Source organism: Haloarcula sediminis (assembly GCF_035656455.1).
GTDB classification, from domain to species: Archaea; Halobacteriota; Halobacteria; order Halobacteriales; family Haloarculaceae; genus Haloarcula; species Haloarcula sediminis.
The window spans coordinates 596,554-653,326 of record NZ_JAYMGA010000001.1 but is presented as its reverse complement, the minus strand read 5'-3'; the positions used below and the strand labels follow the sequence as shown (position 1 = coordinate 653,326).

Genomic DNA, 56,773 nt, shown 5'->3' with positions numbered 1-56,773 from the left:
GCGTCGGCGTCATCGTCGCCGGTTCGAGCCTCGGCCCACCGGGAGATGCTACCAGTCGCTTCGGCGATTTGTGTGCCGACGCCCTGCCAGAAGCCGCCGCTGTCGTCCTCTGCGACCAGCCCGTCGAAGAACGGACCGTCATCCGACTGGGCGGCCGCCGGCGAGACGGCCGCCGTCATCAGGACGGCCACCAGCAGGAGGGAGGTTATCGCTCTGTACATTGATCTCTCGTTGCTGTCTGTGGTTGTGGTCTGAACATGAGTGCCACCTGAGCCGCCAGGGCTCAGGAAAGGACCCGCTGCTGGAGTTGCACCAGCGACTGCCTGTGACGGGTCAAAGTGGGGTACAGGCCCCTCTCGGGGCTGGTAGTTAGCAATCAGTACGACTGTGAAGAATCCGGGTTACGAGAACAGGCCGAGGAAGCCGCCCTGCTCGTAGTTGACGACGTCGACGCCGAATCCGGGTTCCTTGTTACCCAGCGTCTGGACCTCGACGCTCTGCGTATCCTCGAAGTCCTCCGCGCCCAGCTCGATCACGTGGGCTGACTCGCCGTTGACGGTCGTCCAGGTTCCGTAGGTGGCGTCCTCGTTGTCAGCCACGTCCTCGGGTGCTTCCTCGTTGTAGACTGCGTAGTTGGTGTCCTCGACGACGACCTGGTGGAGTATGATCTCCTCTCCAGACTCGTAGTCTCGGGTTCCGAAACCGAGGAAGCTGCTGCGGTTAGCGGCAGCGTCGCTGTACGGCTGTGCGACCTCGTCGTCACTGTAGACAACGACGACATCGGTCTCAGTCCCGTTGACGCCGACGCCAGGCTGATCGGTCTCGGCGATGCTCATCTCCTCAGCGAAGATGCTGAACCCGCTGGTCTCGGTGTCGAGATCTGCGAGTCCAGTTGTCTGGGCGTCGCTTCCGGCACGGATGACGGCGCGCTCGTTGGTGTTCTCCAGCGTGACGGTCAGGTTCGTCCGGTCAGGGTTGTCGACTGCGGTGTTGTTGACGTAGCTGACGCGGATGTCCTTGTTCTCGCCGGCGTCCATCGGCATGGTGGCGAGATCGGCGTGGCTGACGTTGAACTGGTAGTACCAGGTCTCGTTCGTGCCGTCAGAGTCAGAGTCGACGGCCCCGGTCTGCGTGACGCCCTCGTCACCGGTTTCGTATGTGGCGATGACGTCGCCAGACTCCGGATCGATGATCTCGGTCGAGGCGTTCTGGCTATCGAACTCTGCTTCGAGCTGAGCCATCTCGTCTGCGCTGGCGTTGAACGCGGTCACGTTCTGGCCATCTACCCAGTCGGATTCAGATGGTGTGTCGGCGGTCTCGGCGTCGTTGGTTGGTCCGGCGGCCATCGCGATCCCGGCCGAGCCGGTGATCATCAGGGCCGTCAGTGCTAATGCGACTATGCGGTTGGATTGTGAACTCATGTGTTCGGAGAAGTCTGTTAGTTAGCGGGCGATGCAGTGGTCTGGCGTCGACGGCGGCGGAACCACTGGAGGGGGCGGAATCCCGCCTGTCTCGCTCTTGATGGTTGTCTGTGTCATTGGGATCATCCTTTGAGAACGAAGCTCAGTGCTGCGAATGTGATGTCTGTCGTGCCGGAGATGTTGCGCAGCTCGGCCTCAGTATTACGCGAATCCGATGCCGCCAGACTCGGCAGAATTGAACGCGGAAATGTTTCTAACATCACCAATATCAGGTGTTCCATTGGTGGTTGTGGCATCATTCAGGACTGCTCGTGAGCCCCACCCAAGACTGACGTCTTCTTTGCCAGCGCCACTGACATCGGCCTCTGGCATCACGATTTCGCTGGCGGTGAGGTTCGCACCGTGGTCGGTGCAATTGGTCAGATCCGTCCGGAACGCAATCACATACGACCCCTGCCCGGGCCGGACCCCAACACGACAGTCCGATGCGTTCGCGTCCTTGAGTGTTCCCTGCGCACCCTGGACCAGTCGCATACCGATTCCACCGCAACCAGACAAGTCCGCTTCGTCGAAGTACCCGATTGCGTGCCCGCCTAACTTCACACCTCGTTCTGTCATATCGCGACAGATACTTTGCCACCCAGTCACCGTCGAGATCCTGAATGCGTTTACACCGCGCCACATTTGCTCGAACCCACACCCGATGCCGATGTGGGCATGTGATCCCCAACCAAGTGCTAACCCTTCGACCTTTTCCGAGGCATTTGAGGCGTTGAACAATGTCCTGATTGCCGGGACGTGAGCACCATCATATCCGACGAACATATTCAGCTCACCAGTGCCCGTAGAATCTGAAAGTCCTGTGTCATCAACGCCGACAGTCCCATCCTCCGATTTGATGGACACGTGCCGCAAGTCCTGTTGTTGAAGATGCACCGTACTCTGGAAGGCATGGCCCGATTCGAGGATTATATCGACAGTCACGCCCGGCGGTGTGCGTCGGCATTTCACCTCGTCGATCGCTTCTGACACTGTATCGAAGTCAGATGGAACATGAATCGTGATGGTCTCGCTGGTCGTTCGCGAGACTCGTGACCGGATAGGAGCCGTCAGTTCGCCGGCATTATTAAAATAGTCCGAAGTGTCGTCGTGTGTCTGCATACTTGTAGTGCAATCGTCGCCGAACAAAGTGTCCCACCAACCGCACTCTTCCGCACCGCCATCGCCGAAAATTGTCATTGCCCCCAACGACCTGAGAAAATCCCGTCGACCTGTGTTCTTTTTCATGAGTTGTGTTTGAAGTGTATTTGTTGCTCAGAAATATCCGTTCGGGTATGTCGTAGTTACCCGATTAGATCCTGATCCTGGTCAGTAGCTACCGATGCGGGTGATGATTTATCAGTCAGCTTCCGGGTAGCTGAGCCACTGGTTGTCCGACGGAACATATCGCTCACGAGGCATTAGACATCCCTCCCATAGACGTTTACAGCCACATCAAAGCTTGTTGAGGCTTGTAACACTGTGAATTGAGAGAGTGGCGATACAACGTTTGCATTGATACCAGACACGAGTCCGCCCGGATTGGCTCTGGTGAATCGCTTGACTGCGGCGGTTTCGACCGTTAGAACTAGTGGAATGAAGCGGGAAACTGTCGATGCCTATGTCGAAAATTTCCCGCTTCACGAGCAAAGTCGTTCAGTTAGCTAAAAATGCTGTTGGTGAGCGAGGCGAAGTCGCCGCCCCCGAAGGGGGTGGCGGCTTCGCCGAGTATGCGGTGGTGTCGCTGCACTGTCTGAGGGTTTACCTGGAAAAATCCTACCGAGAAGCACTAGATTTGCTGAGTGAGATGCCACAAATACTCGGGGAGATCGGCCTCAACGCGGCCGATCTCCCCGATCACTCGACGCTAGTCAAGTGGTTTGACAGAATCAAGACAGCACTCTGGCGAGTGCTGCTGCGCCTCTCGGCGCAGGAGCACGAGCCATCCGGTCACGCCGCTATTGATGCAACGTTCTTCGACAGAGAAAACGCTAGCAAGCACTACTGTCGCCGGACGAATTACCGGGTTCAGACGCTCAAAGCGACAGCTCTTGTCGACACAGAAAGCCAAGCCATTCTGGACGTTCACTGTACGACCGAGAAACGTCACGATACACAGCTCGGCTGGCAGGTCGCCCGCCGCAACGCGGGCGACCTGCCAGCCTCGCTGCGGACAAAGGCTACGATTGGATGGATTTACGCGACAAACTCCGCGAAGAGGGCGTAAGACCACTAATCAAGCATCGTGAGTTCCGGCCCATCGATCACGCGCATAACGCGCGAATCGATGGGCCTCGATACCGCCAGAGAGCTATGTGTGAGACCGTCTTCTCCACGATCAAGCGCACGCTCGGCGACACCGTGCGTGCGCGAACTTGGTTCGGTGAATTTCGTGAACTCGTTCTGATGTGTGCGGTTCACAACATCAAGCAGTCTCTGAAACAGTGAAATCAAGCTACGTCTGGTGGTTCACCACGGCCATCAATAGGACTCAGGAAGTCCATTCTGAGTTCTCACAGTTGGCCTCGGACCCCGCTGGTTGCAATAATTTGCTATCGGAAGTGCCACTTCCCGCGAGTATCCAGCCTTGAAACACGGCTTTCTGCGTCATCTGCCAACCGATGCAGTACTGTTCTGACTCTGTGTTTCCACTCCGGCGAGCCCGAACCACCACTACATACTTCCCCGCAAGAGATATTACTTGCACAGAGGCGCGGATATTCTTCCTTGACTACTGGATAGACCTCACTAGATAGTCTCCTCTCCCCTGACTCGACGCAGGCGAAATCAGTCTCACCGAGACGGCGTTGCAACTCTTTGAGGTTGTTCGGCATTTCGGTCATGTTGATTTACTGGGAGTGTTCCCAGTAATAGATATCTTATACTCAAATGTGATAAGTGTTTTCCAGTAAGTCAGGAATTTTGGCTCCTGAGGCGCTCTAGACCAGTATTTCCTAGTTCCTCTTTCCTAGAGTTGAGGCATACTAGTTTCCTAGGAAACCTAGTCTCCTAGTCAATCTCAATTCAAATCCGCCGCATCAACGTAAGCACTTCCCGACCGGTCACCCGCCACTGACACCCCGTCCACACCGCTTCCACGCGCTCAAGGCCGCCGTCCGACCGCGGCTCGAACTCGACCTTCCGCTTGGGACCACGAACAGGTTCGTAGACGAAGCCCTTCGCGTCGGCCACCGACGACCCGCTCATCCCTCGACCCCCCGAACCAAGTCACCAACGAGCGACCCACCAACACGCGGGCCGACGGCCCACCCACGCTTCCGACGCACGTGGTCGCACCAGTCAGCGAGCGTGTCACAGGACGTCTCGTCCAGTCTGAATTTCTCGGCGGCCTCAACGGAACACCCGTTGCGGGGCTCCACAGCGACCGAGCGCTCGTAGCTGTCCCAGTAATGCGAGCAACCGTCGCCGTCAACGCCGACAAAGAGACCGGGCGATTTCGTGAGAAAACGGTCAGCAGCGCGTGTGTTCCTACTCGATAGCAATGGCTCTCGAGCACTTATTGATTTTGCTTGTAAGCCAAAAACCTGGCTTACCAAAGACCCTCGAACTCTGACTCCACCGCTGCTTTCCCATCCTCCGAAATGAGGTAGTAGGCACGGTCGTCGGCGTCAGCTTCTTGGATTTCAGCACTATCAAGCGCACTCTTGTCGACACGGAGCACAAGCCCCTCTTCGGCCATTTCTTGAAGATAGTTTTTCACAGTCTCCTTCCCCACGCGCAATTCACGGTGAATCCGAAGATTCCGGTAAAGTGCGACAGGAGACATTGCGAGAGGGTGCTCTGCCATGAATCGGAGTATCAACTCTTTCCTCTCGCTTTTCACCATGTCACTTTCGTCAATAGGCGAAACCATATTTTCACCGGAGCACTGTGAATTACCCTCACTGGCAGCGATTTTAGCTTGTGGTAGCATATTTTAGCTTATAGACTAAAGTATTAAGTAGTTGCGCCCTTGACTGTCTGAGCAGGTCGACGCGTGGCTCCTCGGGCGTCGCTCGGAAAACCGAGTGCGACGCCGTGCTTAGGACACGGGCGCCGCGTCGGCTCACAACCGCATGAACGCCATCGCCACCGGGAGCCTTGAAACCTCCCCACGATTGCACCGCCGACCGACCGCGGACACGGGTAGTCACTGTTTCCGTTCACGTTCCGCTCAGTCCCAAATCGCCAGAGGGCGGCCTTTCCGTTCACTTCCGTTCAGTTTCCGTTTACGGGTTAATCGGACGGGAGAGCCACTGAGTAGCCGTAATCGTCCAAACAACCGGCATATCTTGCACTTCCGTTCACGCGGCCGCTGTGGCCTCTTGGCATCGCCGACCCTCGGAGCAACCATGGGTGAGACGGCATGACGACGTACCACGACCTCACGGGCTTTCGCCGGGACATCCTCCAGGCCATCGCGGCCGTCGACGAGGAACCCTACGGCCTCGCGCTGAAGGCGTGGCTCGACGAGCGATACGAGACCGACATCGGGCACAGCCGCCTCTACCAGAACCTCGACCACCTCACTGAGGCCGGCCTCGTGACCCGCGAGCCCATCGACAAGCGCACGAACGCCTACCGCCTGACCGACACCGGCCGCGAACTGCTGGAGACCCAGGCGCGCGACCTCGCAAACGCGACCGACCAACGCCAGCTCGTCACCGACGGCGGCCAGGCAAACACCGAGGGCTACGTGCTGGCCGTCTACCAGACCTACGAGGACGGCGCCGAATTCGAGACTGGCCCTGACGGCACTATCACCAACCACGACGAGCTGGTCGAGGCCGGCCAGACCTACCGCGAGATTCGCCTGCTGGCCTGCGAGACCGTCGAGCGCTTTGACGTGTCTACCGTCGAACCGGGCGACGAACTCTACGACGACAGTCTCGAAGACTTAGAGCGCGGCGAGACCGTTCGCGTGAGCGAACTCCGGGGTGAGTCCGATGACTGAGCGCACCTGGCGGGACTACGACACCCACCTCATGCAGCAGGGGACGGCTCGCAACGACTACTTCCACGCGACCACGCGCTGCCCGCGTATCAACGACCCCGAGCTGACCGTCGACCGCCCCGAGTCCTACGTCGCCTACCACGAGCCCGACCCGTGTGCGACCTGTCACCCGGGCGTGGCCGCACCCGACCACGACGAGCAACTCGTCATCGTGCCCGGCGACCGCTTCGACGCGCACTATCACCGCGACGAACACTGTGTCGCCGTCGAGCAGATGACCGACCCGCAGCGCATGCCACCCGAGTCGACCGACGCCGAGCCGTGTTCAACCTGTGTCGGCCCCGACGGCGAGATGGCAACGGTGCTGGCGTGTCCGGAGTGTGACTCGCCGGCCGTCCGGCGGCTGGTCAAATCCGACGGCTGGACCTGTCGCGCGAAGGGGTGTGGCGCGACCTTCGACGAGCCCGTCGAGCGTGGGAACCGCGGCGGCAACGACGGGCCGGCGACGGGGCTGGCCCGGGAGTTGCTTGAGGCCGACCCCGAGGACGTGAGTGCCGAACACGCGGGAGGTGGATCCGCGTGACGGCCATCGACTGGCCCGCGGGGTTCGACCGGACGCCGCCGGCCCGGCGGGAACCGAACCGCAGCTTCGAGGCGTCGCTGGCCGATACCACCGAAGCCATCGCGACCGAGATGGCCCGCCTCGACCCCGATGACTGGCGCGCCTCTATCGGCAACAGCCACACCAAGAGTAACACGCTCCCCCAGTACAACGCGAACCCGGAAGACCCCGGGTTCGTCCTCCGGTGGTCGAAAAACGGCCAGCAGTTCGCGGTTGCCTGTGACGCCTACACCCGGCTCCGGGACAACGCTCGCGAGGTCTACCTGTGGGTCCACGAGACCCGTATGCGGGGCAACCGAGCCGTCGAGACCGGCGAGAGCGAGTTCGCGGCGGCACGACTCCCCAACAGTGACGACGACGCTGTCGTCGCCGCTGAGCCGGCTCACAAAGTTCTGGGTCTCGACCCCGACCCATCCGAGGCCGACGTTCGAGCAGCCTATCAGAGCGCCGTGAAGGACGCGCATCCCGACCATGGCGGGAGCCCGGAAGAGCTTCGAGCGGTCCGACGGGCCAAGGAGGTGCTCTTGGGCGATGGCTGAGGTCGTCAGCCCGGCCGAGCAGCACCTCGCCGGGGAGACCGAGGTCGAGTTTCAGTGTGGCATCGCCGCCAGTGACCCCAGTGGCCCGGACGAGCAGCCGTTCTGTGACCACGAGCCCGAGACTATCGAACTGGACGAGCCGGCCTACGTCGACGAGGACAACCACATCCACGTGCCGGGTCGGCCGGAAGTCTGTCCGGAGTGTGGCCAGCCGTTCGAGTTCGAATTCAACGGTGTCCGGGTGATGTTCTATGACTGACTACGAACTCGATATCGAGTCGGTCGGCGTTCCCCGCGGTGAGGGTGAGTCCTGGGACGCCCTCGCTGAGCGGCGCCGTCGCGAGCGTCGGCCGTCGTTCGACTGCTGTCTCTGTGGCGAGTCGTACGACTCCCGCGGCGAGGCCACGCGGTGCTGTTCGAAACGATTCGAGTAACAGAGCGATGCGGCTGGGCTCACTGGTGGCGGCTCGGTTCGATTCCGAGCGGGCCTCTCGACAGCGGGTGTGTCTAGCTTGGAACCCTGGCACGCCCGCTGTCGGGGAGAGACCCATGCAAACACAGAGCGAATATCATACTGAAACTGTCGGTGGGGTGGTCGACGAATGAGCGATGTCGACTGGCCGGCCGGCTTCGACAGAACCGACCCCGAACAACGAGATACGAACGAGCAGTACCGAGTATCGCTCCACGAGGCCGTTGACGACTTGGCGGCGGAACTGGACCTGCTGGATGTCGACGACTGGCGACTCGAGACGCCGATGCGTCACCAATCGAGAAACCTGAACTACCCGTATGCGAATCAGTCCGAGCCGGACGATTCCAGCGTGGTGCTTCGCTGGTCGATGGACGGTGAGCAGTTCGCCGTCGCCTGTGACGCGTACAGCCGCGTCCGTGATAACGTGCGAACCGTGGGCCTGTACGTTCGCGAGAAGCGCAAAATGGAGGCCCGACCGGTCACCACCGGAGAGAGCGAGTTCGCGAACGCCCGCCTGCCGAGCGGTGAGGCTGAAGCCATCGTCACGAACCGGTCGGCACACGAGGTGTTGGGTGTCGACCGCGACGCCACGCCTGCAGAAATCAGACGTGCCTTCCGCGAACGGGTGAAGGAAGCTCACCCGGACCACGGTGGCAGCGAAGCCGAGCTCCAGAACGTTCGAGAGGCGCGGGAGGTGTTGCTCGATGGCGAGTGACTCGCTATCGACAGTGTGTGGCTCTTCTTGGGGGTCCCAATGACGGGGGCGCCTATCGAGAACCCCGGAGACCTCTCGGTCCGCGAGGTCTACGAGCAGTTCCTCGACGCCAAGCAGCTGGACTACACGGAAGAGACGTTACGGGACTACGAGACCCGGCTCCGACAGTTCGTCCACTGGGCCGAAGACCAGGAGGACATCACCTGTATCGGTGATATAACCGGCTGGCATCTGGAGCAGTTCAAACTGTTCCGGCAGGGGCAGGACCTGGCACCGACGACGATGAAGGGCCAGATGACCTCGCTGAAGGTCTGGTTGGAGTATGCCGCCGGCATCGAGGCCGTCGACGATATGCTGCCCTACAAGGTCAACATCCCGACGCTCAGTCGGCGCGAGGAGACCGACGACACGCTACTCGAACCAGACGAAGCCCACCGAATCCTCTCGCACTATCGGGAATCACGAGTCGAGTACGCATCGAAAGGGCACGTCGCGTTGGAGGTCTCGTGGTACACCGGTGCCAGATTGGGTGCGCTCCGGGGGATCGACCTAGAGGACTACGACCCTGAGAAGGAACTTATCTGGTTCCGCCATCGCCCCCCGGAAACACCGCTAAAAAAGAAGGACCAAGGCGAGCGCCCCGTCGGACTCCCGACGGCCGTCTGTGAGGTTATAGACACGTACATTGAATCGGTCCGGTCACGCAAACGCGATGAAACTGGCCGCGAGCCGCTGTTCTGTGGACGCCAGGGGCGGCTAGCCCAGTCGACACTTCGGAACTGGCTCTATGCAGCGACCCTACCCTGTGTCCACACTGCCTGTCCCCATAGCAAGGATCCCGAGAGCTGTGAGTGGACCCAGCTCAACCACGCCAGCAAATGCCCATCCTCCCGCTCGCCGCATCAGATTCGAACTGGGAGTATCACGTGGCAACTGAACCGCGGTCTCTCCTTCGAGGCTGTGGGCAAACGGGTCAACAGCGACCCGGATACGCTGCGTCGGTACTACGATAAAGCAGCTGAGGTCGAGAAGCTCGAAGCCCGCCGTCGCGATTTCGTCAACAAACTCGGATTCACCAACAATGACAATTAGGAACTCCGCTCCGTCCGTCGAATCGCAAATATACCCATCAATTCCTCAGAACCGGCTATCCCTCCGACCCCATTCCGTATTTAAGCGCGTAGATGACGTCGTCCTTTTCGGAGTGACTCTTGCAGCTCTCTGGCTCATCGTTCGGTGGCCACCTTTCGGCGGGGTATCGGTGCCGGCGACGGGGCTGGTGAGTCAGACCCGTCCCGGGTAGCGCCACGTTCGTCTCGCAGTTGTCTCGGGCGACAACCGGCGAACCTGGCCAGTGGTGCGGCCCACGCAGTAGCGTCCGTTCGGTCGGACAGTTGTGGTTTTGTCCGTGCCCGCTACGGTCGGGTCCCGTCAGAACCCCGGATCGAGTTCGCTTTCCTTGCAGATATTGACGAACCCCTCCAGTGGCCCCATCGTCTCGGGTTCGATGGAAACGAACACGCCCCGCATCGAGCCACGGACGAAGTGAAAGCACATCGCCTCCTCGAAGCTGTGCATCGTGCAGTTGAGCTGCCCGACCTGAAAGACGTTTTCGAGATACTCGGTGCCCATTCCTTCTAGGATCAGTTCCTCGTGAATCTTCTCGAAGATGCGGGGCTTGGATTTGATGTCCTCGCGTTCGTAGCGCAGCGTCCACTCGGCCTCCTCGTAGGTGGCCACAGCCCTGAGATTATCGCCAACCTGATTCTGGAGGTCTGCAACGAGAGACACACGCGGTGTATGAACGGTGAAACAAATAAATATACTGACCAGCTGAGATGTCCAGTAGGACCGGTGATAGCCCCGTTCTCAGTCCTTTTGCGCCCGCGTTACACAGTTAGTCGATGGCCGCTTCGATGATTGTAGAAATACGGACGGAAAAATATGAGTTATCAGTCTGGAGCGCACGGGTAGGCATAGCGAGAGTCAAACAATGTCAGGGAAATACGATCTGGTTATCGTCGGCGGGGGAATCAGCGGGGCATCGCTGCTGTATACGACCGCGAAGTTCACGGATATAGACTCTATCGCACTCGTCGAAAAGGAAGACGAGGTCGCGGCCATCAACTCCCACCACACGAACAATTCCCAGACGCTGCATTTCGGTGATATCGAGACGAACTACACCCTAGAGAAGGCAAAAGAGGTAAAGGAGGGTGCCGAGCTGCTGGCGGGCTACCTGGAGAACCACGACCCGGACCGGGAGATGCACGCAAAGCGCTCGAAGATGGTGCTCGCGGTGGGCGAAGACGAGGTCCCACAGCTGGAAGAGCGCTACCACGAGGAGGGCTTTGGCGACCTGTTCCCGAAGCTCCGGCCGATCGGCCGCGACGAGATAGCGAACATCGAACCGAAGGTTCTGGAGGGCCGTGACCCCGACGTCGATATGCTCGCCCTGCAGACGCCCGATGGCTACGTCGTCGACTACGGCATGACGACGAAGTCGTTCGTCGAGCAGGCGGAGCAGGAAGCGAACGTCGATGTCTACACGGGGACGGAAGTGACGGACATCACGCCGACACTCGACGGACACACCATAGAGACCACCGAGGGCCGCTTCGACTGTGACGCGACTGTCGTCGCCGCCGGCTCCCACAGCCTCCAGATGGCCAAGGAGCTCGGCTACGGACAGGACAAGGTTCTCCTCCCCGTCGCGGGGAGTTTCTTCCTGGCGGACGACCTGCTGAACGGGAAGGTGTACACCTTACAGATGAAGAAGCTACCGTTCGCGGCGGTCCACGGCGACGCCGACGTCCACGACGCCTCTATCACTCGCTTTGGCCCGACGGCGAAGCTCGTGCCGGCGCTGGAGCGGGGTAACATCTCGACCGTCTCCGACTTCCTCGACGTGTTCGGGCTGAACGCGGCGGCGTTTCTCAGCTACGCCAACATCCTCTCGGACAAGGTGCTTCTCCCCTATGTCCTCCGGAACCTGCTCTATGACCTCCCCGAGGTCGGCCGGCGACAGTTCCTCCCGCACGTCCAGAAGGTTGTCCCGAGCGTCGAACTGGACGACATCGAACGCGCCAAGGGGTACGGCGGTGTCCGCCCGCAGATCGTCGACACGAAGGCCAAGTCCCTGGACATGGGTGAGGCGAAGATCGTCGGTGACGACGTCATCTTCAACATCACGCCGTCGCCGGGGGCGTCGACCTGCCTGAAGAACGCGATGCGGGACACGCACACGCTGCTCGAGTTCCTCGACGGCGAGTACGAGTTCGACGAGGCGGCGTTCCGCGAGGCCACTATCGGGAACTTCCCCTACGGCGAGGGCGCCGAGGCGCCGACCGCCGGTTCCGACGGCGTCGAAGAAGTGCCCGCGACGGACGACTGACCGCTCGCTTTCCCTGCCAGCCCGGCTCTCAGACGGGCAGATGCGACACAGCTGTCACCACTGACTCGTCTGTAAGCGACTGCCCGGCGATCTACAGGACGAAGGAGTGCTCTTCTCGCGGAGACGGCAACGAACGTCGGCACGGAAAAGCTCTTAATAGGGCGACGTGACCCGAACAGTGGGGATCTGGTTGTGGCATAGTGCACCCACCAGTTCCCCGGTACGACGACCGAACAGCCCTCAGTCCGTCGTCTCTGATGGCCCGAGGACGGAGGGATTTTCAGGGACCGCGTGTATCCACTCCGCATGGACGCCACGCGACTGCCCGGCACCGCTCGCCCCGACCAGGTGGTCGCACACGTCGATATGGACTGTTTCTACGCGGCCTGCGAACAGCGCCGGAAACCGGAGCTTTCGGGCGAACCGCTGGTCGTCGGAATGGGCTACGAGGACGGCGAGACACACGGCGCCGTCGCCACGGCGAGCTACGAGGCCCGCGAGTACGGCGTCGAGTCAGCGATGGCGATATCCGAGGCGCTCGAACGGCTCCCCCGACGGGCGGACGCCGACGGCGACGCCGACACCGGCATCTACCGGCCGGTCGATCTGGACTACTACGAGTCGGTCGCCGCGGAGGTCAAGACGATTCTCCACGCCGAGAGCGACACCGTCCGGGAGGTCAGCATCGACGAGGCGTACCTCGACATCACGGACGCCGTGGGCTGGGACGGCGCCGCGGCGTGGGCCAGCGACCTGCGGGCGACCATCGAGTCCGAGGTCGGCGTCGTCGCGAGCGTCGGCGTCGCCCCGACGATGAGCGCCGCGAAGGTCGCAAGCGACCGGGAGAAACCCGACGGCCTGGTCGTCGTCGAACCCGGTGACGTGCGGGAGTTTTTCGCCGATCTTCCCGTGGACGAGGTCCACGGCGTCGGACCGGTGACTGCCCGGCAACTCGCGGACCTCGGCATCGAGACAGCCGGGGGCCTCGCCCGGGCCGACCCGGAGGTCCTGGAAAGTCGCTTCGGCGAGCGCGGCCGTGAGATATGGCGCTACGCCCGCGGCGAAGACACCAGAGAAGTGACGCCGCGAGGGGACCCCAAGAGCCTCTCTCGGGAGTCCGCGTTCACCGAGGCCGTCGAGGCAATCGAGGAGAAAGAGCGGAAGGTCACCACGCTGGCAGCTGCGGTCGCGGACCGGGCCCACCGGAAAGAGGCCCGATACCAGACCATCGGCATCAAGGTGGTCGAACCGCCGTTCGATGTGCACACCCGCGCTCGGTCGCTTCCCGGCCCCGTCGCCGACGCCGACCTGGTCGAGTCCATCGCGCTCGACCTGCTCTCTGAGTTCGCCGAGCGGCCGGTCCGGAAGCTCGGCGTGCGCGTCTCCAACCTGGACTTCTCGGGGGGCGAGCAGGCCAGCCTCGGCGGGTTCGGGGACGGGAGCGAAACGGCAGAAACGGCCGCTAACGGGTCACCGGCCGACGCTTCGGCGTCGACACCGGAGGGCCAGGCGAGTCTGACCGCCTTCGACGGGACCGAGTCTAACGGGGATACAGACAGCGCGGCGACCAGTGATGACGGGGTGGACGACACCGACGGGCAGGCCTCGCTGGGCGATTTCGGGTAAGCGAGCCACTGCTCAGGAGACACCGTTCTCCAGGTTCTCTAGGAGTTTGCCGACGAACAGCCCCGCTCTCGGAGAGATAGTGTCCGCTTCGGGGACGGTCGTGGGGTGGGCCGCGAGCGTCTCGACGAACTGCTCGCTGTGTGTCATCGCCGAGAGCATATCCACCACGTCGACGACGAGGCCCTCGTCGGAGGTGTCCATCTGGGGGTAGTGCTCTTTCTGGCTCTCCGCGTAGGTAATCGTCCAGGCCGGGCCACCGACCGCCGTGACAACGTCATCGAGCGGACCGACCGCCAGTTTGCCGTCAGGCGTGCCGACGTAGACGGTGTCGTCCTCGACGAACGTCTCGTAGCGTGCCATACTGTCCCATCCCCGCGCTCAGCTCAACAGAGACGCGCCACGACCATAGCCCTTGCTCACGGACACATCAGGCCGCTGACGCTCGTCTGACGGAGAGTTATGGGGCAAGCGATACTCTCACCGGACAACAACGAATGGCAGAGACTGAACACATCACCGTGGCCGACACGAGCGCCGGGCCCGGCGGGATGGAAGACCCCGGACAGTCCGTGGATATCCCGGTGGTGGAGCTGCTGACCGGCCGCGGCTTTATCACCGGCAAGTCCGGTTCGGGCAAGTCAAACACCGCCAGTGTCGTCGCGGAGAAGTTACTGGACAACGGCTTTGGCCTGCTCGTCGTCGACATCGACGGCGAGTACTACGGGCTCAAAGAGGAGTACGAGATACTCCACGTCGGCGGCGACGAGGAGTGTGACATCCAGGTGACCGAGGAACACGCCGGCAAGATCGCCTCGCTCGCGCTCGAACAGAACGTCCCCATCATCCTCGACGTCTCCTCCTTTCTCGACGAGGACGAAGCCGAGAGCCTGCTGACCGAGGTCGCCAAGGCGCTGTTCGCCAAGGCGAAGAAGCAGAAACAGCCGTTCCTCATGCTGGTCGAGGAGTGCCACGAGTGGATTCCCGAGCAGGGCTCGATGGGCGAGGTCGGCAAGATGCTCATCAAGATCGGGAAGCGCGGCCGGAAACACGGGCTGGGCATCGTCGGCATCAGCCAGCGGCCGGCCGACGTGAAGAAAGACTACATCACCCAGTGTGACTGGCTCGTGTGGCATCGGCTCACCTGGAACAACGACACGAAGGTCGTCGGCCGCATTCTCGACAGCCAGTACGCCGACGCCGTCGAGGACTTAGACGACGGCGAGGCCTTTATGATGACCGACTGGGCCGAGCAGGTCCGCCGGGTGCAGTTCCACCGCAAGCAGACCTTCGACGCCGGCGCCACGCCCGGGCTGGACGACTTCGAGCGGCCCGAACTCAAATCCGTCAGCGAGGACCTGGTCTCGGAACTGGAAACCATCAGCGAGGAGAAACAGGCCACCGAGAACCGAATCAAGGAGCTGCGCGAGGAGCTTGACAAGAAGAACTCCCGCATCGCCGAGCTGGAGACCGAGCTACAGGACGCCAGGGACCTCCAGCGGATGGCCGAGCAGTTCACCGACGCCCTGCTGGGCCACGTCGAGGGGGCCAACCCCGGCCGCACGGCAAAAGAGGAGATGCAGCGCAAACGTGAGCGGCGCCAGGGCGACGCCGAACCGCCAGCCGGCTCGATGCCGGCCGACTCCGCAGCCGAATCGACTGCAGCGACTGACGCCGGGCCGGCAACCGACTCGACCGCCCCGGCCGACGACACCGAAGCGAGTAGTGAGCCCGACACGACCTCCGGGGGCGGCTTCGGGGACGCGTTCAGCGCCTTCGACGACGACGGCGTGGCGATGAACGGCGGCAGCGACGGGGCGGGTGCCAGCGCGAACGGGGCGACCGCGAACGGCTCCGCGCCCGACGAGTCGACACAGGGCAGCTCCGATGCGGCCCTTGAGGCCGCGCTCGCGGCGGTCGCCGAAGAGGATGGCGGCGAAGCGACTGGGGAAGACGCGGGTGGAAACAGCGATGCCGGTGCCGAGGCGGACACAGCCACACAGGGGAACCGTCCCGCAGTCGTCCGCGATATCGGGAGCGATATCGAGACGCTGGAGGAGAAGACGAGACGGATGCTCGCGTACTACCGGGAACACGGGCCGGGGACGCCGCTGAACGCCCACTTCTCCGCGGGCGGCTCGGGCGACCGCACTGCGGCGTACGCCCGGAACCGAACCCTCCGCCTCGACGGGTTCATAGAGCACGTGGGCCGCGGGAAGTACGACTCCCGGCTGGCGGCGCTGGTACGGGAGGCAAGTGACGAGGACATCGACGAGCAGACGGCCGCCGCGTACGCAGAACAGATCGAGCGCGCACTCGTCGAGCAGCGGGACTGATACGGAACGCCGTAGTCCGCCCGGTACTGTCGACTCCCCGAACAACCGCCGGGAGACAGCGACAACGCCCTGTAGAGCTGTGACTGTTCTGGTGGGGCGACTGCGCGGGACGGCCCTTCGAAAAATGTGCGTTCGAGTAGCCGGCTCAGTTCAGCGGCGCGACGAGGTCTTCCAGCGCGGCGCGGGGGTCGTCGGCCTTCGCGACGCCGCTTGCCAGCAGGACGCCAGTCGCGCCGAGGTCGCTCGCCGAGACGAGGTCCTCGCCGGTCGAGATGCCGGCGCCACAGAGCACGTCCACGTCGCCGTCCACGCGGGCAGCGGCGTCGACCGCGCCGGTGACGATGTCGGGGTCGGCCTTGCTGACGGGCGTGCCGGTACCGATGAGCTCCGGCGGTTCGACGGCGACGGCGTCGGGACCGAGCGCCGCAGCGGCGCCGATCTGTGCGGGGTTGTTCGCACAGACGATGGTCTCCAGGTCGACGCGGTCGGCGGCGTCCAGCGAGGCGTCGATATCGGCCAGCTTGAGGCGGTTCTCGGAGTGGTTCAGCAGCGTCCCCTCGGCGCCGGCGTCGGCGACGGCCTCGGCGAGCGTGGAGCCGGTGTGGCTGCCCTGTTCGTTCGGGCTGACGTGCTGGGCCCAGGTCTCGACGCCTGTCTCGGCGACGGCGTCGATGTGGGCGGCCTGTGGTGCGACGGCGACGCGGACGCCGGAGTCGTCGGCGACGTCGGCCGCAGCGGTGGCTACCTCTATCGGGTCACACGGGTACGCCTTGAGATTGACAAGGACGAACATAGCCGTAGACGCGGACGCCGGTGGGAAATAGATTGCGTGTTCGGGCCCGCTCGCGGCGCCGAGCAGTGAGCATTAAGACACTGCGGAAAGTAGCCACCGAGAGACAAGCCGTGAGCACAGGCGACGCGACACCGACCGTACTCATCGTCGAAGACGAACAGCACCTCGCGGACCTCTACACCGACTACCTCGACGACAGCTACGACGTCCGGACGGCCTACAGCGGCGAAGAGGGGCTCGAACGCCTCTCCGAGGACATCGACGTCGTCCTGCTGGACCGTCGGATGCCCGTCGTCTCGGGCAACGAGGTGCTTGCGGAAATCGAAGAGCAGTCACTGCCCTGCCGGGTGGCGATGGTGACGGCCGTCAACCCGGACTTCGATATCATCGAGATGCGCGTCGACGACTACCTCGTCAAGCCCGTCACGCAGTCGGAGCTGACCGACGTCGTCGAGCGCCTCCAGAAGATCGGGGCCTACAACGAGCAGCTCCAGGCGCTGACGACCCGGAAGCTAAAGCGCAACGTCCTCCAGGTCGAGAAGACCCAGACCGAACTCGAACGGAGCCAGCGCTACCAGCGGCTCCAAGACGAGATCGCCGAGATATCCGACCGCGTCGACGAACTGGCCGCCGAGTTAGATGTCGAAGAAGAAGACCTCCGGCTCTAGTCCTTGCGCTGGACGACGTCACCAAGCGTGTAGCTGCCGTCGCTCTCCCCGCCCGACCACTCCTCTTCGTCCGAACTCCCGCCGGCGCTCAGGTCGACGCCCAGCGACTTCTCTATTTTCGCTCGAACGTCGTCGCTGGGCAGCGAGTTGCCCTGCTCTAGCTTCCGGATGAGGCTCGCCTTCTCGTTGAGTTGCTGGGCCAGTTCCGTCTGACTCAGCCCCTCGGCCTCGCGGGCCGACCGAATCTGGTCGTCGAAGTCCTGTGCGATCTCGTCCATCTCGTCGAACATGTCCCGTCGGCGGCCGCCGCCCGAGGAACTGGACGAGCTTGACGACGACGAGGACGACGAACCCGACCCGGAAGAGGAAGTGGAGTACTTCGTCGACGTGGACGAGGAGGAATCCTCTGTCTTGAGCTCGGTACCGAATTCGGTACACTCGTCACAGACGTCGAGTTCGGCCCCCTCGATTTTGACGCGGCTCGGAGACGAAACCTCCTTGCCACACATCTCGCACTGAACCATACGGCGGAGTTGGAGAGGGTCCCGTATAAATGGTGCGCTGGGCGGGTGTCAGTCCTCGGGGCCGTGTGCGACCGCGATTGGCAACGGACACACGCGTACCCGGTCGTCGCCGCTTCTCACCTGTTTCAGACGGTGCTATCTGAGCTCCGATAGCGGGGCAAAGTGAGCGTTTCGCCGCTCGTACTGTTACTATGTCCGTGGCGATATTCGACGAGGCCGGCGGTGAACTCTTCGGTACTGGTGCAGCCGACAGTCTTAGAGGCCGAAGTGTCCCTCGCGCTCGACGACGGCATACCCCTGCGCTCTGAGCGCGGCGTCGCGGTATCGTTTCGCGAGTAGCTGCTGTGGCACCCGCCGGAGACCGAACCGCCGGTCGGACGTGTACGCGACGTCGACGACGGTGTGGCCGTCGGCATTGCCGACCGTCGCGGTGTATGTCCCCCATGGGTTGTCGTTTACCCGCATCTCCAGTTCGACTCTCCGGTTCCCGTCGGAGGTGGACTCGGCCTGTGTGTGGACGGTGGGTTTGACAGAGCGCAAGCCGAACAGATACGAGGTCGTGTACGTCGGCACGCCGTCTTCGATGGTGACTGCATCGGCGACGCCCCACTGCAGGGCGAGCACCGGCGGTGTCGGGCCCGTCAGCGCGTCGAGGACAGCCTCGGGGTCGTCGTCAGTTCGCAGCCGCACCGTTCCCACAGACCGCAGTATCGGAGCGCGTGCAACGACGACCACGACGACGGCGACGATAGCCGCCGGAAAGAGCGATGTCCCAACGTACGCTCCGAGACACACTGACACCGCGAGTATCACCACCAGTGCACTGGCGAGACGCTCGCGTCTGCGATATCGGTTGGCGACGCTCAGCGCTTGCTGGGGCCGCTCGATACGTTCCGTGGAGGGCATCACTGCAATCCCCGTACCCCGGTTCATTAGCTCTGGTGAAACGCGTCGCGCGTCTCGTGTGTCGGTCCCCCGACGTGGAGCCGTCGTCAAGCGGAGAACGTGAGACACCCTGTAGCCTTTATCTGCACCGGCAGAGAGTGACAACTGATGCCCTCCATCATCGAGAAGCTCGTCCTCCGTGAGCCGGCTGGACGACCGAATTCGTGGATCCAGTTCGTCGCGTCTCTCGCGTTCTTGGGGATATACGCATGGAGCGCCGGCGGCGATAGCTCCGGCAGTTGGTTACTTGTAATGGCTGTCGCGTCCGCGCTGTCCGGTGTCGCCGAGTCCCTCCCGAAAGACAGACACCTTCTGGCCGGTGTGTTCCGTCTGACCGCGATTTCGGCGTTGCTCTGTCTCCTCGCTGCTATCGTCTTCGTTCCGGAGTTCATCGTCGGGCGACCGCTTACAGGAGTTGGGCGTCACTGACGTGCAATACGGTGGAAAGAGAGACCGCTGTGCTGGCCGCTCGTCCCGGTTCGTACCTGTAATAGGTGATTCTCCGGTTCCACTATGGTGTCAGTGAAACCCCGTCACTCCAGTGCCCGCATCGCGTGGTAGAACCGCTGGGCGGCGGTGACGTGGCCGACGACGGCGAAGACGACGAGCAGCCAGCCGACGGGGTCCAGCCCGAGGCCGGTCGGGCGGACGAACGCGGCGATGCCGGTGACGATACCCACGAGGGCGAGGCGGTCAGCGCGGCCGAGCAGCCCGCCGTAGACGCGGTCGAGCCCGACGGCCTGGGACTGGGTGCCCAGGTAGGAGGTCATCAGGACGCCGGTGACAGCGGCGATACCCAGCGCCCACTGGCCGATGCCGGCGGCCAGCCCGACGATGATGACGATGTCGGCGTAGCGGTCCAGCACGTGGTCGAGCAGGTCCCCCGCGGATGAGGCGATGTCCAGTTCCCTGGCCAGGGCGCCGTCGACGAGGTCCAGCCAGCCGTTCAGGAAGACGAGGACCGCGCCGACGAGATACAGGAGCGGCCGGCTCGCGGCCACGGCGTAGACGCCGCCGGCGGCGACCGCAAGCAGGAAAGCGATGACGCTGACGCCGTTGGGCGACAGTCCGACCGTTCGGGCCAGCCCGACGAACGGGTCGAGCGCGCGGTCGGCCACGTGGCGGAATCTATCGAGTGTCATAGCCAGTCGACGTAGGAGACGGTGCCGGCGCTCGGTTCACGCTCCCCGTCGATAACGGCCGCTATCTCGGCGGCCACGTCGTCGGGGTCGCGCTCGGTCGTGTCTATCTCGTAGACGCTGTCGGTACCGTGGTGGTGGACGGCCTCCGAGAGGACGACGTCGAGCGCCTCGGACTCGGCGTTCTCGTAGGCCTTCGAGTCGGAGTCACCACGCTCGCGGAGCCGCTCGACCACGGTGTCGGGGTGGGCGCGGAGAACGACCACACGGTCGGCCTCGAAGTTGTGCGCGAGGTGGGACTCGACGACGACGTCGTCGCGGCCGTCGAGCCACGTCGCCAGCGCGTCCATGTCGGCGACGAGGCTGCCCCGCTCCTCGTCGGTCCCCGTCGAGAACCCCTCGGACTTGATGACGTCGTTGAGGTGTATCACGTCGAGGTCCGTCTCCAGCCGCTCCGTCGCGGTGGTCTTGCCCGTCCCCGGGGTGCCGGTGACGGCGACTCTCACGTCCCGGCCTCCGCGATGGCGTCGTTGAGCACGGCGACCGCCTGCTTCGTGTCCGCCTTCGTCCCGCAGGTGATGCGGATGCACTCGGGCAGGCCGAAGGAGGAACAGTCACGGACGATGACGCCCTCGGCCTGTGCGGCGTCGGCGACCGCCGCGGCGTCGCCGACCTCGGCCAGCACGAAGTTGCCGGCGCTCTCCCAGGTCGGCGCCGCGAGCTCCTCGTAGATGTACTCGCGGGCCCAGGCTGCGGTCTCGACGCTGCGCTCGACGTGGTCGTCGTCGTCCAGCGCGGCGAGGCCGGCCCGGCAGGCGAGTTCGCTCGCGGAGAAGGGGGTGTTGATACGGGCGTAGGCGTCGGCCCACTCCTCGGGGACGAGCGCGTAGCCAAGGCGGACGCCGGCCAGGCCGTAGGCCTTCGAGAACGTCCGCAGGAGCGCCACGTCGTCGCGCTCGGAGAGCAGCGGCCGCGCGCTCGGGCTGTCGGTGAACTCGCCGTAGGCCTCATCGACCAGCGTCAGGGTCTCCGCGTCGGTCCGTTCGGCAATCTCCCGCACCGCATCGAGCGTGAACTCCTTGCCCGTGGGGTTGTGCGGGCTCGTGAGATAGACGATGCGCTCGCCGTCGTAGTCGTCGAGTACTACGTCTGCGGTCTGGGCGAAGTCGTCGGCCTTCGACAGCGTGTACTCCGCGACCTCGCCGTGGTGGTAGCGGGCGCTCATCGGGTAGTAGGCGAAGCCGGGCGTGGGGACCAGCACCTCGTCGCCGGGGGAGAGCATCGCCCGGGCGAGACAGTCCAGGGCCCCGTCGCCGCCGTTGCCGAGCCAGACCTGTTCGGGGACTACGTCCCAGCGGTCGGCCAGCGCCTCGACCAGGTCGGCGTGGGACGCTTTCGGGTAGGAGTGCATCCGCTCGGCCGACTCGCGGATGGCCTCGACCGCCAGCGGGCTGGGGCCGAACATGTTCTCGTTCGACGACAGCTTCACCATCGCGTCGGGGTCCAGGCCGAGTTCTCGGGCGACTTCCTCGATACCGCGGCCCGCCCGGTAGGCGGTGTGCGCGGAGAGGTCCCGTGGGTTCATGTACGGGCCAAGCGGGCCGGGCGGCTTAAGCGTGCCCAACTGCAGGCAGTGTCCCGGAACGGACCGACCGCTGTCCAGCGTGCGGACCGAGTACATGACGTTCAAGGGGATCGGGCCCAACCACCGCACATGACGCTCGTCGACGCCGCAATCTACGCCACGCACCTCGTCTTCGCGGGCCTGTGGTCCGGTACCGTGTTGTTCACAAGCTACGCCGTCGTTCCGACCGCGATGGGCGGTGACATGCAGGCCAGTGCTCTGGAAGCGATCACCGGCAAGCTCCGGACCGTCTCGCGGGCCAGTTCCGTCCTCCTGTTGCTGACCGGCGGTCACCTCGCCGCGACGCGCTACACCGGCGAGAGCCTCTTCGCGACGGGCCGTGGCCACCTCGTCCTCGCGATGGTCGCGCTGTGGTTCGCGCTGGCCGCCCTCGTGGAGATCGGGGCCTCGAAGCTCGCCGATGGTACGGCACAGCAGAAGGTGCGCCAGCCGGCGGCCGAAGCCCGTCCGCTCTTGCTTGCCGCCTCGGTCGTCGCCGTCCTCCTGCTCGTCGACGCCGGCGCCATCCTCGGGCTCTACTACTGAGACTGTCGGCTGTCCGTTGCCTTTCGGACGTCGAAACGTCGACACCCCGTAGAAACGGACAGCGGTGGGTCTATGGCACTCGGTTCGGGGTTTCTGTCTGTCGAACATATATAATGGTTTTGGCTATTATCGGGAGGGGGCAACGACAAGCAGTATTTAGGTGAGAACGCGACAAGGCACGTGTCATGGGTCGTTATCGTTCAGGGCAGTCCGGTGAGGCAGCCGGCCGGATCGAGCGCTCGTCCCCCGCCGGGTCGGCAGTTGTCCTCACCGTCGGTATCGACGCCACCGTAAGCGAGACAGTCGAGTCGGAGCTGGACGGCGTCGAGGTGATGACGGCCCAGTCAGTCGGGGACGCCCTGGAGACGATCAAATCGGAGCCGGTCGACTGTGTGTCGGGGGCGAGCGATCTCGGGGAGGAAGACGGGGTCGAACTGGCCAAAAGGGTCCGGAACAGACACCCCGGGCTCCCGTTTGTCCTCGTCGACGTGGACGGCGACACACAGGTCGGCGCCGAGGCGATTAACGCCGGCGTGGACGGCTACGCCTCGCTTCGTGACGACGGCGCCGAGGCGGTCGCGGCCCGGATAGCGGCGACGCTCACCCGCCACCGGAGCCACGTGACCCGGGGACAGCTCGACGGCATCAAACAGGCCGTCGAACACGCGGCGGACGCCATCGTCGTGACCGACCCCGACGGGATCATCGAGTACGTCAACCCGGCCTTCGAAGAGCTAACCGGCTACGACCGGACGGAAGCGGTCGGGCAGAACCCCCGCATCCTCAAATCCGGCGAGCAGAGCCAGGCGTACTACGAGCGGATGTGGGACGCCCTCCTCGACGGTGAAGTCTGGGAGGAGGAGATCGTCAACCGCACCAAATCTGGCGACCGATACGTCGCCCACCAGACGATCGCCCCGGTGACCGGCGTGGACGGCTCGGTAGAGAAGTTCGTCGCGGTCCAGCGTGACGTGACCGAACACCGGCGGTTCGAATCACAGATAGAGGCCTCGGAGGCGACGCTCTCACAGCTGTACGACACGACGTTCGACGCCGATACGCCGATAGAGACGAAGCTCCAGCGCGTACTGGAGATCGGTGCGACAAATCTGGGCCATCCGGTCGGGTACGTCACCCGCATCGAGGACGGGAACCAGGAGATACTCGCCTCGGTCGGCTCGAACGACTACATCGAGGCGGGGGCGGAAGACCCCCTGGAGCGGACTTACTGCCGGAAGACGATAGACGCCGAGGGACCCCTCGTCGTCGGTGACGCGAGCGCGGAGGGGTGGGAGGACGACCCCGCGTTCGAGCGGTTCAACCTCCGGTGTTACCTGGGGGCGGAGATACGCATCGACGGCGAGACCTACGGGACGCTGTGTTTCGGCGGCGAGGAGCCACGGGAACGGGCGGTACTCGAAATCCAGCAGTCGACGGTGAAGACCCTCGCCAGGTGGATCGGATACGAGATAGGTCGCCACCGGTACGAGCGGACCCTGGAGCGCAAAAACGAGCGCCTGGAGAAGTTCGCAAGCGTCATCTCACACGACCTCCGGAACCCGCTTCACGTCGCACGGGCCCGGCTCGAACTGGCCCGGGAGACCGGCGACGACGCCCACTTCGAACCCATCGAACGGGCACACGGTCGGATGGAGTCCATCATCGAAGACACGCTCACACTGACCCGCGAGGGCAAGCTGGTCACCGACGTGTCGTCGGTCTCGCTCGACGCTATCGCGACTGACTGCTGGGAGCGCGTCGAGACCGACGGCGCGACGCTGGAGACGACCGGCGACACCGAGGTACAAGCGGACCCGGACAAGCTCCGCCATATCTTCGAGAACCTGTTTCGGAACAGTGTCGAACACGGGGCCGGTGCGTCCGGGACCGTGACGGTGACCGTCGGGCCGACCGACAGCGGGTTCTACGTCGCCGACGACGGGGTCGGTATCCCGGAGACACAGCGCGAGCAGGTGTTCGAGCAGGGCTACTCGGACGGCGACGGGACGGGGTTCGGGCTCGCTATCGTCGAGACCATCGCGCGGGCACACGGCTGGTCTGTCACCGTGACCGAGAGCCGGGACGGCGGTGCGCGGTTCGAGTTCGCGGTAGACGGCCAGGGCACTACGGGCCGCCCACCGCTCCAGTGACTGGCGCTCACCGGAGGGGGATCCGCACGGTCACTGTCGTGCCGCTCGCGTCAGTCTGGATGTCGATGTCACCGCCGACGTAGCTGATGAGCCAGTAGCCAAACCACAGGCCCAGTCCCGACCCGTGTTCGAGCGGTTTCTCCGTCCCCTCCTCGATGACCCGTTGCTCCTGATCGGGGATACCCGGCCCGTTGTCGACGACGGTGACCGTCGCGGTCGTCCCGTCCGATGTCACGCGCACCGAGACGCGCGGAGAGGCCGTTTCGGAGTGTCTGACGGCGTTCTCGACGAACTCGTTGAGAGCGGGCACGGCCTTGGAGTCGACGGCCAGTGGCTCCGACGGGCCGTCCTCGACGCGGATCTCCGCCTCCGGGTTCGACTCCGAGTGGTCCGCGGCTATATCGGCAAGAGCCGCCATCAGGTCCCGTTCCGCGTTGGCCTCCGCCAGCGAGGTGGCAAGCAGCTGCTGGATGCGGCTCGCCTTCTCGCTGATATCGAGCAGCGAGACCATGTTGTCACGAATCACGTCCAGGTGGTCGGCCGACTCGTCGCCGTCGTCGAGAGACTCCTGTAACACGTCGACGCGGCCGACGATTGTCGTCCCGTTGTTGCGGAGGTTGTGTCGGAGTATCCGGTGAAACACCGCAAGCTGTTGTTCCCGCAGTCGCCGGTCCGTTATCTCCTCCTGGATACCGACGAATCCGCGTATCTCGCCGTCGTCCTGAATCGGCGAGATGGTCTGGGCGGCGATGAACCGCTCGCCGGACTTGCGCTCGTTGACGATCTCGGCCGTCCAGATGTCGCCGCTCTGGATGGTCTCCCAGAGGTCGTCGTAGAACCGCTCGTCCTGTGCCCCGGAGTTGAGGATGCGCGGGTTCCGCCCGACCGCCTCCTCGGCCGTGTACCCCGTCATCTCCTCGAAGGCCGGGTTGACGTATTCGATGGTACCGTCGGGGTCCGTGATGAAGATGGCGAGCCCGGCGTTTTCCACCGCGTTCTCGAACCGCCGCAACTCCGCGCGCCGCGCCTGGAGGTCGCCGGCGAGTTCCTCCGTCTGGGACCGTCGGACGAGGAGATTCGACAGCGTCCGGAAGAACGCCTGCCGGTCCACCGGCGCCCGGACGACCTCGTTCACGATGAGCGGTCGGTCGGCATCGTCGATGTCGGGCAGCGTGACGGTGACCGGGCTCCGCTCCCGGCGAACCAGTACCACCGGACAGAACACCGGGTCGAGTTCGCGTTTGCGCTCCGATAGCCGGTCGCGGTACCGGGCAAACGACGCGTCGTCGACGACGTACACGTCTGCGTCCCGGACCGTCTCGTCGGTGAGCGTCTCGTGGCGGTCGCCCACGAGCGAGGCAAGCGCCTCCCGGTTGGCCTCGTCGGCCAGCAGGAGTTGCACCGTCGCCATAGCTCACTCGGCTCCCGACCGTTCGGGTATCCCCTCGAAGACCCCGTGCATCCCGGACACCGGCTCGCCGACTTCGAGGCCGTCGGCCGTAATCGTGAACCGCCGCGGGACGGTCTCGAACCCTCCGACACGCTTTTTCAACACGCCGACGACTCGCTGGAGTTCCCCCTCGACCTCGATGTAGTTCTGGAAGACGATGTTGTCGGCCAGATAGCTGACGCCCTCGCTCGTGGGCTCGGGGAACCCGGTCACCTCCCGCCGCTGGTCGACGAGAATCACGGACGCGTTCGCACGGACGAGCGCCTGGATGAGCGCCCGGAGCCTGCGCCGCAACTCGACGCCCTCTTCGCCGCCCTTGATGACGTTTTTGTACCCCGCGATGCCGTCGATAACGACGAGTTCGACCGCGTGGTCCCGGACGTGGCTCCTGACCTGCTGTGCGAACTCCTCGGGGGACAGCGACAGCGCGTCTTGCTCCTCGACGAACAGGGACCCCTCCTCGCGCAGTCGTGATATCGGCAGCCCGAACGTCTCCGAGCGGTAGACGAACGTCTCGATCGACTCCTCGAAGAGACACGCGAGCCCCGGTTTCCCCGCCGCGGCCGCGTTCACCAGGAACTGCGTGGCCGTGGTCGACTTGCCGACCCCACTCGGCCCGCTGAGAATCGTCACCGTCCCGCGCTCGATGCCGCCCCCCATCAGGGTGTCGAGCTCGGGGACCCCGGAGGTGAACTGCGTCGGGTCGAACTGCCGGTCGGCGCGCTCGTCGACGCCGGTCGGGTAGACCTCGACGCCGCCGTCGCGTATCTCCATCCCGTGGGAGCCGTCACGCTGCCCGACGCCCCGGTGTTTCGGGACGCGGATACGGCGGCCGGCCTGCTCCCCGTCGTGGCTGAGGACGACGACCCCGTCGCTGAGCGATTTCAGCTGTGTGTCCGTGCCCTCGCTTGGCGTCTTCGTCGCCAGGACGGTCGTCCCGCGGTCTTTCAGGAACCGCGCAAACGAGATGAGACGCTTGCGAAACTGGTACTCGGTCGGTTCGAGGTACTGGAAGTGCGTTATCGGGTCTATCAGGATGCGGTCCGGGTCGACCGCCTCTATCTCCCGTCTGATGTCCGAAATCAGGTAGCCGTCCTCGATGTCTTCCGGGCTGACGACGTCGTAGGACCCGCTCTGTGTGAAAAAGTCCGACTCCGGTCCCACGTCCAGAAACTCGGCGTCGTCGATGTCGATGCCGAGGTTCGCCGCGTTGGCACGGAGGTCGGGAGCCGACTCCTCGCTGTGTATGAACAGGACCGTCTCGTCGGCGTCGAGACCCGCTCTGAGGAACTGTGTTCCGAGCAGTGTCTTGCCCGAGCCCGGCGGACCGATGACGAGATAGAGACGGCCGTCGACGAACCCGCCGTTGAGGAGCGAATCGAGGCCGGGGACGCCGCTCGAACGCTGCCCAAACCGGCGGTCGGACGGATGCATACCACGTAGTTACGGACTCGGGGGTATAAAAGTCTGAAGCGGTTCTCGGGAGCTGAAAACGACGCGGTCGGTCGGTGCTTACAGCCGCTCGTCGACGTGGTCTGCGCATTTCAGCGCCAGCGCGGCGATAGTGAGCGTTGGGTTCATCGACCCCGCCGTCACGAAGACGGACGAGGAGGCAATCGAGAGGTTCGACAGGTCGTGACTCCGGAGCTGTGGGTTCACGACGCTCTCGGACGGGTCCGTACCCATCCGCGTCGTTCCCATGTGGTGGTAGGCCGGGCCGGAGCCGCCGTCGACGTTCGCGGTCCAGTCGATGTCGGCGCCAAGCTCGTCCAAGACTGCGTGCTGGATGGCGTTGACCCGCGAGATGGAGCGACGGATGCGGTCGCCCCAGGACCACTTGATATCCGGGACCGGGTTCCCGTGGTCGTCGGTGACGGTGGAGTCGAGCGTGACGCGGTTCCCCCATCGCGGGGGCTGACCGACCAGCCCGCCCATGGCGATGCTGTTGCCGTAGGCGCCCCGTATCTCGTCGAGCATCGAGTCCCCCCAGTCGTCGCTGTTGAGGGCGATTTCGACCGGTGACGGCCCGGCGTAGTTCAGGAACTCGAGCTTGAACGGCGAGTAAGCCTGGTCGCTCTCGGCGACGAGCGTCTCTCCGGTGTCTCGGTGCTCTATGGCGCCGCCGGGGTCGTCGTAGAACTGGTGGCTCTCGCTGGTGATGAAGCCGACGTGGTTCTGTCTGGTCTCCTCGTCTACGGTGCCGCCGGCACCGGCAAAGAGATGGTCCATGAAGTACCGCCCGACGGCGCCCGAGGAGTTGGCCAGCCCGTCGGGGTGGTCCTCGTTGGCCGACAGCAAGAGGAGTCGCGGTATCTCGATACCGCCCGCCGCGAGGACGAACTCCCTTGCCTCCTGGCGGTGTTCCGTTCCGTCGGGGGCGACGTAGACGGCGGCGCTGATTCGACCGTCGCCGTCGGTCTCTAAACGCTGGACCGGGACGCGGTCGATGACGGTGGCGCCCGCCGCCTCCGCGTCCTCGATGTGGACGGTCGCGTCGTATTTCGCCCCCGAGGGACAGACCGGCTGGCAGGTGCCGTAGCCCACACACTGGCCCCGTCCGTCGTAGGATTCGGAGTTGCGGGCGTTGGGTACCGAGTGTACCGTGATACCGAGCTTCTCACAGGCCTCGGCGAACAGCGAGTCGCTGTAGGAAGGCGGGAAGCCGGGCATCGGGAAGGGGCCGTCCCGCGGCGGAGCGAAGGGGTTGTCTTCGGTCGTGCCGGCCACCCCCAGCGCCCGTTCGGCCTCGGCGTAGTACGGCCGCAGGTCGTCGTAGCTGATGGGCCAGGCCGGGTCGTCGTTGTCGTGGCTGCCGTCGAAGTCGGCCGGATGCAGCCGCATCACCATCCCCTGCCAGTGCAGCGTCGACCCGCCGACGCCTTTCACGCGGGCGACGTTCAGCGGATAGGTCCGGTCGCCGTTGTTGGAGTAGTTGTCGCGCTCGCCGCCCATCTCCCAGACGTCGCCGGGCTCGCCGGGCCGTATCGACTGCTCCATCTGGCCCTGCCGCTCGTCGAAGTCGAATCGTCTGCCCGCCTCCAGTACCGTGACGTCGTGGCCGTCGCTCGCCAGCTGGCTCGCGGCGAGGGCGCCAGCCGGGCCGGCACCGACGACACAGACGTCCGCCCGGTCGGTGGGGGCTCGCTGCATGCTGGTGGCGATTAGGCAAGCCTAAACTTAGGCGTTGCTATGATGGCCGGCCGGCGGCGCTTACGGAATCTTGACGGAGTGTTCCAGCGTCCCGATGCCCTCTATCTCCACTTCCACCCGGTCGCCGTCTTCCAGCGGGCCGACGCCGGACGGCGTGCCGGTGGCGATGACGTCGCCGGGTTCGAGGGTCATGTACTCGGTTATCTCGGCGATGGTCTCCTCGACGGGGAAGATGAGGTGCTCTCGGGTGGACGACTGCCTGGTCTCGCCGTTGACCCGACACTCTATCGTGGCGTCTTCGGGGACGTGTTCCGGTGTGGCGACCAGCGGTCCGATGGGACAGGCGTTGTCGAAGGCCTTCCCGCGGACCCAGTTTTGCTCGCGGTTCTGGTCGTCCCGGTTCGAGATGTCGTTGACGCAGGTGTACCCCGCGACGACGTCCATCGCGCCCGACTCGGAGACGTTCTTGCACTGCTCGCCGATGACGACGCCCAGCTCGGCCTCGTGGTCGATGCGCTCTTTCCCGGCGGGCATGGTCAGCGTGTTCCCGTGAGAGGCGACGGCGTTGGGGCCCTTGAGAAACAGCATCGGTCGGTCCGGTACGTCGGACCCCATCTCGTCGGCGTGTTCCGCGTAGTTCCGTCCCAGACAGACGATCTTTGTCGGCTCACACGGCGGGAGGATGTCCACCTCCGCGGGGTCGTAGCTCTCGTCCCCGAACGCGATGCGGCCGTAGGGCCCGGCGGCCGCGGTGACGACTGGCTCGCCGTCTTCGATGGCCCAGCGGCCGCCACGGACGTTCCCGCCGGAGTCGCGGAATCGGACGCGTTTCATGTTTCTGGCGACTCGGGGACGACGGATAAGCGTTTAGGAGCGCCAGCTGCCAATTTGTGGGGCGATTCGACAGAAGTCTATGGATGCATCGTCGACTGTTCCAACGAGCGGCTCGCTTGGCCGACCGAACCGCTTTTGAGAGGCCGCGGGCTACGCTCGCCCCATGAACGTCCTCGTCGTCGGTGCCGGGTCGATGGGGCAGTGGTTCGCCCGGACGCTCTCCGAGCGGGCCGGGGCGTCCGTCGCCTTCACCGACACCGACAGCGACACCGCCCGACAGGCGGCCGACGCCGTCGGCGGCCGGGCCGTCCCGACCGACACCGACGAGCGGTTCGAGGTGGTCGCGATCGCCGTCCCGATGCCGGTCGCCCGGGTCGCCATCGAGGAGTACGCGCCGCTCTCGACCGACGCCGTCGTCGACGTGACCGGGAGTATGACCGAGCCGCTCGCCGCGATGGCCGAGACCGTGCCGGACCGACAGCGCGCGAGCCTCCACCCGCTCTTTGCCCCGTCGAACGCGCCGGGGAACGTCGCCGTCGTCACCGCGGCGGGGGGCGATACCGTCGACGGCGTGGTGGACGCCCTCGCCGCCGCCGGCAACGACCCGTTCGAGACGACTTCGGCCGAACACGACGCGGCCATGGAGTCCGTCCAGGCCGCGGCCCACGCCGCCGTCCTCGCCTACGCCATGGCGAGCGAGGACGTGCCCGAGCGGTTCCACACCCCCGTCTCGGCCGGGCTGTCGTCGCTCACACAACAGGTACTCGGCGGCGAGGCCCACGTGTACGCCGACATCCAGCGGACCTTCGATGGCGCCGACGCCGTCGCGGACGCGGCCCGTGAACTGGCCGACGCCGACCACGACGACTTCGTCGAGCTGTACGACGACCTCTCATGAACCCCGAAACACGAACCCAGATACGCGAGAACGCCCAGTACCTCCGCTCGGTCCGCCCGCTCGACCCCGAGGAGCTGTACGAGTACGTCGAGGGCCGGCCCCACCCCGCCGTCGTCCGGCAGGTGCTCCGCGAGGAGGCCGTCGACCTCGCCATCGTCGAGCGCGAGGACGGCACCTTCGTCCCCGCGCCCGAGGGGTCACTTGAGGTCACACCACGGGGCGTCGAGCGGTTCCCGCCTGAACACGAACGGCGCGTCGAGGAGCTGCTGGTCGACGCCTACGGCGACGAGTGGGCCGAGGGCGACAGCGGCGACCGCCTCCGCGAGCGCGTCCGCGACATCAAGGAGCGGTACCTCCGGCAGGACCACGTCGAGTACGACGAACTGAGCGCACACGGCTACGCCGTCTACCACCTGCCCGACTACTACGCCGTCGCGACTCACGCGTTGGGCGACCTCGCCGCCGACGGGCTGCTCCCCTCGCAGCTCCGTGTGCTGGATGTCGGGGCGGGCGTGGGCGGTCCCGCGCTGGCACTTGCCGACCTCGTGGCCGACGCCGGCGGCCTGCTTGACTACCACGCCGTCGAGCCGAGCGCGGCCGCCGACGTGCTCGGGGCCGTGCTCGAACCCGAAGCTGGGACCCGCTCGGTCACGATCCACCGCGAGACCGCGGAGGCGTTCGACCTCGACGGCGCGGTCGAGGCCGGTGGCCCGTTCGACCTGATTCTGTTCGGCAACGTCCTGAACGAACTCGACGAGCCGGCGGCGGTCCTCGAACGGTACCTCGACGGACTGGCCGACGACGGCACCGTTCTCGCGCTGGAACCGGCCGACAAGAACACGGCCACCGGCCTGCGCGAGATAGAGCGGGCCGTCGCCGACGACGGCCCGGCGACGGTGTACGCGCCCACCGTCCGGCTCTGGCCCCACCAGACCCCCGAAAGCGAGTCGTGGTCCTTCGAGACGAAGCCCGATATCGAGGTCCCGGCGATGCAAAAACGGCTCGACGACCCCGCCGGCGGGACCCGCGAGTTCGTCAACGTCGACGTGCAGTACGCCTACAGCGTTCTCCGAAAGGACGGCAAGCAGGGCATCGACATCACGCCCGACCGGTCGGCACACGCCCCGATGGCCGACGCCGAGCGCTACGTCACCGACCGGGTGAACCTGCTGGCTATCAAACTCAGCCGCGACCTCTCGTCGGAGGGGTCGAACCCACTGTACCTGCTTGGCGACGGGAGCCAGGCGGTCGACCACTTCGCCGTCCTCACTGACCCGTCGCTGCTGAACGAGGACCTCGGGGTCGCGGCGTACGGGGACCTCCTCTCGATTCGGAACGCCCTCGTCCTCTGGAACGACGACGAGGAAGCCTACAACGTCGTCGTGGACGGCGAGACGACCGTCGACAGGGCGCGGTAGCGACGGTCCGGAGTCTGTTCGTGTCGCCCCACACTACTCGTCTCCGATTTTCGTCCAATCTGGCGCTTTCCGTCCGTCGAACCCGTGGTCTCGACGGTCGATGGACCGTCGCGCCCCTCCATCGCCGCCGGTGTCGTCACCGGTACCGGCTTCGAGGCGGGCCGGGGGACCGTGGGAACCGGGAGTTAGCGGGTCCGACCCGGCGTGGGGGCGCCGTGGCCGACACTGTCGCCGGGGCGTCTCCAGTACATCTAAACCGGTATAGTGCACAAATTGAACCGTGAGATTTTCTCCGGTAACACAGCTCTCGACTCGCTTTGACTCTGTCGCGAGCGATATCGCCGAGCGGCTGCCGGACACTACAGCCGGCGGACCGGCACTGGCCGCCGGCCTCGGTATCGGGCACGTCCTGGTAGCTGGCTGGAACCTGACACGCGAAATCAACGAGTTCGGGGCCGAGATGGGTCCGCTCATGGCCTTCGGGCTCATCGGCGGCGCCGGACTCACCGTCTGTGTTCTCGCCGTTCGCCTTTTCTACAGCGAGTTCGACAGCAAACAGCGGTGGCTCGTCGGCTGGAGCGCTGTCGGGGGCGCGACCCTGTTTGGCGCTATCGTCTACATCTCGATACTCGTGCGGCTGGCCGAGGGGCGGGTGATTGCCGAACCGATATTCGTCTTGAGCCTCGCCAGCGGGATGGGAGCGGTCGCCGGCGTGGTCGTCGGTGAACTGTACGCCACGGCGTTGCAGTCGGCGGCGGTCGCCGACCGACAGCGCGACCAGCTCGAGTTCATGCAGAGTCTCTTCCGACACGATGTGATGAACAGCCTGACCGTCATACAGAGCCGCGCCGAGTTTCTCACACAGGACACGGACGGACAGAACAACCGGTTCGCGGAGACGATTCTGGAGTACGCACAGAACATCGTCGGCCTCGCCGACCGGGTCGAGCGGATGTCAGACGTTATCACTGGACGGGGAGAGATAGAGACGTCGCCGACGGAACTCAGACCGATAGTTGAACGACAGGTCACGCCCCTGCGCAAGAGCCACGAGGAGATAACGTTCGACGTCGACGTCGACGAGGTAACCGTGGTCGCAGACTCCCTGCTCGAGGAGGTCGTCGGTAACCTGGTGAAAAACGCCGTCGAACACGGATACGACGGGAGCGACGATTTCACCGTCTCCGTCTGGACCACGTCGACCGGCGGTCGGACCCAGCTGCATATCGCCGACACCGGAACGGGCATCTCCGAGGAGCTACGGGGCGAGATATTCGAGCGTGGAACATCCGAGAGCGGCAGCGGGTTCGGCCTGTTTTTCGTCGAGACGATGGTCGACCACTACGGTGGGAGCGTCCGGGTCGAGGCCAACGAACCGAGCGGCTCCGTGTTCGTCGTCGAACTCGTCACCGCCTGAGAGAAATTCGGGGTCGCGTTGGCGGCGGCGCTGTCGTCGGCTCGACCCCCTGAAAACTACTGTCCCAGGCAGTGGCTTTTTCCCCCGCAGGGCCACAGACGGCGTATGGACGAGCCGACCATCCTGCTGACGAACGACGACGGCATCGAGGCCGCCGGGCTCCGGGCGGTGTACGACGGGCTCTCGGAGGTCGGCGACGTGGTGGCGGTCGCGCCGGCGACCGACCAGAGCGCCGTGGGACGAAAGCTCTCCCACGAGGTCGACGTGTGGGGCCACGAGATGGGGTTCGTGGTCGACGGGACGCCGGCCGACTGCGTCGTGGCGGGCCTGGAGTCGCTCGCGCCGGAGACGGACCTGGTGGTGGCCGGCTGTAACCGCGGGGCCAACCTCGGGGCCTACACCCTGGGACGGTCCGGAACCGTCAGCGCCGCCGTCGAGGCGACCTTCTTCGATGTGCCGGCCATAGCCGTCTCGATGTACATCCCCGTGCGGGAGGACACGGACTTCACCGAGATAGACGACGGCGACCTACACTACGACGAGGCAGTGCGAGCGACGACGTATCTGGCCGAGCACGCGCTCGGAGCCGGCGTCTTCGACCAGTGTGACTACCTCAACGTCAACGCCCCGGTCGCCGACTGGGGGCCGGCTCCCCTGGCTGTGACCCGTCCCTCCCTGGAGTACGAGATGACGGCGGAGCGCAACGGCGACGCCGTCACGCTCCACGACCGCATCTGGGAGCGGATGGCCGAGGGCGATATCCCGGACCCGGAGGGGACCGACCGCCGGGCCGTCGTCGACGGGGCTGTCAGCGTCTCCCCCCTGACGGCCCCCCACACGACCGAGCACCACGACGCGCTCGACGCGCTGGCCGAGCGGTACGACTCCGATACGTGACCCGTCCCGGTGGCGACAGCGAGCCACGGGATTGATACGCCTCGGTGAAACAGGAACACAGGATGGCCACGGTTTCGAAAGAACGGGCTGGCTACGGCCGACTGCTCGCCGGGCTCGTACTCGCGGCCGCCCTCTTCGGTGGCCTGTTCGTGTCCCTCGACGTGAGCGCGGTTCTGGACGCCCTCGGAGCCGCTGACCCGCTGCTCGTCGCGCTGGCGGCCGCGCTCTCGCTGCTGGCCCAGCTGTGCTGGAGCCTGACGACGACGACGATTCTGGAAGGTGTCGACGGGTCGCTCCCGCGCCGCCGCATCCAGCTTGGCTACCTCTCCGGGACGTTCGGCAAGCAGGTGCTCCCGTTTGGCAACGCCGGCGGGTCGGCGATTCTGGCCTACGTCATCGCGGAGGACCTAGACCGCCGGTTTCGCGATATCTTCGCCGCCGTCACGGCCAGCGAGCTGCTGGTGTTTGCGGGCTCGGTCGGGGTCGCGATAGCCGGCCTTGTCTCGGTGCTTTTGAGCCCCTACGCTGCACTTCCCACCTCACTCGTGCTCGGACTGCTTTCGGTCACGGTCCTGGGATTTGTCGGCTGCGGTGCCGTCATCGCCTACCGGATTCACTTGGTCGGGACCGCCGTCGAGCGGATGGCGTGGCTTCTCAGAACCACCGTCGGCCGCGTCTCGGTGCGGGTCCACCGGTCGCTCGCGCCCGAACGCGTCCGCTCGGGCACCGACTCGTTCCTCGAAGCGTTCGGGACGGCGACGGGGGAGACCCGGCGGCTCGTCGTCGCGACGACGGTCGCCGTACTGGGGTGGCTCGCCTTCTCGATGGCGCTGTACGTCGGGCTGCTGGCGGTCGGCGTCCCGATACCGCTTGGCTTTGCGCTGTTTCTGACTCCCGCCGCCGGGGTCGTGACGCTGTTGCCGACCCCGGGCGGGCTGGGCAGCACCGAAATCGGGCTGACGGCGGCGATAACCGTCTTCGTCGCCGCGCCGCCGGCGGTGGTCGCGGCCGGCGTCCTCGTCTTCCGGCTGGTGACCTACTGGCTGGTGGTCGTCGCCGGTGGGCTGGCCTCGCTGTATCTCTCTGCGACCGTCTGGCACGCGCTGGACTGAGAACTGTTAAGCGGGCGCCGACGGAGAGAGAGATATGGACGAGCGACGGGACGGCATCCTCTTCTTGATTCTCGCCGTCACCTGGGGTACCGCGTTCGTGGCCATCAAGGCCGGGCTCGAAGCGCTGCCGCCGGTGCTGTTTGCCGCACTCAGGTACGACGTCGCGGCCGTGCTGATGGTGGGCTATGCGGCGGTCACCAGCGACTACTGGCTCCCCCGGACGCGGGCGGACTGGCTCACACTTCTCGTCGAGGGGACGCTCCTCATCGCGCTGTACAACGCACTCCTCTTTGTCGGCCAGCAAGGGGTGACAAGCGGCGTCGCGGCGATACTCATCGGCGCGAGCCCCATCCTCTCGACGGGCTTTGCGCGACTCGCGCTCCCTTCGGAGCGGCTGGCGCCGATGGGGATGGTGGGGCTGGCCGTCGGCTTCCTCGGCGTGGCCCTCGTGGCGAGACCGACCCCGTCGGCCCTGCTCGGCGGGTCGGCGCTCCCCTCGGTACTCGTTTTCCTCGCCGCGGCCGCCGTCGCGCTGGGCAGCGTGCTGGTCCAGCGACTCGACGGGGGTATCTCCTCGGAGGGGATGGTCGCGTGGTCGACCGCTCTCGGCGCCGTCCTCCTCCACGGCATCAGCGCCGGGGTGGTCGGCGAATCGCTCGCGAGCGCCCATCTCACCTCCCGCAGCCTGTTTGCGATACTGTATCTCGCCGTGTTCGCGAGCGCGCTGGGCTACGTGGTCTACTTCGAGCTGCTGGCCCGCGTCGGAGCTATCGAGCTCAATCTCGTCTCGTATGCGGCACCCGTGGTCGCCGCGCTGGCCGGCTGGCTCGTCCTCGGCGAGCGGCTCGGCTGGCTGGAGATCGTCGGGTTCTGCTGTATCTTCGCCGGGTTCTTGCTGTTGAAACGCCGGGCAGCGACCGAGAAGCTGGCGCCGCTCGTGGCCCGGTTCCGTCCCGGGTAGCCCGCTCGGAGCAGCGTTATATATCACGAAAGAATATAATCCGTGGCGCGTCTCAGTTATCGTATGCACGAGACTGTCGTCGAAATGCTGGCGCGCAACGTCGAGCACGCGGAGCGGCCCGACGCGCGCTTCGACGACATCCAGAACACGCAGTTCCCGGACGCGGTCACCGTCTGCTGTTCCGACTCCAGGGTCCTGCAGGACGACATGTGGGGCAACGACGTCCCGGGGAAGATTTTCACTGTCGGGAACATCGGAAACCGGGTGACCCAGCCGACGAGTATGGGGCATCTGGTCTCCGGGGACGTGATGTTCCCGCTGTGGAACACCGGAACGAAAGTCGCCGTTGTCGTCGGTCACACCGGCTGTGGGGCCGTCACGACGGCGTTCCAGTATCTCACCGAGGACGTCATCCAGCCACGCGGGGTGAAATACTGCCTGGAACAGCTGAAACCCCACCTCAAGGAGGCACTGGAGGTCCTGCCACAGGACGAACTCTCCGACGTGGCCGCCATCAACCACCTCGTCGAGTACAACGTCGACCACCAGGTCGACCGTCTCGTCGAGAGCGACGACGTCCCCGACGACGTGACCGTCGTCGGCGCGGTGTATGACTTCCAGGATGTCTACTCCGACCAGCGCGGGGCGGTCCACGTCATAAACGTCGGCGGGGAGACCGACGTGGCGACGCTGCGCGAGGAGAACCCCGACATCGCCGACCGAATCGGTCGCCTCTGGGAGTACGGTCGGACACTGACCGCGGAAGGAACTTGAGGGCGGCGACCCGAGAACCCATATGAAAATCCGCGGGGACCGAGAGTGCAAGTCCTGTGGGACCCAGTGGTCCTACTACGACACCGGGAGCGTCGCCTGTCCGGAGTGTGGGAGCCTCCAGAGCGTCGGCCTCGACGACCGGACCGAACACACCGACGCGCCGGTCGAACTGGACCTGACGCCGCTGCGGAACCGGGTCGACGAGGTGACGACCGAGGAGCTGGCCGGAACGGTGGCCGAAACCTGCCGGGAGTACACCCGAAAGCGGGGGTTCATCGACACCGGGCGGCTGCGACCGCTCGATGAGACATACGTCGCCGCCGTCGAACTCGGGGCGGTCGCCGCCGCCGTCGCCAGACGGGCCCGCCCGAGCGACGCCGCGGAGCTGTACTTTCTGGACCTGCTCGGGGGCGCGGACCGGGGCGAGCGGCCCGGCCACGAGGCGGTGCCCGAGGGGTTCCGCGCCGAGTTCGGGCTGGCGATGGCCGACGCCGTCGACAGCTACCAGCGCGACGTTCGGAGCTACCTCGACGACAACCCGGACGACCACGCCCGCCGGCTCTCGGGACGGATACGAGACCACCGCAAGCGCATCGAGGCGCTGGACGGCGACGTGGACCCGGCCGACGCGAACCGCCTCCTGCGTGCCGCCCGCGACCTCGGGCGGTACGTCGACGGCGACGAGAACGCCGCCGTCACCGCCGACAACTGGCTCTCCGGGCTAGAGCGGGACCGGACCTAACCCTACGAGTTCCGCCTGTCGTCGCTGGTCGGGGCCGCCTGTTCGAGGTCAGCGGTCGTCTGTCCTGCGGCCTCCTCGGCGGCCTCGGTCTCGACGGGCGTCGAGCCGCCGCGGTCGGAGTAGTTCGTTCGCCCCTCGCTGTCGCGGGGCATCTGTGAGAGGACCATCTGGCGGACCGATTCGTCCGAGTCGAAGGTGTCGTCGATGTACCCGAACAGCTCTTCGACCGTCACCGCGTCGGCGTTCGTCCGCTCTATCTCGCGGTCGCCGTGCTGGTCGACGAGTTCCTCGGTCGAAATCGGATACGAGACGTCTTCGAGAACGGGGTTTATCGACGTGAAATCGACTCCTTCGACGCGGGCTGGGTCGTCCATAGGAGGGTTACGGCGGTCGTCATCCCCAGTCTGGCGCTTGCGACAGCAGGCGGGCTATCGGGTCAGGGCAGGTCGACGGCCACGTCGTGCTGGAGTCCCGCCGCCTTGACCGTGTTGTACAGCAACATCGCGCGGGTCATCGGGCCGACGCCCCCGGGGACGGGGGTGATGGCGCCGGCTTTCTCCTTTGCGCTCTCGAAGTCCACGTCGCCGACCAGTTCGTACCCCTTCTCGGTGTCGGCCTCGATGCGGTTGATACCCACGTCGATGACCGTCGCGCCGTCTTTGACCATCTCGCCGTCTATCATCTCCGGGACGCCGGCGGCGGCGACGAGGATGTCTGCCTCGCGCGTCTTCGCCGCGAGGTCCTCGGTGCGGGAGTGACACACCGTCGTCGTCGCGTTCCCGCCCGGCGCCTTCTGGATGAGCAGGTTCGCCATGGGCTTGCCGACGATGTCAGAGCGGCCGACGACGACGGCCTCCTTGCCCTCGGTGTCGACGCCGGCCGAGTCGATGAGTTTCTGGATGCCGTGGGGCGTGCAGGGCTTGTAGCGGGCGTCGCCGGCGACGAGACGGCCGACGTTCTCGGGGTGGAACCCGTCGACGTCCTTCCGTGGGTCGATTGCCCGAAGGACCTGGCGGTCCGAGACGTGGTCCGGCACCGGCATCTGGACGAGGATGCCGTTGACGCCGTCGTCGGCGTTGAGGTCGGAGACGGTGTCGTACAGCTCCGACGCGTCGGCCTCGGGGTCAATGTCGATGTCCAGCGCCTCGATGCCGACCTCCTCGCAGTCGTCCTGTTTCATCGAGACGTAGGTCTCGCTTGCGGGGTCGTCGCTCATCAGCACGGTCGCGAGCGTCGGGGTGTGGCCCGCGTCGGCCAGCTGGTCGATGGCCGTCGCGAGGTCGTCCCGTATCGACTGGGCGACGGCGTTGCCGTCGATTATCTCTGTCATACCTCTACAGGGCGCCCCGCGGGCCAAAAGTATCACTATCCCCTACCGGGCGCGGTAGCACCTGGCACAGCTCGTTTCGCCCACCTGCCGGCCGCGTCACTGGCGCTCGGTCTCACGAGACCGGGAACCAGCGACAGCAAGGACTACAGGCGGAATCAGTCATCGAGTTCGCCGCCTGATACGTATAAAGAGGCTGCGCCTGCAGGCCCCAGTGTAGTGTAGGAAGGATGGTATACAGTGGCTGTGTTGAGACATATGAGAAGAATGTCACTTGTGGGTGGCTGGTTATGACCGGGACATCGCCACAGGACGACCCCAATATCGTCCTGTTCGTGATGGACACGATGCGGGCCACCGAGACAGTACCCGCCGACCCCGACCTGACCCCCAACCTCGCCGCGCTGGCCGACGCTGGCACCGAGTACACCAGCGCGTTCGCCACGGCGCCGTGGACGCTTCCCTCCCACGTGTCGCTGTTTACCGGGACGTATCCGTCGAAACACGGCGCCCACGCGGAACACACCAAGTTCGACGGGTCGTTTCCGACTCTCGCCGAGGCGTTCGCCGACGCCGGCTACGACACGGCCGGCGTCTCGAACAACGTCTGGGTAACCGACGAGTTCGGCCTCACCGACGGGTTCGGCCGGTTTCGCGACGACTCCGAGCGGACCGACGCCTGGAGCGGCGCCGGGGGGTGGGGCCACCGGGCGACCAACGCCGTCCGCCGGAGTCGCTTTGGCGGACCCACCTTCGAGCGGCTCCGCCGACTGATAGCGCGCGATAGCGACCGCGACGACGGCGCCGCGGCGACGGTCGACTGGGTGGCCGAGTGGCTGTCCGGGCGCGACTCGGACGCGCCGTTTTTCCTCTTTGCCAACTGTATCGAGCCACATCTGGAGTACCGCCCGCCCCCGGCCTACGCCCGCGAGTTCCTCCCCGAAGGGTGGAGCTACGACCGGGCGATGGCGCTGCGACAGGACCCCCGGGAGTTCGACGTGGGGGAGTTCGACTACACCGGCGAGGAGTGGGACGTCGTCCGGTCGCTCTACCGGGCCGAGATATCGTATCTCGACGCCCAGCTCGGGCGACTCCGGTCCGTCCTGGAAGCGGCCGGGGAGTGGGACGACACCGTCTTCGTCGCCGTGAGCGACCACGGCGAGAACGTCGGCGAACACGGCTTTCTGGGCCACCAGTACAGCCTCTATGACACGGTGTTGCACGTCCCGCTCGTGGTCCACGGCGGCGCGTTCTCGACGGGACGCGCCCGCGGCGACCGGCTGGTCCAGACCGCCGACCTGGCGCCGACGCTACTCGACGCCGCGGGCGTCGACGCCCCCGAGCTGCGCGAAGCGTCTCAGGCCCTTTCGTTCCACCCGACAGAAGGTGTGGACGCCCGGTCGCAGGTCATCGCCGAGTACATGCGTCCCCGTCCGCCAATCGACGTACTGGAAGAGAAGTTCGACCACGTCCCCGAGGCCATCTACGAGTACCAGCGCGGCCTCCGGGCCGTCCGGACGGACGCGTACAAGTACGTCCGTGCCTCCGACGGGACCGAGTGGCTGTACGACATCCGCGGGGACTCCGAGGAGACACACGACATCTCGTCGGCGAACCCCCGCCGGACGGCCGAGCTGGCCGCCACGCTCGACGAGTGGCTCGGGAGCTTCGACGAGGCCGACGCCGACAGCAGCGTCAACGTCTCCGACGCCACCGAAGACCGGCTCGCCGACCTCGGTTACCTCTGATGGGGCGACCGAACGTCCTCCTCGTGTTGACCGACCAGGAGCGCCACGACCTCGTTGACCCCGACGGCGTCCCCGTCGAGACCGAAGCCATCGACGGGCTGGTCGCCGACGGCGTCCGCTTTACCCACGCCTTTACCCCCATCAGCATCTGCAGCAGCGCCCGCGCGTCGCTGCTTTCCGGACTGTACCCACACACCCACGGCATACTCAACAACGTCCACGAACCCGACGCCGTCCGGACCGACCTCCCCGCGGAGGTCCCCACGTTCGGGACGGCGCTCCGTGAGGCGGGCTACCGGAACGCCTACGTCGGCAAGTGGCACGTCGGTCGGACGGACACGCCCGAGGACTTCGGCTTCGACTACGTCGGCGGGAGCGACGACCACCACGACGCCCATCTGTCCGCGGGGCTGGACAGCTACCAGCGCGATTACGGCGTCGACCCCGACGAAATCGAGCCCCGAGACCCTGTGTACGCCGAGTTCGCCGACTCGCGGGAGATGCTGGGCGGGACCCTGCCGATACCGGCCGAAGCGACCCGCTCGGCGTTCAACGCCGAGTTGACAATCGGGCGGCTGGAACAGCTCGCCGACGCCGACGAACCGTTCTTCCACCGCGTCGACTTCCAGGGGCCACACCACCCGTATCTGGTCCCGGAGCCGTACGCCTCGCTGTACGACCCCGAGGACCTGCCGCCGTGGCCGTCCGACGCCGAGACCTTCGACGGGAAGCCCCGGGTGCAGGAATGCTACCGCGAGTACCGCGGCGTCGAGGGGCTCTCCCGTGAGGAGTGGGACCGGCTGCGGGCGCTGTATATGGGGTTTATGCACCACATCGACGACCAGATAGCCCGCATACTGGCGAAAGTCGACGAGCTGGGCGTCGCCGAGAACACGCTCGTCGTCCACGCCTCGGACCACGGTGACTTCACCGGCGGGCACCGCCAGTGGAACAAGGGCCCCATGATGTACGACGACACCTACCGCATCCCGCTGGTCGTCCGCGGGCCCGGCGTGGCCGGCGGGGGGCGGGTCTGTGACGACCTCGTTTCCCTCATGGATCTGATGCCGACCTTCCTCGACGCGGCCGACGCACCGGTGCCCGACGATGTCGACGGGCGGAGCCTCTGGCCGCTGCTTGCCGACGAGGCCGGCGCGAACGGTCGCGACGCCGTCTTCGCCGAGTACCACGGCGACGAGATGGGGCTGTACTCCCAGCGGATGGTCCGGACGAAGCGGTACAAGTACGTCTTCAACGCCCCCGACGTCGACGAGCTGTACGACCTCGACGCCGACCCCCACGAACTGCAGAACCTTATCGACCACCCTGACTACCGCGACGCGCGCTCGCGGTTGCGCGGCCGGCTGGCCGAGTGGATGCACGACACCGCCGACCCCATCGCGCAGTTCACGACGCGACACCTCGACGGGGACTGATACCCGGCGGGGGGCCGGCGCTCCCCTCAGGCCGACTCGGCGGTGAGTCGCTGCTGTGTCAGGACGGCTCCGGTCGGTGCGTGACTGATACGCACGAGTATCTCGTTGCCAGGGCTGAGCGAACACGCCCCGCTGTCGATGCGGAACGTCGCCGTCTCCCCGGCCGACCACGTCCCGTCGACAGTGACGTTGTCCTCGCCGATGGGCCCGGTGACGGCGTCGTCGCTGGTGTCGAAGATGTCGTCGCCCCGGACGTACGCCGAGGCCGGCGTCAGGTCGCCGTCGGGCGCCGGGAGATCGAACAGGCGGCCGGACTTCCCACACGCGGACTGGGCGCTGACGACGAGTTCCAGCTCCGATACGTTGAGCGTGTCCCCCGCCTCGTGTGTGAGTTCGACAGTGCTGTATGAGCCGTCCCCGGCGAGCCAGAGCCGCCCGTCGGACTCGGAGACGGACGGGGCGGACCCGTCCCCCGCGGGACCGAAATCGAGCGCGGTCAGCGAGTACAGCCCGCCGAGAACGAGGACGGCGACGGCGACGAGCAAGACCACTGCGACGACGGGTGATGTGTCCCGGGACGAATCGTTCCCCATTGACCAGTGGGTGTGTGCCCGGACACCTGAATGGTCGGACTACCGCAATTTCCCGGGGAAGGGGACAGCTGTTCCGGGTGGTCTCCGCAAGCGTGCAGTGACCGAGGTATCACCCCGTCGGGGGCGATTCGGGCGCAACCGGCCGGCTCGGGCGGTCCGAACGCCCGGAGTGCGGACGATAGGACCGGGTCGGCAAGCGGCGCCGGCGCCTACTCGTACAGCGGGTACGCGTCGGTGAGTTCGTCCACGCGCTCGCCGACCTCGGCGACCACGCTCTCGTCGTGTGGGGCCTCGACGACCTCGTAGATGAGGTCTGCGACCTCGCGGCAGTCGTCCTCGTCGAAGCCACGCGTCGTCAGGGCGGGCGTGCCGGCGCGGATTCCCGAGGGGTTAAACGCCGAGCGGGTCTCGCCGGGGACGGTGTTCGCGTTGAGGACGATGCCGGCTTCCTCCAGTGCCTCCTCGACTTCCTTGCCGGTCGTGTCCGGATGTGACGGGCGGAGGTCGATGAGGACGAGGTGGTTGTCGGTGCCGTCCGAGACGAGGTCAAGGCCGTGTTCCTTGAGCCGCTCGCCGAGCGCGACGGCGTTGTCGACGGTCTGTTCGGCGTACTCCTCGAACTCGGGTTCGAGGGCCTCGCCGAACCCGACGGCCTTGCCGGCGACGTTGTGCATCAGCGGGCCGCCCTGGGAGCCGGGGAAGACGGCGCTGTCGATGTCGTCGGCGTACTCCTCGTCGCACATGATGATGCCGCCCCGACCGGCGCGGATGGTCTTGTGCGTCGAGCCGGTGACGAAGTCGGCGACGCCGACCGGCGACTCGTGGACGCCGGCGGCGACGAGGCCGGTGATGTGAGCGATGTCCGCGAGGTGGTACGCGTCGACGGCGTCGGCCGCCGCCTGGATGCGCCCGAAGTCGACCTCTCGGGGGTACGCGGAGTAGCCCGAGACGATGATGTCGGGCTCGAACTCTTCTGCGTGTTCGCGAAGCCCGTCGTAGTCGACGTAGCCCGTCTCCTCGTCGACCTCGTACTGCTCGACCTCGTACACCTGGCCGGCGAAGTTCGCCGGGTGGCCGTGTGAGAGGTGGCCGCCGTGGGTCAGGTCCAGCGAGAGGATCTTGTCGCCGGGCTCCAGCACGCCGAGATAGACGCCCATGTTGGCCTGCGAGCCCGAGTGTGGCTGGACGTTGACGTGGTCTGCGCCCCACAGCTCCTTGGCGCGGTCTATGGCCAGCTGCTCGACGTCGTCGGCAAAGTCACAGCCGCCGTAGTAGCGTTCGCCGGGGTACCCCTCGGCGTACTTGTTGGTGAGTTCGGAAGACTGGGCCTCCATGACGGCCTCGGAGACGTGGTTCTCGCTGGCGATCATCGCCAGCGTGTCGTTCTGGCGCGCGCGTTCGCCCTCGAGGGCGTCTGCGACGGCAGGGTCCGCCTCGCGGACGGTGTCGTAGCTCATGTGAGTTGGTCGGGACCGGCCCGTCAATAATCTACCCTTTGGCCCCGGGCGTGTGAGTGGCTGGCAGGTTCCGGCGACCAACCGAGCCGGCTCGTGTCAGTACAAAATGTTTACCCCGACATCAGTATGTATATAATCGATAAGCCCACACTAACCGGCACATGGTCTCTTGGGGGGTCACCGAGACAGCTACCAAGCAAGAGACTGGAGCGGACATCACACAGCAGACCCGCTCAGGGGTATCGACAGTTCTGGCACAGCTGGACGACCGCCGTGAGTTCCCGGCCGACGCGATACCGCGGGCGACGGCAGACTGCGTCTACGGGCGGGCCACCCACCTCAGGGTACCCGGGTCCGACCCGACCGTGACTGCGCTGGACTGTGACGCCCAGTATGCACTGACTAGCGCGTCGGAACTGCCCGAAGGGGCGTTTCTGCTCTCTGTCACTATCCGGACCGCCGACGGCGCTCCCGGGAGCGGCTCGCTCCCGACACAGCAGGGGCGCCTCCACGTCCGCTTCGACGGGGGCGCCTCGTTGCGCCCCACCGGAGACGGCACGGTGCTGTCGCTGTGGGACACACAGCGAGTCGCCGTCGGCGTCGGCGAGCCGTCGTCTATCGGCCCGGCCCACATCCGGATTCAGGGGACACCTGCAGGGCTGGCAACCGGGCTCTCACATATGGGTACGGCCCATCACACGCTCAGCCCGTCTCGCTCACACCCGGGACAACGCGGTCATCCACCGCTGTTGACGACCGGCGAAACCACGTCTGTGCCGACGGAACTGGCCAACACCAAACCCGAGACGGGCATCGAACTGCTGGTCCCGCCGTGTGTCGAGTCGCTGTTTGTCGTCGCGCCGCTTGCGTACTATCTGGGCGCCGACGTGACCGTCGACGACCGGACCCGAGTGGCGCTCACCGCCGAGAACACCGGCGTCTACCACGAGTTCGGGCCGTTCCCCGACATCCAAGACGAGGTCGCGGAGATGGTCCAGCGGCTGTTCTACCTGGACTGTCTGGTCCGCCGGATAGACCCCGAGTCGGACCCCGAACTGCTTGACCGGTGTTCGCTGGACCCGGGCGCGGTCCGGTCGCTCTCGCCGGCCGGCCGGCTGGAACGGTATCTGGCGACGCCGGACGAGGCGGTCGACACAGCGACACCGGAGTGGCACCTCTCGACACACACTGAACCGTCGCTCGAACGCGCCCGCTGTCTCCCCTTCCTGCTCGATACGCTCTCCCTGATCTACCTCTCCGACGGTGCGGAACTGGAGCGGTGCGACCTGCTCGAAAAGACCCTTTCGGACTCCTACACCCGCGGGACGGTCGAACCGACGGCCATGGTCGAACCGACGGGCGGCGTCGGTCGCGTCCACGGCTGGCTGGCGCCCGGCACGCCCATCGGCGCGTTCAAGACGACGCCGTCGGCCTACGAGAACCGGTACCGCTACCGGGCAAAAGAGAGCGACAAGTTCCAGCTGTCCGTGGTGTTGAACGACATGGAGATGTCCGACGAGCGCCACGCCGTCTCGGAGATATACCGGGCGGCCGACCTCCCGATGGACGTCACCGTCCGCGACCAGCTGACGACGGACGCCCTCGCGGATGTCTTCGAGTCCGAGAACGACTTCGTCCACTTTATCGGCCACTGCGAGGACGACGGGCTGTGCTGTCCGGACGGGACCCTCTCGATGGCCTCGCTGTCGGAATCGCACACCCGAACGTTCTTCCTGAACGCCTGTGGCTCGTACCAGCAGGGACTGGACCTCATCGAGCAGGGGTCGGTAGCCGGCGCGGTCACGTTCGCGGACGTGTTGGACAGCCACGCCGCGATGGTCGGGACCGCCTTCGCCAGGCTGCTCTCGAACGGCTTTTGCATCCAGCGGGCGCTCCAGCTTGCCCGCCGGCGCATCATGATGAGCAAGGACTACGCCGTCGTCGGCGACGGTACCTACGCGCTGCTGCCCGAGCCGACCGACCCGGTGGTGGTGATGGTAAGCGAGCGCGACGGGGGGTACAGCCTCACCTGCGAAGTGATGACACCACAGGGGGCCGGCGCGAGCTACGACCTCCCCATCGACGGCAAGACGGCACTCAACGGAACGGCCACCGAATACACCGTCTCCGCGGCGACGCTCGTCGACACGCTGGAGTCACACTCACTGCCGGTCATCTTCGAGGGCGACTTCCACTGGTCCGGGGACCTGGCCGCGAGACTGGACCCGGAGTTCTAACCGGGTACGTACCAGTTCTGGACAAGATAATACCCATCTACGTGTCGTGTTTCGTCGCCATTATTATCAATAACGCATACATAATATTGGTAGCTTGTAGATATATTTGTACTGATTTGATGGTCGATATGACAGTATTGGCGCCGAAATCAACGATAATCGGCCGATGAAATTAAATGTTCTTCCCAACAATAGATGCAATAGCACAATGAGTACTACCCTGCTACAGGACGACATCGGGTCGATGCTGTCGTCAGTGTTTGCCGAGACCGACACACCGATTTACGTCGTGAACCCCTCACAGGAGACCATCTCGTCGCTGATGACGACGCTCGACCGCCAGGACGCCGACGCCGAGGTCCGCATGCTCGCCGACGAGCGGACACTGAAAGACGTGATGGACGACTTCCTGGTCGCGAGTACCGCGGCCGATCTCGTGGAGGCGGGGACCCTCTCGATGCGGCTTCTCGAACGCGTCCCGAACCACTCCGTCGCCGTCACGGCCGAGGGCGTCTACGCCCTGGTGACCATCGGCGACGTCGTCGGCGGTCTGGGCACCGACGACGACGCGTTCGTCGACGACGCGGCGGCCTACTACGAGAACACGTGGGAGAGCGCCGAGGCGTACTCGCTGCGCACGCCCGCTATTTCCCGTGTCCGGACCACGCTGGAGTCGGAGATCGGTCCGGAGACCGCCGCGGACTTCGACAGCGTGCTCGGCTCGCTGTCGACCGCCCGCGGCGACGGCGACGGGCTCGACGAAGTCACCATCAGCCTGCTGGTCGCGGCGCGCAACAACGAGTTGCTCTACGACATCAGCAAGTGGGGCGAGGACGTCGGGCTCGCCAGCAAGGCGACCTTTTCCCGGACGAAGACGAAACTGGAGGACATGGGCCTCATCGACACCGAGAAGGTCCCTATCGACGTGGGTCGGCCGCGTCTCCGCCTGATGCTCGGCGACGAGCGCTTGGAAGACGCCGACAGCGACGAGCTGGCGACGGTCGCCCAGAGCCTGCTTGCGGCCTAGGGTTTTTCTCCCCCTGTCGTCTCTGTGCGGTCATGACCACTGTCGAAGTCGTCGGGAGCGGCCCGGCGGTAGACGCTCTCGTCGCTGCGCTTTCCGATAGCCCGGCCAGTGTCCGCCGGGCCGACGACCCGCTCGTGACCCCCGCCGACCTCTCGGTCGTCGTCGACCAGGTGACTTCGGAGCGGTTCGGGACCGCGAGCGCCCGCGCCCGCGAACTCGGGACCTCGTGGGTCGCCGTCGAGCTCGGCGGGCTCGGCGGCGTGCCGGTCGTAGACGCCGCCGTGGCCGGTTTCGGCCCGGAGACGGGGTGTTACGACTGTCTCACCGACCGCGTCCGGGCGAACGTAGACGAGGACCAGGCGCCCGCCAAGGCGCCCGGTAGCGGGACCCAGCGCTTTGCCGGCGCGGTCGCCGGTCGCCGCATCGAGCAGGCCCTCTCGGGTGCCGGCCCCCTCGCCGGCACCGTCGTGGAGCTGCCCTACACCGAACGGCAGTTCCGCCCCGTGCCGGGCTGTGACTGTGGCGGCGACCGGACGTGGACGCTCCGGGGGACCGACCCCGAGTACGAACGGGACGCGCTCGCCCGGGCCGAGGGCGGGCTGGACGAGCGCCTGGGCATCGTCAGCGAGGTGGGCGAGGCCGAGTCGTTCCCGGCGCCCTACTACCTCGCGACGGCGGGAAGCACCGAGCGGTTCAGCGACGCGACCGCCACACAGCAGGCCGCCGGCGTCGCGAGCGACTGGGACACGGCGTTCATGAAGGCCCTGGGCGAGAGCTACGAGCGCTACGCCGCGGGCGTCTACCGGGCCGAGACGCTGCCCCGGGGGACACCGGCGTCGGTCGCCGACGCCATCGAACCGACGGCCTTCGTCCGCCCCGAGGAAGGTCCCGTCGAGGAGCCGCTCCGGTGGGTGCCGGCGACCAATCTCGACACCGACGCGGAGGTCGACGTGCCCGCCGAGACGGTGCTGTACCCGCCGCCGTCGCAGGCGGTGCGGCCGCCGGTGACGACCGGACTGGGCCTCGGCAGCACGGAGACCGAGGCGCTGCTGTCCGGGCTGTACGAGGTAATCGAGCGCGACGCCGCCATGCTGTCGTGGTACTCGACGTACGACCCGCTGGAGATAGCGGTCGAGGACGGTGAGTTCGACACGCTCCGCCGGCGCGCACAGTCGGAAGGGCTCGAAGCGACGGCGCTGTTGCTCACGCAGGACGTCGACGTGCCGGTCGTGGCCGTCGCGCTCCGGGGCGAGGCGTGGCCCGAGTTCGCGCTCGGGTCGGCGGCGGGACTGGATCCCGCCGACGCGGCCACCGGCGCGCTCGAAGAGGCCCTGCAGAACTGGCTCGAACTCCGGGGGATGGGCAGAGAGGGCGCGGCCGACGCCACCGGGGCCATCGGACACTACGCCGGCCGACCGTCCGAGGCCGCCTCGCTGACCGACGCCGAGACGACGGTGCCGCTGTCGAGCGTCGGTCCCGACAGCGTCCCGGACGACAAGCGGACGGAGCTATCGATGCTGGTCGACCGCGTCACCGACGCCGGTCTCGACCCCTACGCGACCCGGCTCACGACGCGGGACCTCGACGGGCTCGGCTTCGAGGCAGTGCGCGTGCTCTGTCCGACCGCCCAGCCGCTCTTTTTCGACGACGCGTACTTCGGCGAGCGGGCCGAGCGGGTCCCCGGCGAACTCGGGTTCGAGCCTCGGCTCGACCGGGCACACCACCCGTTCCCGTAGCTTCCCGAGCCGTGCTCACCACGGCAGTTAGATACCAAACGTCGCCCGGAGCATGTCCCGCGTCCCGGGCCCGAGTCCGACCGCGGTGACGGCGATGAGCAGGAGAAGCGCGTAGCGCGGACTCTCATTGAGGAACTCGTCGTTGAACAGCCAGACCACGAGGGAGGCGACGGCGAGTTTCACGAAGAGGAACGGCCAGGACGTGCCGATTGCGGCGCTGATTCCGGCCGGCTGGAGCGCCTCGGTCGTCGAGATGATGAAGGCGTTGGCGGGGTGTTTCGGGTAGTAGGTGAGCGGGACCGACAGCGCGTCGAGCCAGTCGGCGAGGATGACGTTGGCGACGCCGTCGATGGCGTGGCCCCAGATGACCAGCAGGCCGATGTAGCCGGTGCCGCTGTTGACCGCCGGGGCGTAGTTCTCGAACAGCCAGTACAGCGCATAGGAGAGCACCGACGCGATACCGACCGTCGAGACCAGCACTGAGAGATACAGCGTGGAGTAGTCGGTCGTCAGTGCCCCCATCGTGAGGTAGGCCATCGTCGCTGCCACCAGCGCGACGCCGACGCCGGCGGTCGCGCGGTAGTAGCTCCCGACGACGCCGCGCCGGTCGAGTTCCAGACAGGCAAGCAGGGAGACGAGCGTCATCACGAAGACGACACCGTAGATGACGGGGCTGATGATGAGCGAACTCAGCGGATACTCGACGAGCGGCGTCACGCCGGCCTCGACGGCGCGGTCGGTCCCGTCCTCAACGACGCGTAACGCGCCGCCAAGCAGCATGAACGGGACGAAGGCGAAGTAGAGGTTCGGGTCCTCGGCGATGTCCAGCCGTTCCAGCAGCAGGTAGACGCCGACGAGCATGTACACCAGGATGAGCATGTAGCCGATTTCCGAGACGATGGTGTAACCCGGCTCGGCGACGATATCTCCCCTCTCGATGGCGGCCGAACACCCCTGGTACAGCGGCTGTGGCCCCCCGTCGGTCATCACCGCACAGCTCGCGGCCTTCGCGTCGGCGTACACCGGCCCCCAGAAGTAGTGCCAGAGAAAGCGGTCCCAGACGCGTGTCGGCATCGCGACCGCCGCCCCCGCAATGGCGACCACGATGGCGACGAATGAGGCGACCCAGAGCCGGGCCACCCCGTACTTCTCGCTGAGTCGCTCGTAGGTGTTCATGGCCGTGTGACCGGCGGGCGTCGATTTCAGGCTTCCGGTCGCGTGTGCGCGAGTCGACGAACCGGCTCGGTTGGTTGCGACGCCGCCCTATTCGAGCGCGGCGTTCGCGGCCGCGAGCAGTTCGTCGTGGGCCTCGCCGTTCGAGGCGACCAGCCCGGCGCTGTCCGCCGTCCAGCGCTCCCCCTCCAGGTCGGTGACCGTCCCGCCGGCCCGGCGGACCAGGTGGACACCGGCCAGCGTGTCCCAGGGATGGGTCGGTGTCGGGCAGACCGCCCCCTCTATGGCCCCGTCGGCGACGAACGCGAGCGTCGCCTGGAAGCTCCCGATGCGGCGCATATCGCCGAACCGTTCGCCGACGGCGGTACAGAGCCGGCCGAACTCGGCGCGGTCGTCGAGGTCCCACCAGCCGACGGTTGTCACGACGAACGTCTCGGGGTCGGTCCGCTCGCTCACCGACAGTGCCGTCCCGTCCCGTGTCGCCGACTCCGGGCCGCCCGCGTAGAGGTCGCCCATCGACGGCATATACGTCGCCGCGCCGACCGTCTCGCCGTCGACCGTCGCGGCGACGCTGGTCGTCCAGGTCCGCAGCCCGCGGACGTAGTTTGCGGTCCCGTCGATGGGGTCGACGACCCACGCCGGGCCCGTCTCCGGCACCGACGACACGGCCGTCGGCTCGGTCTCGGGCGTCTCGGGGCCCGACCGCGAGACCAGTTCCTCCTCACAGAGGAACGAGTCCTCGGGGAACTCCTCCCGGACGGTGGCGACCACCTGTGCCTGGGCGTCCCGGTCGGTCGCCGTGACCACGTCGTTCTTGTTCGCTTTCGTCTCGACGGCCAGTTCCTCCCGGAACATCTCGCGGGCGACGGCCCCGCCGGCCCTGGCGGCTCGCTCGGCGATTGCGACACGGCGTGTTGCGTCGGTCATGGATGGCCCTGGCAGCGGGACGGCTTTAGCATCTCGGTATGGGGCAACCTGTCTGTTGGATAGAACGGGTGGCAGATGCTGCTTGCCACGTTCCTGGCAGAATTTTTGCGAGGGAAGACGCTCCGAGAGCGTCTTCCGCACCGTGCGCGACCGGCGTGGTCGCGCGGCGATGCGAGGGAAGGGATTTGAACTACGCGAAGACGGTCGGTCTCGTTCCACTCGACCGCTGCGTCTTCTCTCATTCAAATCCCTTTGCGCACCACCTGCGTCGCGTTATTTGACGCATAGTGACGCGAGGGAAGGGATTTGAACCCTTGGACCACCGGAAGACTCGCGGGCTCACGGCTACGCCGTCCGCCGCTTCGTCTTCCGAGCAGTCGCTCGCGGTTTCACCGCTCGCGACGACTCTACAGGAGCGGATCTTGCGTCCACCGCCGTCTCTGTACGGTCTATCACACCAGAATTTTTGCGAGGGAAGAGCGCTCCGAGAGCGTCTTCCGCACCGTGCGCGACCGGCGTGGTCGCGCGGCGATGCGAGGGAAGGGATTTGAACCCTTGGACCTCTACAGGAGCGGATCTTGAGTCCGCCGCCGTTTCCGGGCTTGGCTACCCTCGCACATCGCTGGCGCGATTACCGTTCACAGCCTCTCACGCGCCTAATCTCAATCGTCGGATTCAGCAATGACTTGTTGGCCCTTGGCTGTTTTAAACCTTGCCAGACGGGAGACATCATCTACCTGCCCTTTTCGACCTTGGCCCGCCGTCTGGCGGTTTCTTAACAAGTAGGCGGGTAAAAATAATATCGGAAAACAGACTTTTCGCCCACTGTGGCAGGAACGCGAGGAATTGTGATATTGGTGGGACGGTGATGACGTACTCAATAGTCTGAAATCGGTTACATTGAGGTCGAATGTCTGTCGAGAAGCCTTTTTATAACCCTCGGTAATCCCATATAGAGGCCAATCCCGTATCCAAAGAATCAGAGGCCTATCCGGCTAATATGTGAACTCTGTTGCAGCACTTTCCATATACAGCTATACTATACAGAGTCCCGATTCAGCAGGAACGTGAGGATGTTATATTCTATACAGTAATGTAGGGGGTTGAATAGCTGAACCGGGCTATCAGTATATTCTATAGGGTGTATAACGGCTATTCCGAATACAGCAGGAACCCCGCCCCATTCTTACACTCCAGTCCGAAGGACAGGGACTACGGGAGTTCTGATTAATCTCGGGTAGAGGCCATATATTCTATACGGTATATCGGATTGCACCTAATTCAGCGGGAAGCTTCCTGCTGTCTTGGGAATCCAATAAGTACTGATACGAAGTATCTGACCACCTAATGCAGCAGGAACCCCGCCCCTCAATCCTTGATTCCAGTCCGAAGGACAAACTGTGTTAATTCCCTACGAAGATTCACAGCCGATTCAGGAATCTGTTTACAGCTCTCCTTTTGTTTCTTCTCACCCGTTACTATAGTAGCCGACTTATATAGGGGGGTACCGCCGGACAATCTCTTCAACGATAGGTTCGAATTTTTGTAAACCCTTCTGAATTTTACCCTCTGGAATATCAAGGCCAAGAGCATCTGCTACCTCACTGAACGCTTCATGACCATCCCTCACATGGTCATCCCCTCGTTGGTGATTGTAGTTCTTCTTTGTAGGGAAGTACACCCACCCCTCACCACGATAATCTTCATTGGCTACAATAACGGACACATAGAACGCTATATCCAATACGCCGTAGTAGGAACCATAAGTCGGGTAGTGGATTTCTCGGAAAATGTCACGCGCTCGTTCTTTTTGGAATTTTGTCAGTCCGATTTGTCCTGCTATGGCATCGAACATTTGGTCATTATCTTGCTGATATAATTTCTTCTTATCGGCCCAAGCCCAATTCCATATTCCGTTCTGGTATCCGTGGAACCGCCTCCACTGTTCCCGGAGTTCCCACGGTGCGTCTCCAAGATAGGCTTCATGTTGCTCGGATATTGCATCATTGAAATGGAATTTAGTCTTGTTTTCGGTATTCGCTTCGCTAAACGGCTCTCCTTGTAATTCGTCGTACATAGATATTCTCCGGGAGAAAGGAAGTCCGAGCTGGTGCGCGTTCCCGCTGGTAACGGAAAGTCCGGGACGTGTCAACCACCACGATGGAAAGCACAAATGGCTTTCCCGTGTTTTTCTCCCAATTGGTATTCTCACACCCTGTCTTATACTTATGCGTCGGTATCTTGCGATTAGAAATTACAGAAGACCCCTTCACGCGTGGGAAATCCGGCACAAAATCGTGAGCCGGGTTACTACGGTTCTCACCACAATTGGGCGACGGTGTTCTAACCCCCTTCCAGCCTGTCTCACTCGGGGTCTGTGGCGAGTTCGTACAGTCCCTTGTGGAGTCGCGTGACGTAGCCGTGTTCGGTAAGACGTTGGAGCCGGTTCCTGACATGCGCCCGCGAGTAGTCCCGTTCTGTGGCTATGTAGGCTGGCGTACAGCGACCCTCACGTAACATCTCCAGTATTGCCTCGTCGGTCGGGCTAAGGTCAATCTCAGCCATGCCACTACTCTGGTGGTCTCATTCATTAGTCTTGCGAACGTATGCATACACTCGCAACCTTCATATACAGGCCGTCTCCTACAGGTAGGTAGGAAGCTCGGTTCTGCCACGAGGAAAGTGGCCGGTGCTGTAACACCGACCGGTGCTTCTGAATGGAGCCAGAAGCAATGCAAACCGACGCCGAGACGAAACAAAAGCGTACCGTAGTTGACCGACTCTCTTTCGACACCAAGACCGCGAAGCGAGTCGCGTGGAGTGAGTGGGAGTTCACTGTTGTTGCCCCCTTCGAAATTGAAGTCTGTAACGCCAGCTACGGCTATCTGAAAGATGAACACATGTACCGCGTGATGGTCGACCAGCACGGGATTCCTGTCTCGTGTGACTGCCCGGGCTTCCAGCACTACTACCAACCACAGGGCAAGTGCGGGAAGCATATGCTCGCCGTGGCCGCTATCGGTGGGTCGACCCTTCTCGACGCGGCAACCGCGTTCCCGCCACAATCAACGCCGTCCGAGTCGACCGATACTGTGAAGACCGATGGTGGTACTTGTACCGTTGACCCGGAGCCGGACGTCTGCCCGAACGGAAATCCCGGTTGTGACGGCCACGGCGGTACCGACTTGGAATGCTTCGACTGTTTCGAGATTGAGTAACCGCCGGACGACGGCGGAGACACCCCACATTTTTATCAGGTCTTAGCTACCTTACCAGATAACTCACGAAACTCCACTCTCGTATGCCATCTACATCATCCTCCGACCGACCGAGTTCGTTGAGCAGGCTTTCGAGACCGCCGTCACCGAGGACGCCGAAGACGACCTAATTGGAGCCATCGACGGTACTGTTAGGAATCTCCGAGAGCAGATTGACGACGATACCTTAGAGAAAATCCTGCGGGCCGACCCCGGCTCCTACAAGCTCCGTGGAAGCATGACGAAGGACGGGCTTCAGCCAGAGTCGTTTACCCAACAGGCAGTCATCGAGCCGCTTCTCGCCGCTCTCGGCCACGATTGGGCCACCGAGGCTGGTGGTCTCTCCGGGGGCCGGACGATGGTGGCCGATTACACTATCTCTCTCCGAGACCACCCGGATATTGATTCGACGCGCCTACTGGTCGAAGCAGAACCAATCAACAAAGACCTCGACAGCCGGGAACACGGGATTGGACAGGTGCGTGATTGGCTCAGTCAGCGAGAATTTGAATCCGATTTCGGTTTTGCGACGGACGGGCTTCGATGGGCCTTCGTCCGGTACGACCCCGACTCATACACTCACAACGTCATTGAGGAAGTGGACTTACAGCCGGTCTTCCTCGCTGTCTTCCAGAACCAAGTGGGCAAGCGGGAGCCGCCGACCGAGGCCGTCTTCGACGCCGACCGGGAGCAGGTCACTCGGCTCCTACGTACATTCGAGTACCAGAACTTCGTTTCCATCGCCGGGGAAGCCCGACAGGTCATCAAGCAGAAACAAGAGGAAATCACGGACGAGTTCTACGACGACTACATTCGCTACGTCTTCGGTATCGTCAACGAGGACGAAACGACTCCCCGCTCGCTGATTGGTGACGGCGTCGTGAAACCCGAAGGGGCCAGCGAGGAAGACGCCCGACTCTTCGCCGTCGAGCTGATGAACCGGCTCATCTTCATCAAGTTCCTCGAAGACAAGGCCATCGTCCAGCCTGACCTGCTTCGGACGGTCAAGGAGACCTACAACGACGGGACGCACATGGGGTCGCTGTACGATTCTTTCCTGAAGCGGCTGTTCTACGACGTGATGAACGAAAAGCCCGAGAAGCGTTCGCCGCAGGTCAAGAACGTCGACCTGTTTGCAGACATTCCATACCTCAACGGTGGGCTGTTCCGTCCGACTATCGAGGGCGAGGATTTCGAGGAAGGAGACTTCGACGTTCGGAACTCCGTGCTGGAATCCATCATCGACCTGCTGGAACGCTATAGCTTCTCTGCCGGCGGTGCGCCGACCGACCTCGACCCAAGCGTTCTCGGGAACGTATTCGAGAAGACAATCAACTACATCACCAGTGACAACGCCGATACGAACAAAGAACTCGGTGCGTACTACACCCCGAGCGAGATTACCCGCTTCTGTGCCGAGGAAACCGTTCGCCCGGCCCTGTTAGACCGCTTCCAGAACGTGCTGGTCGAAGAACGGGACTGGCCGGAAGCCGAAGCCGAGCGGTACGACTCCGTCTACGAGCTTATCGAAGACCTGCCGGGGAGCTGGAAACTAATCAGTGCCCTTCTGGCCGAAGTCGACGAGTTCCGAGTTGTCGACCCTGCCTGTGGTAGCGGCCACTTCCTCACGTCTGTCCTTGAAGAAATCGTCAACGTCAGGAAGGCTCTGTACGCTCAAAACGAGAACTATCCGCA

Annotated in this window: 53 protein-coding genes, 1 tRNA gene and 2 pseudogenes (2 of these 56 running past the window's edge); 30 read left to right on the top strand and 26 right to left on the bottom strand. The window is 64.8% G+C overall.

The features are described 5' to 3' along the window. From VJ162_RS03485 to VJ162_RS03475, 3 genes are all read right to left on the bottom strand, one after another. Positions 1-221 carry the 5' end (the start) of a hypothetical protein gene (locus VJ162_RS03485; protein WP_324662406.1) on the bottom strand. It extends 409 nt beyond the left edge of the window, so the window shows 221 of its 630 coding nt (coding positions 1-221); its start codon is at positions 219-221; the stop codon falls past the left edge of the window. Between the two features lie 180 nt (positions 222-401). Further along, positions 402-1,373 (bottom strand): hypothetical protein, encoded by a 972-nt coding sequence (locus VJ162_RS03480; RefSeq protein WP_324662405.1) that lies wholly within the window; start codon positions 1,371-1,373, stop codon positions 402-404. A gap of 249 nt (positions 1,374-1,622) precedes the next feature. Beyond that, a complete protein-coding gene (locus tag VJ162_RS03475) occupies positions 1,623-2,582 on the bottom strand; it encodes a hypothetical protein (RefSeq protein ID WP_324662404.1) in 960 nt (319 codons plus the stop codon). Between the two features lie 499 nt (positions 2,583-3,081). On the opposite strand from VJ162_RS03475, the pseudogene VJ162_RS03470 reads away from it, so the two are divergent. Next, positions 3,082-3,908: pseudogene (locus VJ162_RS03470) on the top strand (IS5 family transposase). A gap of 576 nt (positions 3,909-4,484) precedes the next feature. Here VJ162_RS03470 and VJ162_RS03465 read toward each other — a convergent pair. Both VJ162_RS03465 and VJ162_RS03460 read right to left on the bottom strand, forming a co-directional pair. Further along, positions 4,485-4,667: a hypothetical protein gene (locus tag VJ162_RS03465; RefSeq protein ID WP_324662403.1), complete on the bottom strand. Its 183-nt coding sequence runs from the start codon at positions 4,665-4,667 to the stop codon at positions 4,485-4,487. Between the two features lie 343 nt (positions 4,668-5,010). Next, positions 5,011-5,394, bottom strand: coding sequence for a hypothetical protein (locus VJ162_RS03460; protein WP_324662402.1), 384 nt, complete (start codon positions 5,392-5,394; stop codon positions 5,011-5,013). Between the two features lie 432 nt (positions 5,395-5,826). Here VJ162_RS03460 and VJ162_RS03455 point away from each other — a divergent pair. From VJ162_RS03455 to VJ162_RS03425, 7 genes and pseudogenes are all read left to right on the top strand, one after another. Then, positions 5,827-6,138 (top strand): annotated as a pseudogene (locus VJ162_RS03455) (PadR family transcriptional regulator); the annotation flags it as partial. Positions 6,139-6,406: 268 nt separating this feature from the next. After that, positions 6,407-6,997 (top strand): eL43 family ribosomal protein, encoded by a 591-nt coding sequence (locus tag VJ162_RS03450; RefSeq protein WP_324662400.1) that lies wholly within the window; start codon positions 6,407-6,409, stop codon positions 6,995-6,997. Continuing rightward, on the top strand, positions 6,994-7,575 hold the full coding sequence (locus VJ162_RS03445) for a J domain-containing protein (protein WP_324662398.1): 582 nt from the start codon (positions 6,994-6,996) through the stop codon (positions 7,573-7,575). Before VJ162_RS03450 ends, VJ162_RS03445 begins: the two co-directional genes overlap by 4 nt. Beyond that, on the top strand, positions 7,568-7,834 hold the full coding sequence (locus VJ162_RS03440; RefSeq protein WP_324662396.1) for a hypothetical protein: 267 nt from the start codon (positions 7,568-7,570) through the stop codon (positions 7,832-7,834). The genes VJ162_RS03445 and VJ162_RS03440 overlap by 8 nt, the downstream gene beginning before the upstream one ends. Beyond that, a complete protein-coding gene (locus VJ162_RS03435; protein WP_324662395.1) occupies positions 7,827-8,009 on the top strand; it encodes a hypothetical protein in 183 nt (60 codons plus the stop codon). Before VJ162_RS03440 ends, VJ162_RS03435 begins: the two co-directional genes overlap by 8 nt. A 168-nt stretch (positions 8,010-8,177) precedes the next feature. Beyond that, positions 8,178-8,765: a J domain-containing protein gene (locus VJ162_RS03430; RefSeq protein WP_324662394.1), complete on the top strand. Its 588-nt coding sequence runs from the start codon at positions 8,178-8,180 to the stop codon at positions 8,763-8,765. Between the two features lie 39 nt (positions 8,766-8,804). Then, positions 8,805-9,857, top strand: a complete 1,053-nt coding sequence (locus tag VJ162_RS03425) for a tyrosine-type recombinase/integrase (protein WP_324662393.1) — start codon at positions 8,805-8,807, stop codon at positions 9,855-9,857. 339 nt (positions 9,858-10,196) lie between these two features. On the opposite strand, the gene VJ162_RS03420 is transcribed toward VJ162_RS03425, so the two are convergent. Further along, positions 10,197-10,556, bottom strand: a complete 360-nt coding sequence (locus VJ162_RS03420; RefSeq protein ID WP_324662392.1) for a hypothetical protein — start codon at positions 10,554-10,556, stop codon at positions 10,197-10,199. A 202-nt stretch (positions 10,557-10,758) separates the two neighbouring features. Between VJ162_RS03420 and VJ162_RS03415 the strand changes: the two genes are divergently transcribed. Then, entirely contained in the window at positions 10,759-12,159 is a 1,401-nt protein-coding gene (locus VJ162_RS03415; protein ID WP_324662390.1) for an FAD-dependent oxidoreductase, read from the top strand. A gap of 306 nt (positions 12,160-12,465) precedes the next feature. Continuing rightward, entirely contained in the window at positions 12,466-13,785 is a 1,320-nt protein-coding gene (gene dinB, locus VJ162_RS03410) for a DNA polymerase IV (protein ID WP_324662389.1), read from the top strand. A 12-nt stretch (positions 13,786-13,797) separates the two neighbouring features. Here the strand turns inward: dinB and VJ162_RS03405 are convergent, their stop codons facing one another. Next, positions 13,798-14,145: a hypothetical protein gene (locus tag VJ162_RS03405; RefSeq protein WP_324662388.1), complete on the bottom strand. Its 348-nt coding sequence runs from the start codon at positions 14,143-14,145 to the stop codon at positions 13,798-13,800. Positions 14,146-14,279: 134 nt separating this feature from the next. Between VJ162_RS03405 and VJ162_RS03400 the strand changes: the two genes are divergently transcribed. Then, on the top strand, positions 14,280-16,118 hold the full coding sequence (locus VJ162_RS03400; RefSeq protein WP_324662387.1) for an ATP-binding protein: 1,839 nt from the start codon (positions 14,280-14,282) through the stop codon (positions 16,116-16,118). Positions 16,119-16,263: 145 nt separating this feature from the next. Here VJ162_RS03400 and tpiA read toward each other — a convergent pair whose 3' ends face one another. Further along, on the bottom strand, positions 16,264-16,911 hold the full coding sequence (gene tpiA / locus VJ162_RS03395) for a triose-phosphate isomerase (protein WP_324662385.1): 648 nt from the start codon (positions 16,909-16,911) through the stop codon (positions 16,264-16,266). A gap of 110 nt (positions 16,912-17,021) precedes the next feature. On the opposite strand from tpiA, the gene VJ162_RS03390 reads away from it, so the two are divergent. After that, positions 17,022-17,579 (top strand): response regulator, encoded by a 558-nt coding sequence (locus VJ162_RS03390; RefSeq protein WP_324662384.1) that lies wholly within the window; start codon positions 17,022-17,024, stop codon positions 17,577-17,579. Here VJ162_RS03390 and VJ162_RS03385 read toward each other — a convergent pair. Together VJ162_RS03385 and VJ162_RS03380 are read right to left on the bottom strand one after the other, a co-directional pair. Continuing rightward, complete coding sequence (locus VJ162_RS03385; protein WP_324662383.1) at positions 17,576-18,103, bottom strand: multiprotein bridging factor aMBF1; 528 nt, start codon at positions 18,101-18,103, stop codon at positions 17,576-17,578. The genes VJ162_RS03390 and VJ162_RS03385 overlap by 4 nt on opposite strands. A gap of 255 nt (positions 18,104-18,358) precedes the next feature. Next, positions 18,359-19,009 (bottom strand): hypothetical protein, encoded by a 651-nt coding sequence (locus tag VJ162_RS03380; RefSeq protein ID WP_324662381.1) that lies wholly within the window; start codon positions 19,007-19,009, stop codon positions 18,359-18,361. A 147-nt stretch (positions 19,010-19,156) separates the two neighbouring features. Between VJ162_RS03380 and VJ162_RS03375 the strand changes: the two genes are divergently transcribed. Further along, a complete protein-coding gene (locus VJ162_RS03375; protein WP_324662380.1) occupies positions 19,157-19,477 on the top strand; it encodes a hypothetical protein in 321 nt (106 codons plus the stop codon). Positions 19,478-19,581: 104 nt separating this feature from the next. Here the strand turns inward: VJ162_RS03375 and VJ162_RS03370 are convergent, their stop codons facing one another. From VJ162_RS03370 to hisC, 3 genes are read right to left on the bottom strand one after another with little or no spacing between them, the layout of a single operon-like run. Next, the gene (locus VJ162_RS03370) at positions 19,582-20,190 is read right to left on the bottom strand and encodes a CDP-alcohol phosphatidyltransferase family protein (RefSeq protein ID WP_324662379.1); all 609 of its coding nucleotides are present in this window, start codon (positions 20,188-20,190) and stop codon (positions 19,582-19,584) included. Further along, positions 20,187-20,693 carry an adenylate kinase family protein gene (locus tag VJ162_RS03365; protein ID WP_324662377.1) on the bottom strand — a complete coding sequence of 169 codons (507 nt, stop codon included), beginning with the start codon at positions 20,691-20,693 and terminating at the stop codon, positions 20,187-20,189. The genes VJ162_RS03370 and VJ162_RS03365 overlap by 4 nt, the downstream gene beginning before the upstream one ends. Continuing rightward, positions 20,690-21,772, bottom strand: a complete 1,083-nt coding sequence (gene hisC / locus VJ162_RS03360) for a histidinol-phosphate transaminase (protein WP_324662375.1) — start codon at positions 21,770-21,772, stop codon at positions 20,690-20,692. Before hisC ends, VJ162_RS03365 begins: the two co-directional genes overlap by 4 nt. 129 nt (positions 21,773-21,901) lie before the next feature. Between hisC and VJ162_RS03355 the strand changes: the two genes are divergently transcribed. Further along, on the top strand, positions 21,902-22,357 hold the full coding sequence (locus VJ162_RS03355; protein ID WP_324662374.1) for a transporter: 456 nt from the start codon (positions 21,902-21,904) through the stop codon (positions 22,355-22,357). 185 nt (positions 22,358-22,542) lie between these two features. Then, a complete protein-coding gene (locus tag VJ162_RS03350; RefSeq protein ID WP_324662373.1) occupies positions 22,543-24,507 on the top strand; it encodes a sensor histidine kinase in 1,965 nt (654 codons plus the stop codon). A 7-nt stretch (positions 24,508-24,514) separates the two neighbouring features. Here the strand turns inward: VJ162_RS03350 and VJ162_RS03345 are convergent, their stop codons facing one another. The 4 genes from VJ162_RS03345 to VJ162_RS03330 form a co-directional block, all read right to left on the bottom strand. Next, positions 24,515-25,918: a PAS domain S-box protein gene (locus tag VJ162_RS03345; protein ID WP_324662372.1), complete on the bottom strand. Its 1,404-nt coding sequence runs from the start codon at positions 25,916-25,918 to the stop codon at positions 24,515-24,517. A 3-nt stretch (positions 25,919-25,921) separates the two neighbouring features. Further along, positions 25,922-27,391 carry an ATPase domain-containing protein gene (locus tag VJ162_RS03340; protein WP_324662371.1) on the bottom strand — a complete coding sequence of 490 codons (1,470 nt, stop codon included), beginning with the start codon at positions 27,389-27,391 and terminating at the stop codon, positions 25,922-25,924. 78 nt (positions 27,392-27,469) lie between these two features. Continuing rightward, entirely contained in the window at positions 27,470-29,107 is a 1,638-nt protein-coding gene (locus tag VJ162_RS03335; protein ID WP_324662369.1) for a GMC family oxidoreductase, read from the bottom strand. A 60-nt stretch (positions 29,108-29,167) separates the two neighbouring features. Continuing rightward, positions 29,168-29,941, bottom strand: a complete 774-nt coding sequence (locus VJ162_RS03330; RefSeq protein ID WP_324662367.1) for a fumarylacetoacetate hydrolase family protein — start codon at positions 29,939-29,941, stop codon at positions 29,168-29,170. 163 nt (positions 29,942-30,104) lie between these two features. Between VJ162_RS03330 and VJ162_RS03325 the strand changes: the two genes are divergently transcribed. From VJ162_RS03325 to VJ162_RS03290, 8 genes are all read left to right on the top strand, one after another. After that, the gene (locus VJ162_RS03325; protein WP_324662365.1) at positions 30,105-30,839 is read left to right on the top strand and encodes an NAD(P)-binding domain-containing protein; all 735 of its coding nucleotides are present in this window, start codon (positions 30,105-30,107) and stop codon (positions 30,837-30,839) included. Further along, positions 30,836-32,257 (top strand): small ribosomal subunit Rsm22 family protein, encoded by a 1,422-nt coding sequence (locus VJ162_RS03320; protein WP_324662363.1) that lies wholly within the window; start codon positions 30,836-30,838, stop codon positions 32,255-32,257. Before VJ162_RS03325 ends, VJ162_RS03320 begins: the two co-directional genes overlap by 4 nt. 280 nt (positions 32,258-32,537) lie before the next feature. Continuing rightward, entirely contained in the window at positions 32,538-33,674 is a 1,137-nt protein-coding gene (locus VJ162_RS03315) for a HAMP domain-containing sensor histidine kinase (protein ID WP_324662361.1), read from the top strand. 105 nt (positions 33,675-33,779) lie between these two features. Continuing rightward, positions 33,780-34,571: a 5'/3'-nucleotidase SurE gene (surE, locus tag VJ162_RS03310; protein ID WP_324662359.1), complete on the top strand. Its 792-nt coding sequence runs from the start codon at positions 33,780-33,782 to the stop codon at positions 34,569-34,571. Between the two features lie 62 nt (positions 34,572-34,633). Then, entirely contained in the window at positions 34,634-35,683 is a 1,050-nt protein-coding gene (locus VJ162_RS03305; RefSeq protein WP_324662357.1) for a flippase-like domain-containing protein, read from the top strand. A 34-nt stretch (positions 35,684-35,717) separates the two neighbouring features. Continuing rightward, entirely contained in the window at positions 35,718-36,644 is a 927-nt protein-coding gene (locus VJ162_RS03300) for a DMT family transporter (RefSeq protein WP_324662356.1), read from the top strand. Positions 36,645-36,707: 63 nt separating this feature from the next. Next, positions 36,708-37,418, top strand: a complete 711-nt coding sequence (locus VJ162_RS03295; RefSeq protein WP_324662354.1) for a carbonic anhydrase — start codon at positions 36,708-36,710, stop codon at positions 37,416-37,418. A 22-nt stretch (positions 37,419-37,440) separates the two neighbouring features. Beyond that, complete coding sequence (locus VJ162_RS03290; RefSeq protein ID WP_324662353.1) at positions 37,441-38,160, top strand: DUF7117 family protein; 720 nt, start codon at positions 37,441-37,443, stop codon at positions 38,158-38,160. 2 nt (positions 38,161-38,162) lie between these two features. On the opposite strand, the gene VJ162_RS03285 is transcribed toward VJ162_RS03290, so the two are convergent. Beyond that, positions 38,163-38,534 (bottom strand): DUF5789 family protein, encoded by a 372-nt coding sequence (locus VJ162_RS03285; protein WP_324662352.1) that lies wholly within the window; start codon positions 38,532-38,534, stop codon positions 38,163-38,165. A gap of 62 nt (positions 38,535-38,596) precedes the next feature. Further along, entirely contained in the window at positions 38,597-39,490 is an 894-nt protein-coding gene (locus VJ162_RS03280) for a bifunctional methylenetetrahydrofolate dehydrogenase/methenyltetrahydrofolate cyclohydrolase (RefSeq protein WP_324662351.1), read from the bottom strand. Between the two features lie 287 nt (positions 39,491-39,777). Between VJ162_RS03280 and VJ162_RS03275 the strand changes: the two genes are divergently transcribed. Together VJ162_RS03275 and VJ162_RS03270 are read left to right on the top strand one after the other, a co-directional pair. Next, entirely contained in the window at positions 39,778-41,235 is a 1,458-nt protein-coding gene (locus tag VJ162_RS03275; protein WP_324662350.1) for a sulfatase family protein, read from the top strand. Then, the gene (locus VJ162_RS03270) at positions 41,235-42,671 is read left to right on the top strand and encodes a sulfatase-like hydrolase/transferase (RefSeq protein ID WP_324662349.1); all 1,437 of its coding nucleotides are present in this window, start codon (positions 41,235-41,237) and stop codon (positions 42,669-42,671) included. The genes VJ162_RS03275 and VJ162_RS03270 overlap by 1 nt, the downstream gene beginning before the upstream one ends. A 26-nt stretch (positions 42,672-42,697) precedes the next feature. On the opposite strand, the gene VJ162_RS03265 is transcribed toward VJ162_RS03270, so the two are convergent. Both VJ162_RS03265 and glyA read right to left on the bottom strand, forming a co-directional pair. Beyond that, positions 42,698-43,264, bottom strand: a complete 567-nt coding sequence (locus tag VJ162_RS03265; RefSeq protein ID WP_324662348.1) for a type IV pilin — start codon at positions 43,262-43,264, stop codon at positions 42,698-42,700. A gap of 209 nt (positions 43,265-43,473) precedes the next feature. Further along, entirely contained in the window at positions 43,474-44,721 is a 1,248-nt protein-coding gene (gene glyA, locus VJ162_RS03260; protein WP_324662347.1) for a serine hydroxymethyltransferase, read from the bottom strand. 161 nt (positions 44,722-44,882) lie between these two features. Here glyA and VJ162_RS03255 point away from each other — a divergent pair, with 161 nt between their 5' ends. From VJ162_RS03255 to VJ162_RS03245, 3 genes are all read left to right on the top strand, one after another. Continuing rightward, positions 44,883-46,958 carry a CHAT domain-containing protein gene (locus VJ162_RS03255; RefSeq protein WP_324662345.1) on the top strand — a complete coding sequence of 692 codons (2,076 nt, stop codon included), beginning with the start codon at positions 44,883-44,885 and terminating at the stop codon, positions 46,956-46,958. Positions 46,959-47,166: 208 nt separating this feature from the next. Continuing rightward, positions 47,167-47,985 carry a transcriptional regulator TbsP gene (gene tbsP / locus VJ162_RS03250; RefSeq protein WP_324662344.1) on the top strand — a complete coding sequence of 273 codons (819 nt, stop codon included), beginning with the start codon at positions 47,167-47,169 and terminating at the stop codon, positions 47,983-47,985. 32 nt (positions 47,986-48,017) lie between these two features. Continuing rightward, the gene (locus tag VJ162_RS03245) at positions 48,018-49,721 is read left to right on the top strand and encodes a YcaO-like family protein (protein WP_324662343.1); all 1,704 of its coding nucleotides are present in this window, start codon (positions 48,018-48,020) and stop codon (positions 49,719-49,721) included. A 27-nt stretch (positions 49,722-49,748) separates the two neighbouring features. On the opposite strand, the gene VJ162_RS03240 is transcribed toward VJ162_RS03245, so the two are convergent. The 5 genes from VJ162_RS03240 to VJ162_RS03220 form a co-directional block, all read right to left on the bottom strand. Continuing rightward, positions 49,749-50,897 carry a DUF63 family protein gene (locus VJ162_RS03240; RefSeq protein ID WP_324662342.1) on the bottom strand — a complete coding sequence of 383 codons (1,149 nt, stop codon included), beginning with the start codon at positions 50,895-50,897 and terminating at the stop codon, positions 49,749-49,751. An 87-nt stretch (positions 50,898-50,984) separates the two neighbouring features. Beyond that, the gene (locus tag VJ162_RS03235; protein ID WP_324662341.1) at positions 50,985-51,821 is read right to left on the bottom strand and encodes an inositol monophosphatase family protein; all 837 of its coding nucleotides are present in this window, start codon (positions 51,819-51,821) and stop codon (positions 50,985-50,987) included. Between the two features lie 532 nt (positions 51,822-52,353). Beyond that, positions 52,354-52,437: transfer RNA gene (locus tag VJ162_RS03230), tRNA-Leu, on the bottom strand. Positions 52,438-53,313: 876 nt separating this feature from the next. Further along, positions 53,314-53,898, bottom strand: coding sequence for a hypothetical protein (locus tag VJ162_RS03225; protein ID WP_324662339.1), 585 nt, complete (start codon positions 53,896-53,898; stop codon positions 53,314-53,316). Between the two features lie 287 nt (positions 53,899-54,185). Continuing rightward, complete coding sequence (locus tag VJ162_RS03220) at positions 54,186-54,386, bottom strand: helix-turn-helix transcriptional regulator (protein ID WP_324662338.1); 201 nt, start codon at positions 54,384-54,386, stop codon at positions 54,186-54,188. A 167-nt stretch (positions 54,387-54,553) separates the two neighbouring features. On the opposite strand from VJ162_RS03220, the gene VJ162_RS03215 reads away from it, so the two are divergent. Continuing rightward, positions 54,554-55,039 carry a hypothetical protein gene (locus tag VJ162_RS03215; RefSeq protein WP_324662337.1) on the top strand — a complete coding sequence of 162 codons (486 nt, stop codon included), beginning with the start codon at positions 54,554-54,556 and terminating at the stop codon, positions 55,037-55,039. Positions 55,040-55,316: 277 nt separating this feature from the next. Continuing rightward, a protein-coding gene (locus tag VJ162_RS03210; protein WP_324662336.1) for an Eco57I restriction-modification methylase domain-containing protein crosses the window boundary here: on the top strand, positions 55,317-56,773 show its start. Its footprint extends 2,200 nt past the window's final position; the window shows 1,457 of its 3,657 coding nt (coding positions 1-1,457); it begins with the start codon at positions 55,317-55,319; its stop codon lies beyond the right edge, outside the window.

Bases quoted from the DNA above. Each gene is read 5' to 3' on its own strand.
- VJ162_RS03480 (WP_324662405.1), bottom strand. From the start codon at position 1,373: ATGATCACCGGCTCGGCCGGGATCGCGATGGCCGCCGGACCAACCAAC.
- VJ162_RS03475 (WP_324662404.1), bottom strand. From the start codon at position 2,582: ATGCAGACACACGACGACACTTCGGACTATTTTAATAATGCCGGCGAA.
- VJ162_RS03465 (WP_324662403.1), bottom strand. From the start codon at position 4,667: ATGAGCGGGTCGTCGGTGGCCGACGCGAAGGGCTTCGTCTACGAACCT.
- VJ162_RS03460 (WP_324662402.1), bottom strand. From the start codon at position 5,394: ATGCTACCACAAGCTAAAATCGCTGCCAGTGAGGGTAATTCACAGTGC.
- VJ162_RS03450 (WP_324662400.1), top strand. From the start codon at position 6,407: ATGACTGAGCGCACCTGGCGGGACTACGACACCCACCTCATGCAGCAG.
- VJ162_RS03440 (WP_324662396.1), top strand. From the start codon at position 7,568: ATGGCTGAGGTCGTCAGCCCGGCCGAGCAGCACCTCGCCGGGGAGACC.
- VJ162_RS03435 (WP_324662395.1), top strand. From the start codon at position 7,827: ATGACTGACTACGAACTCGATATCGAGTCGGTCGGCGTTCCCCGCGGT.
- VJ162_RS03430 (WP_324662394.1), top strand. From the start codon at position 8,178: ATGAGCGATGTCGACTGGCCGGCCGGCTTCGACAGAACCGACCCCGAA.
- VJ162_RS03425 (WP_324662393.1), top strand. From the start codon at position 8,805: ATGACGGGGGCGCCTATCGAGAACCCCGGAGACCTCTCGGTCCGCGAG.
- VJ162_RS03415 (WP_324662390.1), top strand. From the start codon at position 10,759: ATGTCAGGGAAATACGATCTGGTTATCGTCGGCGGGGGAATCAGCGGG.
- dinB (WP_324662389.1), top strand. From the start codon at position 12,466: ATGGACGCCACGCGACTGCCCGGCACCGCTCGCCCCGACCAGGTGGTC.
- VJ162_RS03405 (WP_324662388.1), bottom strand. From the start codon at position 14,145: ATGGCACGCTACGAGACGTTCGTCGAGGACGACACCGTCTACGTCGGC.
- VJ162_RS03400 (WP_324662387.1), top strand. From the start codon at position 14,280: ATGGCAGAGACTGAACACATCACCGTGGCCGACACGAGCGCCGGGCCC.
- tpiA (WP_324662385.1), bottom strand. From the start codon at position 16,911: ATGTTCGTCCTTGTCAATCTCAAGGCGTACCCGTGTGACCCGATAGAG.
- VJ162_RS03385 (WP_324662383.1), bottom strand. From the start codon at position 18,103: ATGGTTCAGTGCGAGATGTGTGGCAAGGAGGTTTCGTCTCCGAGCCGC.
- VJ162_RS03380 (WP_324662381.1), bottom strand. From the start codon at position 19,009: ATGCCCTCCACGGAACGTATCGAGCGGCCCCAGCAAGCGCTGAGCGTC.
- VJ162_RS03375 (WP_324662380.1), top strand. From the start codon at position 19,157: ATGCCCTCCATCATCGAGAAGCTCGTCCTCCGTGAGCCGGCTGGACGA.
- VJ162_RS03370 (WP_324662379.1), bottom strand. From the start codon at position 20,190: ATGACACTCGATAGATTCCGCCACGTGGCCGACCGCGCGCTCGACCCG.
- hisC (WP_324662375.1), bottom strand. From the start codon at position 21,772: ATGAACCCACGGGACCTCTCCGCGCACACCGCCTACCGGGCGGGCCGC.
- VJ162_RS03355 (WP_324662374.1), top strand. From the start codon at position 21,902: ATGACGCTCGTCGACGCCGCAATCTACGCCACGCACCTCGTCTTCGCG.
- VJ162_RS03350 (WP_324662373.1), top strand. From the start codon at position 22,543: ATGGGTCGTTATCGTTCAGGGCAGTCCGGTGAGGCAGCCGGCCGGATC.
- VJ162_RS03345 (WP_324662372.1), bottom strand. From the start codon at position 25,918: ATGGCGACGGTGCAACTCCTGCTGGCCGACGAGGCCAACCGGGAGGCG.
- VJ162_RS03340 (WP_324662371.1), bottom strand. From the start codon at position 27,391: ATGCATCCGTCCGACCGCCGGTTTGGGCAGCGTTCGAGCGGCGTCCCC.
- VJ162_RS03335 (WP_324662369.1), bottom strand. From the start codon at position 29,107: ATGCAGCGAGCCCCCACCGACCGGGCGGACGTCTGTGTCGTCGGTGCC.
- VJ162_RS03330 (WP_324662367.1), bottom strand. From the start codon at position 29,941: ATGAAACGCGTCCGATTCCGCGACTCCGGCGGGAACGTCCGTGGCGGC.
- VJ162_RS03325 (WP_324662365.1), top strand. From the start codon at position 30,105: ATGAACGTCCTCGTCGTCGGTGCCGGGTCGATGGGGCAGTGGTTCGCC.
- VJ162_RS03320 (WP_324662363.1), top strand. From the start codon at position 30,836: ATGAACCCCGAAACACGAACCCAGATACGCGAGAACGCCCAGTACCTC.
- surE (WP_324662359.1), top strand. From the start codon at position 33,780: ATGGACGAGCCGACCATCCTGCTGACGAACGACGACGGCATCGAGGCC.
- VJ162_RS03305 (WP_324662357.1), top strand. From the start codon at position 34,634: ATGGCCACGGTTTCGAAAGAACGGGCTGGCTACGGCCGACTGCTCGCC.
- VJ162_RS03300 (WP_324662356.1), top strand. From the start codon at position 35,718: ATGGACGAGCGACGGGACGGCATCCTCTTCTTGATTCTCGCCGTCACC.
- VJ162_RS03295 (WP_324662354.1), top strand. From the start codon at position 36,708: ATGCACGAGACTGTCGTCGAAATGCTGGCGCGCAACGTCGAGCACGCG.
- VJ162_RS03290 (WP_324662353.1), top strand. From the start codon at position 37,441: ATGAAAATCCGCGGGGACCGAGAGTGCAAGTCCTGTGGGACCCAGTGG.
- VJ162_RS03285 (WP_324662352.1), bottom strand. From the start codon at position 38,534: ATGGACGACCCAGCCCGCGTCGAAGGAGTCGATTTCACGTCGATAAAC.
- VJ162_RS03280 (WP_324662351.1), bottom strand. From the start codon at position 39,490: ATGACAGAGATAATCGACGGCAACGCCGTCGCCCAGTCGATACGGGAC.
- VJ162_RS03275 (WP_324662350.1), top strand. From the start codon at position 39,778: ATGACCGGGACATCGCCACAGGACGACCCCAATATCGTCCTGTTCGTG.
- VJ162_RS03270 (WP_324662349.1), top strand. From the start codon at position 41,235: ATGGGGCGACCGAACGTCCTCCTCGTGTTGACCGACCAGGAGCGCCAC.
- VJ162_RS03265 (WP_324662348.1), bottom strand. From the start codon at position 43,264: ATGGGGAACGATTCGTCCCGGGACACATCACCCGTCGTCGCAGTGGTC.
- glyA (WP_324662347.1), bottom strand. From the start codon at position 44,721: ATGAGCTACGACACCGTCCGCGAGGCGGACCCTGCCGTCGCAGACGCC.
- VJ162_RS03255 (WP_324662345.1), top strand. From the start codon at position 44,883: ATGGTCTCTTGGGGGGTCACCGAGACAGCTACCAAGCAAGAGACTGGA.
- tbsP (WP_324662344.1), top strand. From the start codon at position 47,167: ATGAGTACTACCCTGCTACAGGACGACATCGGGTCGATGCTGTCGTCA.
- VJ162_RS03245 (WP_324662343.1), top strand. From the start codon at position 48,018: ATGACCACTGTCGAAGTCGTCGGGAGCGGCCCGGCGGTAGACGCTCTC.
- VJ162_RS03240 (WP_324662342.1), bottom strand. From the start codon at position 50,897: ATGAACACCTACGAGCGACTCAGCGAGAAGTACGGGGTGGCCCGGCTC.
- VJ162_RS03235 (WP_324662341.1), bottom strand. From the start codon at position 51,821: ATGACCGACGCAACACGCCGTGTCGCAATCGCCGAGCGAGCCGCCAGG.
- VJ162_RS03225 (WP_324662339.1), bottom strand. From the start codon at position 53,898: ATGTACGACGAATTACAAGGAGAGCCGTTTAGCGAAGCGAATACCGAA.
- VJ162_RS03220 (WP_324662338.1), bottom strand. From the start codon at position 54,386: ATGGCTGAGATTGACCTTAGCCCGACCGACGAGGCAATACTGGAGATG.
- VJ162_RS03215 (WP_324662337.1), top strand. From the start codon at position 54,554: ATGCAAACCGACGCCGAGACGAAACAAAAGCGTACCGTAGTTGACCGA.